Genomic DNA, 56,375 nt, shown 5'->3' with positions numbered 1-56,375 from the left:
GGCTGGACCCACCCCGGCGACCCCGCGGCCGCCGCCGCGCAGGCGCACCGCGACGCCGCCCTGACCCACACCGCCAACGGGGTGTACGGCGCGATGTTCCTCGCGGCCGCCCTCGCCGAGGCGGGCACGGGCACGGCCGATGTACACCAGTGCCTGCGCACCGGGCTGCGGGTGGTGCCGCCGTCGTCCCGGCTGGCCGAAGCCGTCCGCACCGGCGTCGAAACCGCGTCCGCGCACCGGGACTTCGACACCGTCGTCGACCGGCTGCACTCCGCCTACGGCACGTACCACTGGGTGCACGTCGTCCCCAACGCCGCCCTGCTGACCGCCGCTCTCACCCACGCCGACGGCGACTTCAGCGCCTCGATCTGCCGCGCCGTCTCCGCGGGCCTGGACACCGATTCCATCGGGGCGGCCGCCGGGTCGCTCGCCGGTCTGCTCGCCGGGGGCCCGGACGCCCTCCCGGAGCACTGGACCGCTCCGCTCAAGAACCGTCTGGCCACCTCCGTCCCGGGCTTCGACGGCATCGGCTTCGACACCCTCGCCCAACTCACCTGCCAGCTCACCCACCAGGAGGCACTCAGCCCATGACCGGCATCGCGGTGCTCGGCAGCACCAATATGGACCTCGTCGCCTATGTCGCCCGCGCGCCGAAGCGAGGGGAGACCGTCACCGGGCGCGATTTCCACACGATCCCCGGCGGCAAAGGCGCCAACCAGGCCGTCGCCGCCGCACGGGCCGGCGGCGACGTCTCCATGATCGGCGCGGTCGGCGCCGATGACTTCGGCAGTCTGCTCCGCCGCACCCTGGAATCCTCCGGCGTCGACACCGACCTGCTGCGCACCGCGGAAGGTCCTTCCGGCACCGCGCATATCGTCGTGGACGACGAAGGCGGCAACTCGATCGTCGTGGTCCCCGGCGCCAACGGCCATGTCACCTCCCTCGCTCCGGGCGATGAAACCCTCATCGCCTCCGTGGACACACTGCTGCTGCAACTGGAACTCCCCCTCAGCGCGGTGCTCGACGGCGCCGAGGCCGCCCGCCGCCACGGCGTCCGCACCGTGCTCACCCCCGCCCCCGCCCAGCCCCTCCCCCCCGAACTGCTGGCCGCCGTCGATCTGCTGATCCCCAATGAGCACGAGGCAGCCGCCCTCGCCGGGGTCTTCGACCCGCCCGCGGCGGCCCAGGAACTGCTGCGCCAGGTCCCCGAGGTGGTGATCACCCTCGGCTCCGCGGGCTGCCTGTACGCCGCCCGTGACACTCCTCCCCTCACGGTGCCCGCCCCGCGGGTGACCGCGGTGGACACGACCGCCGCAGGGGACGCCTTCGTCGGCGCGCTCGCGGTCGCCCTCGGCGAGGGCCGTCCGATGCGGGAGGCGCTCGCCTGGGCGTCGGCCGCCGCGGCCCTGTGCGTCCAGCGCCCGGGCGCCTCCCCGTCCATGCCGTACCGGCCGGAGATCGACGCCGCGTACGCATCGCACACCGCCGGACCTCGCTCATGACAGCGGCGGCGATGCCGCTCCACGGGCTCCGCGTCCTCGATCTGGCGACCCTCTTCGCGGGCCCGCTCGCCGCCACCCTGCTGGGCGACTTCGGCGCGGACGTCATCAAGGTCGAGCACCCCTCCCGGCCCGACCCCTCCCGCACCCACGGCCCGGCGAAGGACGGGATCGGCCTGTGGTGGAAGCTGCTCGGCCGCAACAAGCGCGCCGTCACCCTGGATCTGTCGGCGCCGGGAGGCCGGGAGACACTGCTGCGGCTGGCCGCCTCCAGCGATGTCGTCATCGAGAACTTCCGCCCCGGCACCTTGGAGAAGTGGCGCCTGGGCTGGGAGGAGCTGAGCACCGCCAACCCCCGGCTCGTCCTCGCCCGTGTCACCGGCTTCGGCCAGTTCGGCCCCTACGCCCATCGGCCCGGCTTCGGCACGCTCGCCGAGGCGATGAGCGGCTTCGCCGCCGTCACCGGCGAACCCGACGCCCCGCCGACGCTCCCTCCTTTCGGACTCGCCGACTCCATCGCCGCCCTGGCCACCGCCTATGCCGTGATGACCGCGCTTGCCGCCCGCGCGGCGACCGGCCGGGGACAGGTGGTCGACATGGCGATCATCGAGCCGATCCTCACCGTGCTCGGCCCGCAGCCCCTCTGGTACGACCAGCTGGGCTATGTCCAGCCTCGCAGCGGCAACCGCTCCCGCAACAACGCGCCCCGCAACGTCTACCGCACCGCCGACGGCTGCTGGGTGGCCGTGTCCACCTCCGCCCAGTCCGTCGCGGAACGCGTGATGCGGCTGGTCGGCCGTCCGGATCTGATCCACGAGCCCTGGTTCGCCACCGGCAGCGGGCGCGCCGACCACGCCGATGTGCTCGACGAGGCGGTCGGCGGCTGGATCGCCCGCCGCAGCCGCGCCGAGGCGCTGGCGGCGTTCGAGAAGGCCGAAGCGGCGATCGCACCGGTCTACGACATCCGCGACGTCATGGACGATCCCCAGTACCGCGCGCTGGACACCGTCACCGAGGTTCCCGACCCGGAACTCGGCGTGCTGCGGATGCAGAACGTCCTCTTCCGGCTCTCCGAGACCCCCGGCGCGATCCGCTGGACGGGACGGCCCCATGGCGCGGACACGGACGCCGTCCTCGCCGAACTAGGCCTCTCGCCCGCCGACATCACCGCACTCCGCTCCCAAGGAGCGCTATGACCCTCCCCCTCACCTGGCTGTACGCGCCCGGAGACCGGCCCGTGGTCGTGCACAAGGCGCTCACCTCCGGCGCCGACGTCGTGATCGTCGACCTGGAGGACGCGGTCGCCCCCGGCCGACGGCGGTACGCCCTGGACGCCACCGTCGAACTCCTCTCCTCCGCGCAGCCGCTTCCCGTGCATGTGCGCATCGACACCCCCCGTGCCGTCGAGGCCCTGGCAGGGCTGCCGGGCCTGTCCGCCGTACGTGTTCCCAAGGTCGCACACGCCACTGACATCCGGCGCATCGCGGCGCGGGCGCCGGGCGTCCCCCTCTACCCCCTGCTGGAATCGGCGCTGGCCGTGGAGCACGCGTACGCGATCGCCACCGCCCACGAGGCGGTGCGCGGCATCGGGCTCGGCGAGGCCGACCTGCAGGCGGAGCTGGGGATGCGCGGCGACGCCGCCCTCGACTGGCCGCGGGCCCGCACCGTGTTCGCCGCGCGGGCGGCCGGGCTGCTGCCGCCCGCCCAGTCCGTCTACCCCGACGTCTACGATCTCGACGGGCTCGCCGCGTCCTGCGCACACGGCCGGGACCTGGGCATGCTCGGCCGGGCGGCCCTCCACCCGCGCCAGCTGCCGGTCATCTTGCGGGCGTTCCTGCCGACCCCGCGGGAAGTGGAGGAAGCGGAGGAGATCGTGAAGGCGGCGGCGGACGACGAGGGCGCGGTGGCGCTGCCGGACGGGCGCTTCGTGGACGGGGCGGTGGTCGCGGCGGCGGAGCGGACGCTGGCGCTGGCACGCCGGGAGGTCCCCGGCTGACCGCGGGGCTCCCCCGCGAGGCTCACCCCCAGACCCCTCGCGTCCAGGGTGACGGCGAAGCCGCCGGAACCCGTGGTTCCGGCGGCTTCGGGGGAGCCTGAGCGGCAGGTCAGCCCGTCTGGGCCGACTCCGTTCCCGCGCTCTTGGCATCGCGGCCGGCCTTGCCGCCCTGCGCCTCGCCGCCCTCTGCATCGCCGCCCTCTGCATCGTCGGCCTCTGCATCTCCGGCCTCTGCATCTCCGCCGTCGTCGCCGTCCGCGGTCGTGATCCCGGCCTGCTTCGCCCGGTCGGCGGCCGCCGGCTCCACGATCTCCTCGCGGCCGGGGCGCAGCCGCGCCGAGAGCACGATGTAGGTGACGGCGAGCAGGAAGACGATGATCGAGGTCCAGACGTTGAGGCGCAGACCCAGCACATGGTGCGCCTCGTCGACCCGCATGTACTCGATCCAGCCGCGGCCGGCGCAGTACGCGGCGACATAGAGGGCGAAAGCCCGGCCGTGGCCCAGCCGGAAGCGGCGGTCCGCCCAGATCACCAGCAGGGCGACTCCGATGCACCACAGGGACTCGTAGAGGAAGGTCGGGTGGTAGAGCCCCGCCTCCCGGTTGACGCCCTCGGTGATCCTCAGGGCCCACGGCAGATCGGTGGGCCTGCCGTACAGCTCCTGGTTGAACCAGTTGCCCCAGCGGCCGATCGCCTGGGCGAAGGCGAGGGCGGGGGCGAGGGCGTCGGCCCAGGCGGGCAGCGGGATGCCGCGGCGGCGGCAGCCGATCCAGGCGCCCACCGCGCCGAACGCGATCGCGCCCCAGATGCCCAGGCCGCCTTCCCAGATCTTGAAGGCGTCGACCCAGTTCTCACCCTCGCTGAAGTACAGCTGGTAGTCGGTGACCACGTGGTAGAGCCGACCGCCGACCAGGCCGAAGGGAACCGCCCAGACGGCGACGTCGGCGACGGTGCCGGCTTTGCCGCCCCGAGCGACCCAGCGCTTGTTGCCGTACCAGACGGCGACGAAGACACCGATGATGATGCAGAAGGCGTAGCCGCGCAGCGGAATGGGTCCGAGGTGGATCACTCCGGTCGACGGGCTGGGAATGTAGGCAAGGTCCATGGCAGGACCGACGCTACCTTGCCGGGTGGGACGAGCGGCAACCCGCCCGGCAACGTATGGGTAACGGGCCCCGGCCTCGGAGGGGCGTCAGGACCCCGTCGGGGCGGGGGACCCGGTGTCTGCGGGCGAGGGAGAGCGAGTGGGGGACGCGGGCGCCTCGGTGCCCGGCTGCTTGCCTTCGTTGGCCTCCGCGACCCATTTCTTGAAGTTCTCGACGCTGATCTGCTCGTCGCCCTTCTGCGGGAAGATCGATTCTCCGTTGAGCAGGACGGTCGGGGTGCCGCGGAAGCCGCCGTCCTGGAAGGCCTGGTTCGACTCGTTCACCCAGGCGCTGTACGTGCCGTCCTGCACGCACCGGCGGAACGCGGGCGTGTCCAGGCCCTCGACCTTGCCCGCGAGCTCGATCAGCTTGTCGTTGTCGGCGTAGGCGTCGTCGATCTCCGGCGGCTGGTCCTCGAACAGCACATCGTGGTAGGCGGCGAAGTGCCCGGCGTCCTGGGCGCAGGCCGCGGCGTTCGCCGCGCGCTTGGAGCCGTTTCCGCCGAGATTGCCGTCGATGATCGTGGCGAGACGGTACTCGACCTTGAGCTGCCCCTGCTCCGTCATGTCGTGGATGGTGTCCCGCAGGGTGTTCTCGAACGCGGCGCAGGCGGGGCAGCGGAAGTCCTCCCACACGGTGAGCGTGGAGGGGGCGTCGGGCGCGCCGACCGGGATCGCGAGCTGCTCCTCGCCCTCCGCGCCGGCGGGCGCGACCACGGGGCCCGCGTCCGTGCCGCCGCCGTCCTTTCCGGCATTGGCGGCGATCAGGCCCACGACCGCGGCGAGGCCCAGGACGCCGACCACCGCCGAGGCGACGATCAGCGTCCGCCGCCGCTTCTCGCGCCGCTTCTCCAGCTCGCGCTCCCGCTGGAGCCGCTCCCGAGCGGCCCGCCTTCGATCTTGATTGTTCTCGCTCACAACCCGCAAACGAACCGGGGAGGCACGAACATGCCTCCCCGGTCGCAGTTCCACCCCTTCGAGTGATGGGCGGCGCTGTGCTTACGCGCGTGAGCGCACGCCCCTGGCCAGTTCCCCGGCCAGTTCACGTACCGCGGCGAGCCCGGCGGTCTGGTCGGGGGCGTCCAGGAGCCGCTTGACGAAGGCCGAGCCGACGATCACTCCGTCGGCGAAGGAGGCGACTTCGGCAGCCTGCTCGGGGTTGGAGACGCCCAGCCCCACGCAGACGGGGAGCCCGCGGCGGGCCGCGGGGGTGTCCCGGGTGCGGCGTACCAGGTCCTGGGCCTGCGCGCCGACCGACTCACGGGTGCCGGTGACACCCATCAGCGAGGCGGCGTAGACGAAGCCGGAGCCCGCCTCGGTGATCTTCGCCAGACGTGCGTCCCGACTGCTGGGCGCGACGACGAAGACCGTGGCGAGGCCGTGCTTCTCGGCGTGCTCGCGCCACAGTCCGGACTCCTCGACCGGAAGGTCGGGCAGGATGCAGCCCGCGCCGCCCGCCTCGGCGAGCTCCGCGGTGAACCGCTCGACGCCGTAGCGGTCGATGGGGTTCCAGTACGTCATCACGAGGACCGGCTTCCCGGTGGCCGCGTGGGCCTCGCGGACCGTGCGCAGCACATCGGCGATCCTGACGCCGCCGCGCAGGGCGATGTCGTCGGCGGTCTGGATGACCGGCCCGTCGAGCACAGGGTCACTGTGCGGGAGCCCGACCTCGACCACGTCCGCGCCGCCGTCCAGGGCGGCCTTGACGGCCTCGATCCCGCCCTCGACGGTCGGGAACCCGGCCGGGAGGTAGGCGATCAGAGCGGCCCGGTTCTCCGCCTTGGCTGTGGCGAGGGCGGCGTTCAGCAGTTCGATGTTGCCGCTGCTTCCGGTGTTCTCGCTCACTGGGCATCACCCTTCGGGGAGTCGTACAGGCCGAAGTAGCGGGCCGCCGTGTCCATGTCCTTGTCGCCGCGGCCGGAGAGGTTGACCAGGAGCAGCCCGTCCTCGCCCAGTTCCCGGCCGACCCGGAGCGCCCCGGCCAGGGCGTGCGCCGACTCGATGGCCGGAATGATGCCCTCCGTGCGGGAGAGCAGCCGCAGCGCCTGCATCGCGTCGTCGTCGGTGACCGCGATGTACTCGCCGCGCCCGACGTCCTTGAGATACGAGTGCTCCGGCCCGATGCCCGGGTAGTCAAGCCCGGCGGAGATCGAGTACGGCTCGGTGATCTGGCCCTCCTCGTCCTGGAGGACGTACGAGCGCGAGCCGTGCAGGATGCCCGGTTCGCCCGCGGTGAGCGTGGCCGCGTGCTCCCCCGACTCGATGCCGTGGCCGGCGGGCTCGCACCCGATCAGCCGCACCCCGGTGTCCGGGATGAAGGCGTGGAACAGCCCGATGGCGTTGGAGCCGCCGCCGACGCAGGCGATCGCGGCGTCCGGGAGCCGTCCCGCCCGTGCGGTGATCTGCCGCTTGGCCTCCACCCCGATGACGCGGTGGAAGTCGCGGACCATGGCGGGGAAGGGATGCGGCCCGGCCACCGTGCCGAACAGATAGTGCGTGTGCTCGACGTTGGCGACCCAGTCTCGGAACGCCTCGTTGATGGCGTCCTTGAGGGTGCGGCTGCCGGACTTCACGGCGATGACCTCGGCGCCCAGCATGCGCATCCGGGCCACGTTGAGAGCCTGCCGCTGGGTGTCGATCTCACCCATGTAGATGGTGCAGTCAAGGCCGAACAGGGCGCAGGCGGTGGCGGTCGCCACTCCGTGCTGGCCCGCGCCGGTCTCGGCGATGACCCGGGTCTTGCCCATGCGGCGGGTGAGCAGCGCCTGGCCCAGCACGTTGTTGATCTTGTGTGAGCCGGTGTGGTTGAGGTCCTCCCGCTTGAGGAAGATCCGCGCGCCGCCCGCGTGCTCGGCGAACCGGGGCACTTCGGTGAGCGCGCTGGGGCGTCCCGTGTAGTTGGCCAGCAGATCGCCCAGTTCGGCGGCGAAGGCGGGGTCCGCCTTCGCCTTGTCGTACTCGACGGCGACCTCGTCGACCGCGGCGACCAGCGCCTCGGGGATGAACTTGCCGCCGAAGGCGCCGAAGTACCCCTCGGCGCTGGGCACCTGGCCCTCGGGATCCGGAATGAAGAAGTCAGAAGGCATCCGACGTACTCCTGAAGAAGCTACGGGCTGGTTTCACCGTATGCCCCGTGCCGCTCGGGCCCCGCGAAGGGCAGAGTGCGCCCGGCCCCGAGTCACACTGGGGCCGGCGGAGGTCACAGGGCGGCGCGGGCACGCCATCGCATGCCGTTGACCTGGCCCGGCTCATCGCCGATGACATAGCGGACGCGGCGGCCGTGGACCCGCCGGGCGGGCGCGCGACAGCCCCTGGGCCGGCAGCCGCGCGCCAGCGGGGCGTGCGGCAGTCGCGCCGGGACTCCGGCGGAGCGCAGGCCCGGCCGGGTGTGACGCCGCGCGCGGCTGCCGCACCCGGCGACGGCTGCGGTCGTCACACCGACGGGCCTCACGGCAGGAGTCGCCGCGGGAGCAGGCGTCACGGCAGGAGTCGCCGCGGATGCAGGCGTCACGGGGGCGGGCGTCACGGCAGGAGTCGCCGCGGGAGCAGGCGTCACGGCAGGAGTCGCCGCGGATGCAGGCGTCACGGGGGCGGGCGTCACGGCGGCGGTCATGGGCGGGCGGTCAGCTCCTGCCGTGCCGCAGAGCGGGGTGGGCCCCGGCGGCGACCAGATCGGCGACGGCGGACTTCGGGTCCCGGCCGGTGACCAGGGACTCTCCGACGAGCACGGCGTCGGCGCCGGCGTTGGCATAGGCGATCAGATCATGCGGGCCGCGGACGCCCGACTCGGCGACCTTGACGATCCCGGCGGGGACCTCGGGGGCCACGCGCTCAAAGGTGGAGCGGTCGACCTTGAGGGTCTTCAGATCGCGGGCGTTCACCCCGATGATCTTCGCTCCGGCGTCGACGGCACGCTCGACCTCTTCCTCGTCGTGCACCTCGACGAGCGGGGTCAGACCGATCGACTCGGCACGCTCGATCAGCGAGACCAGGGCCTCCTGCTCAAGGGCGGCCACGATCAGCAGCGCCAGGTCGGCGCCGTAGGCCCGGGCCTCCCAGAGCTGGTACGAGGTGACGATGAAGTCCTTGCGCAGGACAGGGATGTCGACCCGGGCGCGGACGGCCTCCAGATCGGCGAGCGAACCGCCAAACCGGCGCTCCTCTGTCAGCACGGAGATGACGGCCGCGCCGCCCGCCTCGTAGTCGGCGGCCAGTCCGGCGGGGTCGGCGATGGCGGCGAGCGCGCCCTTGGACGGGCTGGAGCGCTTGACCTCGCAGATGACCTGGACGCCTTCGCCGCGGAGCGCGGCGACGCCGTCACGCGCCTGGGGCGCCTGTGCGGCGCGCTCCTTGAGCTCGTCGAGGCTCACCCGCGCCTGCCGCTCTGCGAGGTCGGCGCGCACGCCTTCGATGATCTCGTCGAGCACACTCACGCGAGCGGCCCCCTTCCGGGACGGTGATGATGGAACAGGATCAGCCACGTCGATGGTATCCGTACGGGGACGCAGGGTTCGCATCCGGTTGACGCCTGTCCCACTACCTGGGACTTCAGGGTGCGAGAGCGGTTCCGAAGGGGAGGTTGCGGACCACGCTGAACACCAGCAGAACACCTCCCAGTGTCCACCACCATCCGGGAGCGAGCGAGACGCGCAGCTCACGGCCCTGCACGGACCGGATGAGCCACAGCGTCCAGACGACGGCGAAGACGCCGTAGCCGACGACCGCGGCGGCGTTCGCGCCGAGTGCGGTGGGCAGGTCGCCGTGGATGAAGGCGTGGGCGCTGCGCAGCCCGCCGCAGCCGGGGCACAGCAGCCCCGTGTACGTCAGCAGCGGGCAGGCCGGGTAGTGGCCGGGTTCGTTGGGGTCGACGGAGCCGACATAGGCGAACGCGGCGGCGACGGAGGCCAGGGCCGCGGCGGGCGCGGCGATCCGCCGCGCGAGCGACGCGGGCGGCCGGGGGACATGCGTCCCCCAGGCCCCCTCCCGGTGCGGGCCCCGGGCCCCCTGGTTCGCCCCCCAGCCCGGTCGGCCACCGCCCTGCGGACCCGGCGGGCCGGGCGCGGGACCGTCGGCGCCCGCACCCGCGCCCGACGGACCGGCAAGAGCGTTGCCGGCCCCGTCCCAGGGCCCGGCGGCGCCGTCGGCCTCCGCCGGCGCAGGCCGGGCGGTGGCCTCCTGGGGCGTCGGATGTGCTCCGGGCACGGCGGGGGGTGCAGGCTTGGCGTCCACGCGGTGATTCTCCCCGTTCATATGCCGAGGGCGCAGCCCGGCAGGCCGGGGCTGCGCCCTATGTGCGCGTCGCGCTTCAGGAGGCCACGGACTCCGCCGGCACCGCGGCGGCGGTCTCGCGCGGCTGGACGCGGACGGGTGACTCCTTCGGCTGGCCCATGCCCGCCGCCTTCATCGCGGTGCCGACGACGCCGCCGAGGATCACCACGCCCATGCCGGCCCAGAAGCCGAGCGGGTTGGCCGCGACCATGAAGACGCCCGCGATGCAGAAACCGATGAAGGCGATGGTGACACCGGTCCAGGCGGCCGGGGTGTGTCCGTGGCTGCTGCCCGCCATGAGTTGCTCCTCGTTGCTAAAGGCCAGAGATCTGTTGTGAGGCTGTCGTCAGCTGAGCCGGGTGCTCATCAGACATTGTCCCGTACGCCGGGAGTGGCATGTGAGCCGGGGGCTGGAGCGCCGCGCTCACCGGTCCCGGGTGGGGTCCTCGCCGCGGTCCAGGGCCTTCCACAGGTCCTCGGGGCGGTCCGGGTCGATGGCCGCCGCGCCGCGGGCCCGCGGGCCTGCGTCGCGCTCGTAGCGGCCGGACATGGCGGGCCAGTGCCTTCCGTACCGCAGGGCGAGGAGGCCCGCGAGCAGGATCAGCGCACCGCCCGCCGCGGTGACGTACGGCCAGCCGGTGTGGGTGAGCGCCTGCACCGTGGCGGCCGTGTCGCCGGTGGTGCGGGCGGCCTCCTCGTCCAGGGCGGACCGGTCGGCGGCCCCCAGTGCGGCGGCGACGGCCGCGCCCGCGCCGCTGAGTGCGAGCAGCGCGGCGACCAGCAGCCGGCCCGCGCCGCGTACCGCGAAGACGGCGACGAGAGCCGCCAGGCCGACGACGGCCAGTGCCGTGGGCAGCCCGGTGACATCGCCGCCCTCGGCCTGGAGGGGCAGGGCCCCGCCGCCGACGGGGGCCCGTCCCTCGGCCCAGACCTGGCCGGAGGCGAGCAGCACGACGGCCGCGCCGACCGAGCCGAGGAACAGGGCCGCGGCAAGGCTGCGGCGGCTGCCCGCGGGAGCGGCGCCGGGGGCCGCGCTGTCGGGGGCCGCGCTGTCGGGGTCGGCGTGGGGGCCGGTGTGGGGGCCGGTGTGGGGTACGGACGCTGCGCTCACATACCCCACTATCCCTTACGCCTCGGATCGCCCGCTCGGCCGGTGGCCTTCACGGCCGCGTTCAGCCGGCTTCGTCCAGCCGGTTCGCGGTGTGGACGGCGCGCAGCACGGCAGCCGCCTTGTTGCGGCACTCCGTGTCCTCGGCCACCGGGTCGGAGTCCGCCACGATGCCCGCCCCGGCCTGCACATACGCCGTGCCGTCCCGCAGCAGCGCGGTCCGGATGGCGATGGCGGTGTCGGAGTCCCCGGCGAAGTCGAGATAGCCGACGCAGCCGCCGTAGATGCCGCGCCGGGACGGCTCCAGTTCGTCGATGATCTGCATCGCGCGCGGCTTCGGCGCCCCGGAGAGGGTGCCCGCCGGGAAGCACGCGGTCAGCACGTCGAAGGCGGTGCGGCCGGCGGCGACCTTGCCGGTCACCGTCGAGACGATGTGCATCACATGTGAGTACCGCTCGATGGACATGAAGTCGACGACTTCGACCGTGCCGGGCTCGCACACCCGCCCGAGGTCGTTGCGGCCCAGGTCGACGAGCATCAGATGCTCGGCGCGCTCCTTGGGGTCGGCCAGCAGTTCCTCGGCGAGGTCGTGGTCCTCCTGCGGGGTGGCTCCGCGCGGGCGGGTCCCGGCGATCGGGTGGAGCATCGCGTGCCCGTCCTCGACCTTGACCAGTGCCTCCGGGCTGGAGCCGACGACGTCGAAGCCCTCGAAGCGGAAGAGGTACATATAGGGGCTGGGGTTGGTGGCCCGCAGCACCCGGTAGACGTCCAGCGCACCCGCGGTGCACGGGGTCTCGAACCGCTGCGACGGCACGACCTGGAAGGCCTCGCCGGCCCGGATGCGCTCCTTGACGTCCTCGACGGCCTCCTGGAAGGCGGGTCCGCCCCACAGGGCGGTGTACGGCGGGAGTTCGGAGGGCGGCAGGGCGGCGGGGCGGGAGGCCAGCGGCCGGGTGAGGTCGGCCTCCATGGCGTCGAGGCGGGCGACCGCGTCCGCGTACGCCTCGTCGACGCCGCTGTCGAGGTCGTTGTGGTTTATGGCGTTGGCGATCAGCAGGACGGTGCCGTCCCAGTGGTCGAGGACGGCCAGGTCGGAGGTGAGCATCATGGTCAGCTCGGGCAGCCTGAGGTCGTCGCGCTCACCCGGGCCGATCTTCTCCAGCCGGCGCACGATGTCATAGCCCAGATAGCCGACCATGCCTCCGGTGAAGGGCGGCATGCCGGAGACCAGGTCGCGGGGCGTGTGCAGGGCCTCGACCGTGGCGCGCAGCGCCGTGAGGGGGTCGCCGTCGGCGGGAACGCCGACCGGGGGGCGGCCCAGCCAGCGGGCCTGCCCGTCCCGCTCGGTGAGGGTCGCGGCGGACCGTACGCCGATGAAGGAGTACCGGGACCAGGAGCGGCCGTTCTCCGCCGATTCCAGCAGGAAGGTGCCGGGGCGTTCGGCGGCGAGTTTCCGGTAGAGCGCGACGGGGGTGTCGCCGTCCGCCAGGAGCCTGCGGCTGACGGGGATGACGCGCCGGTCGGCGGCGAGCTTGCGGAAGGTCTCGAGGTCCATGGCGAGTGACCCTACTTGCCCAGGGGGAGCACATCGGCGTCGAAGCAGGTGCGCGCCCCGGTGTGGCAGGCCGCGCCCACCTGGTCGACCTTGACCAGAACCGTGTCCGCGTCGCAGTCGAGCGCGACGGACTTGACGTGCTGGACATGGCCGGAGGTGTCGCCCTTGACCCAGTATTCCTGGCGGCTGCGGCTGTAGTAGGTGCAGCGTCCGGTGGTCAGGGTGCGGTGCAGGGCCTCGTCGTCCATCCACCCCAGCATCAGCACCTCGCCGGTGTCGTACTGCTGGGCGATGGCCGGAATCAGCCCGTCGGGGCTGCGCTTGAGACGGGCGGCGATGTCCGGGGCGAGATTGCTGGTCATGGGGACATTGTGCCGCGCCTCAGGTGGCCGTCCGGCGGTGCGTCCACTGGGCGGACAGGGGGCCGCCGCCGTACCCTGGCGGGCATGTCGACCCATGCGAAGCGTGAACGGCTGTTGTTCGCCGACCTGTTGGAGGCGGCGGGCCCCGAGGCCACGACCCTGTGCGAGGGCTGGACCACCCGTGATCTGGCCGCCCACATAGTGCTCCGGGAGCGGCGGCCGGACGCGGCCGCCGGGATCGTGGTGGGTGCGCTCAAGGAGCGTATGGACCGGGTTCATTCGGAGTTCGCCGCGAAGCCGTACGAGGAGCTGATCCAGCTGATCCGTACGGGGCCGCCGCGGATGTCCCCGTACGGGATCAAGCAGATCGACGAGGCTGCGAACACGGTCGAGTTCTACGTCCACGCCGAGGACGTGCGCCGGGCGCAGCCCGAGTGGACCCCGCGCGAGCTGGACGCGGTCTTCGAGAACGCCCTGTGGTCGCGGCTGGAGAAGGCGGCGCGACTGCTGGGCCGCCGTGCCCCGGTCGGCCTGGTTCTGCGCCGCCCGGACGGCCAGACGGCGGTCGCGCACCGCGGCACGCCGGTGGTCACGGTCACCGGAGAGCCCGGCGAGCTGATCATGTTCATGTACGGGCGCCAGGATGTGGCGCGGGTGGATCTGGAGGGCGACAAGGAGGCGATCGAGCGGGTGCGTGAGGCGAAGCTGGGCTTCTAGCTTCCCCGGGGCTCCGCCCCCCGGACCCGACGCCTCAAACGCAGGCGGGCTCAACAGGCCCGTCCGGCGTTCGAGGACACGGCCTTCAGGCCGTGCCGGGGATCCGGGGGCGGAGCCCCCGGTTACGGACACGGCCCATCCCACCGCTCCGCCCACCGTGCCGACGGCAGACGCGGGCGTCAGCGCGGCAGGTCCGCCCTGCGCAGGGGTGTGCGCAGCAGCCCGTATACGCCTCCCGCCGCGCAGATCGCCGCGCTGACGGCGAAGACGGGAACGGTCCCCCACAGCGCGATGGCCGCACCCGTGACGGGGAAGCTCAGCGGCGCCAGGCCCAGGCTGAGGAGTGTGGCCACGGAGGTGACCCGGCCGAGATGGGCCGGGTCGCTCTGCGTCTGGAGCAGCGCGTTGCACAGCACCCCGTTCAGGCCGGTCAGCAGGCCGATGACGACGGCGACGGCCGCTGCTGCGGCTGCGTTCGGCGCCACGGCGAGTGCCGCGACGGCCGCGGAGCCGACGACGATCGCCAGGCCCTGGACGAGCCCGGCGCGCGGCACCCTGCCCCGTACGGTGAGCAGCAGGGAGGCCGCGCCCGAGCCGACGGCGAAGCCGGCGAGGATCCAGCCCATGCCGGCTGCTCCCCAGCCGCGTTCGTCCGCGAGCAGCACGAGCCCGATGTTCATGGGGCCGACGAAGCCCAGGTCGCTCAGCCCGATGACCGCCAGCAGCGGGCCCAGCACGCGGTGGCGGCGGATATGGCGCAGCCCGTCGACCAGATCCCGCAGCGGGGTGGTGAGCGTTGCCGGAGCGGGTGCGGACGTGTCGACCGGCAGCGGGGACAGTCGTACGGCGAGCAGCAGCGGCACCGAGAGCGCGAACAGCAGACCGGCTGCGCCGAATGCGGCGACCGGGCCGCCGACGGCGATGGCGAGCCCGCCCAGGGGCGCGCCGACGACGGTCGCGAGCCGGGTGGCGAGGCCGCGCATGCCCTGGATCCTGGCCAGCTGTCCGGGTGGGGCGATACGCGGCGGAAGTGCGCCGACGGCAGGCATGAACAGGGCGTCGAGCGCCCCGAAGACGACGGCGACGGCCGCGAGCAGCCACAGGCCGGGGTCGGCGGCGAGCAGCAGGGCGGCGAGCCCGAGCACGGTCACGGCACGTGCGGCGTCGCTGCCGATGACGACCCGGCGCGGCCCGACGCGGTCGGCGACCACGCCCCCGCCGAGCATCAGCAGGGCGCGCGGCACGGCGCTGACCGCGACTGCCGCGCCCGCCTCGGCGGGGCTGCCGCCGCGTACCGCGGCCCAGGACAGGGCCAGGTAGTAGACGCCGTCGCCGACGGCGGAGGCCGTGTACGCGCCGGCCCACCGCAGCACATTGGCGTCGCGGTAGGCGGGGAGTTCGGGAGGGGACGCCGCCGTGCCCGGCGCGGGCGCGGCGGCGTCCTCTGCTATCCGACGGCCCATGCGGCGGGCCGTGCCCGGGCCGGGCGGCGTCGACGCCGGCGCTTCGCACCGGGTGCCGGGGCGTCGCGCGCCGGCTGACGGAGGCCGGGGCCCGGCTCCGCGTCCGCCGTGCCCGGTTCGGCCGGCTCGCCGCCCGTTCGGCAGACCGTGATCGCAGACATGCGATCATGGTATGGCCGTCAGCGCACCGGGTGCCCGGCTTTTCGGAGGGTCTCCTTGACCTGGGAGATCCGGAGGTCGCCGAAGTGGAAGACCGATGCCGCGAGCACCGCGTCCGCGCCTGCCTCGATCGCCGGGGGGAAGTCCGCCAGCCGGCCCGCGCCGCCGCTGGCGATGACGGGGACCGTGACGTGCTTGCGCACGGCGGCGATCATCTCCGTGTCGTAGCCGTCCTTGGTGCCGTCGGCGTCCATGGAGTTGAGCAGGATCTCGCCCGCGCCCAGCTCCGCCGCGCGGTGGGCCCATTCGACCGCGTCGATGCCGGTTCCGCGGCGGCCGCCGTGGGTGGTGACCTCGAAGGATCCCGTCTCGGTGCGGCGGGCGTCCACCGACAGCACCAGGACCTGGCGGCCGAAGCGTTCGGCGATCTCCCGGATCAGTTCGGGGCGTGCGATGGCCGCCGTGTTGACGCCGACCTTGTCCGCGCCGGCCCGCAGCAGCTTGTCGACGTCCTCAGGCGAGCGGACGCCTCCGCCGACGGTGAGCGGGATGAAGACCTGCTCGGCGGTGCGGCGCACCACGTCGTATGTCGTCTCGCGGTTGCCTGAGGAGGCCGTGATGTCGAGGAACGTCAGCTCGTCGGCGCCTTCGGCGTCGTACAGCTTGGCCATTTCGACGGGGTCGCCCGCATCGCGCAGGTTCTGGAAGTTGACCCCCTTGACGACCCGGCCGTTGTCCACGTCCAGGCAGGGGATGACTCGGATCGCGAGAGTCATGCGCCGTCGCCTCCTCTGTCTTCGGGGTCTCGGTAGGCCTCGACCTCGACCTCGACGATCAGGCCGGGGTCGACGAAGCCGTCGACGATGAGCATCGACGCGGCCGGGCGGACCTCGCCGAACAGCTCCCTGTGGGCCCGGCCCACCTCGTCCACGTCGCGGGCGTGGGTGATGTACATGCGGGTGCGCACCACGTGCTCCGCCCGCAGGCCGAGCTCCTTCAGCGCGTCCAGCGCCACGCCGAAGGCGGTGACGGCCTGGTCGTACGGGCCGACTGCGGCGACGTGGCCGTTCACGATGGAGGTGCAGCCGGAGACGAGGACCATCCCGTTGGGCAGCTCGACGGCCCGGGAGTAGCCGAAGGCCTCCTCCCAGGGGCCGTCGGAGCCGATGCGGCGTACGGAGCCGGTCATGCGCGGGCCACCGTCGCAAGCGCTTCTTCCAGGGTGAACGCCTTGGCGTACAGGGCCTTGCCGACGATCGCGCCCTCGACGCCCTGCGGCACCAGGGAGGTCAGCGCCCGCAGGTCGTCCAGCGAGGACACGCCGCCGGAGGCGACGACGGGCTTGTCGGTGGCGGCGCAGACATTGCGCAGCAGCTCCAGGTTGGGGCCCTGCAGTGTGCCGTCCTTGGCGATGTCGGTGACGACGTATCGGGCACAGCCCTCGGAGTCGAGGCGGGCCAGCGTCTCGTACAGATCGCCGCCGTCGCGCGTCCAGCCGCGGCCGCGCAGCGTGGTGCCGCGGACGTCCAGGCCGACCGCGATCTTGTCGCCGTGCTGCGCGATGACCTTGGCGACCCACTCGGGGGTCTCCAGGGCCGCGGTGCCCAGGTTGACCCGGGTGCAGCCGGTGGCCAGCGCGGCGGCCAGGGAGGCGTCGTCGCGGATGCCCCCGGACAGCTCGACCTTGATGCCGTGACCCGCGATGCTCCCTGTCACCTCCGCGATCAGCTCACGGTTGTCGCCCGTGCCGAAGGCGGCGTCCAGGTCCACCAGGTGCAGCCATTCGGCGCCTGCGCGCTGCCAGGTCAGGGCCGCCTCCAGCGGGGAGCCGTAGGAGGTCTCCGTGCCGGACTCGCCGTGCACCAGGCGGACGGCCTGACCGTCGCGGACGTCGACTGCGGGGAGGAGTTCAAGCTGCTGAGCCATGATCAGAGAGTCTCGATCCAGTTGGTGAGGAGCTGGGCGCCGGCGTCGCCGGACTTCTCGGGGTGGAACTGGGTGGCCCACAGGGCGTTGTTCTCGACGGCGGCGACGAACTTCTCGCCGTGCGTCGCCCAGGTGACGCTCGGGGAGCGCATGGCGGGGTTGGTGATCTGGAGCTCCCAGTCGTGCACGGCGTAGGAGTGCACGAAGTAGAAGCGTGCGTCGGGGTCGACGCCGGCGAAGAGCCGGCTGTCGGCGGGCGCCTCGACGGTGTTCCAGCCCATGTGGGGGACGACGGGGGCCTTCAGCGGTCCGACGGTTCCGGGCCACTCGTCGAGCCCCTCGCTCTCCACGCCGTGCTCGATGCCGCGGGCGAAGAGGATCTGCATGCCGACGCAGATGCCCATGACCGGGCGGCCGCCGGACAGCCGGCGGCCGATGACCCAGTCGCCTCGGGCCCGCTTGAGGCCCTCCATGCAGGCGGAGAAGGCGCCGACGCCGGGGACCAGGAGCCCGTCGGCGTTCATGGCGGCGTCGTAGTCACGGGTGATCTCGACATCTGCGCCGACGCGGGCGAGTGCACGCTCGGCGGAGCGGACGTTGCCGAAGCCGTAGTCGAGGACGACGACCTTCTTCGGTGTGCTCATGCTGCTGCTACCCCCAGATTCCCTGGATTCGCAGGACCCCGGCGAGCAGGCACATCGAGGAGGCGAGCGCCAGCAGGATGATCACGCCCTTCGGCATCTGCTGTTTGGAGAAGGAGTACGCGCCGCCGGCCAGGAACAGGCCGACCGCGATCAGGACGGTCGACAGCCCTGTCACAGCGCGCCCTTCGTGGAGGGAAGGATTCCGGCCGCGCGGGGGTCTCGCTCCGAGGCGTAGCGCAGGGCCCGCGCCAGCGCCTTGAACTGGCACTCCACGATGTGGTGCGCATTGCGCCCGTACGGCACGTGGACGTGCAGGGCGATCTGCGCCTGCGCGACGAACGACTCCAGGATGTGCCGGGTCATCGTCGTGTCATAGGCGCCGATCATCGGGGCCATGTTCTCCGGCTCGCTGTGCACCAGGTACGGGCGGCCGGAGAGGTCCACCGTCACCTGGGCAAGCGACTCGTCCAGCGGGACGGTGCAGTTGCCGAAGCGGTAGATGCCGACCTTGTCCCCGAGCGCCTGCTTGAAGGCGGCGCCGAGCGCGAGGGCGGTGTCCTCGATGGTGTGGTGGCTGTCGATGTGCAGGTCGCCGTCGGTCTTCACGGTGAGGTCGAACAGGCCGTGCCGGCCCAGCTGGTCGAGCATGTGGTCAAAGAAGCCGACCCCGGTCGACACATCGACCTTGCCGGTGCCGTCGAGGTCCAGCTCGACGACGACCGAGGTCTCCTTGGTGGTGCGCTCGACTCTTCCTACGCGGCTCATGAGCCCTGCTCCTTCTTCAGTGCGCGAACCGCATCGAGGAACGCGTCGTTCTCTTCGGGGGTGCCGGCGGTGACCCGCAGCCACCCCGGCACGCCGTTGTCACGGACGAGGACGCCCTGGTCGAGGAGGCGCCGCCAGGCCGCGTGGGTGGCCCCCTCGCCGTCGAATCGGCCGAACTGGACGAAGTTGGCGTCGGATTCGGTCACCTCGTATCCGGTCGCGCGCAGCTCGGCGACGAGCCGGTCCCGCTCCCGCTTGAGCTGCTCGACGTACTTCAGCAGCGTATCGGTGTGCTCCAGGGCGGCGAGCGCGACGGCCTGGGTGACGGCGGAGAGATGGTACGGCAGCCGCACCAGCTGGACGGCGTCGACGACGGCCGGGTGGGCCGCGAGATAGCCCAGGCGCAGTCCGGCCGCGCCGAAGGCCTTCGACATGGTGCGGGAGATCACCAGGTTGGGCCGGCCCTCGATCAGCGGCAGCAGCGAGGGCCGGTGGCTGAACTCGACGTACGCCTCGTCCACGACCACCATCGACGGCTTGGCCGCCTGGGCCGCTTCGTAGAGCGCGAGGACGGTCTCGGCGTCCACCGCCGTGCCGGTCGGGTTGTTGGGCGAGGTGATGAAGACGACGTCCGGCCGGTGCCGGGCGATCGCCGCGGACGCCGACGCCACGTCGATCGTGAAGTCCGCGCTGCGCGGGCCGGAGATCCAGCCGGTGCCGGTGGAGCGGGAGATCAGGCCGTGCATCGAGTACGAGGGCTCGAAGCCGATGGCGAGCCGGCCGGGGCCGCCGAAGGTCTGGAGCAGCTGCTGGAGGACCTCGTTGGAGCCGTTGGCCGCCCAGACGTTCGCCCGCCCCACCTCGTGTCCGGCGGTGCGGGTGAGATAGCGGGCCAGCTCGGTGCGCAGCTCGACCGCGTCCCGGTCGGGGTAGCGGTTGAGCCCGCGCGCGGCCTCCCGCACCCGCTCGGCGATCCGCTCGACGAGCGGCTCGGGCAGCGGATACGGGTTCTCGTTGGTGTTCAGCTGCACGGGGACGTCGAGCTGCGGCGCGCCGTAGGGGGACTTGCCGCGCAGTTCGTCCCGGACGGGCAGTTCGTCCCGGACGGGCAGTTCGTCCCGGGGGGGCGTGGAGCGGTTGCCGAAGGTCACTGGCCGGGCACCTTCCACTCGAACCGGGCCTTCATCGCGGCGCCGTGCGCCGGGAGGTCCTCGGCCTCCGCGAGCGCCACCACGTGGTGGGTGACCTCGGCCAGCGCGTCGCGCGAGTAGTCGATGATGTGGATGCCGCGCAGGAAGGACTGCACGGACAGGCCGGAGGAGTGGCAGGCGCAGCCGCCGGTCGGCAGGACGTGGTTGGAGCCGGCGCAGTAGTCGCCGAGGGAGACCGGGGACCACGGCCCGACGAAGATCGCCCCCGCGTTGCGCACGCGTGCGGCGACCCCGGCGGCGTCGGCGGTCTGGATCTCCAGGTGCTCGGCGCCGTACGCGTCGACGACCTTGAGGCCCTCTTCCACTCCGTCGACGAGGACGACGGCGGACTGGCGGCCGCTGAGGGCGGGCACGATCCGGTCCTCGACGTGCTTGGTGGCGGCGATCTGGGGCTCCAGCTCGCGCTCGACGGCGTCGGCCAGCTCGACGGAGTCGGTGACCAGAACGGCCGCGGCGAGCGGGTCGTGCTCCGCCTGGCTGATCAGGTCGGCCGCGATGTGCACCGGGTCGGCGGTGGCGTCCGCGAGGATCGCGATCTCCGTCGGGCCCGCCTCGGTGTCAATGCCGATCCTGCCGGTGAAGTAGCGCTTGGCGGCGGCGACCCAGATGTTGCCGGGGCCGGTGACCATGTTCGCGGGTGCGCAGTCCTCGGTCCCGTAGGCGAACATCGCGACGGCCTGGGCACCGCCGACCGCGTACACCTCGTCCACGCCGAGGAGGGCGCAGGCGGCGAGGATCGTCGGGTGCGGCAGGCCGCCGTGCTCCTTCTGGGCGGGCGAGGCCAGGGCGATGGACTCGACGCCCGCCTCCTGCGCGGGCACCGCGTTCATGACCACGGAGGAGGGGTAGACGGAGCGGCCGCCGGGGGCGTACAGGCCGACGCGCTCGACCGGCACCCACTTCTCGGTCACCGTGCCGCCGGGCGTCACCTGGGTGGTGTGCGGGCTGCGGCGCTGGGCGCGGTGGACGGTCCTGGCGCGCCGGACCGACTCCTCCAGGGCGGCTCTGACCTGCGGGTCGAGCTGCTCCAGCGCCCGGGTGAGCGCGGCGGCGGGCACCCGCACCTGGTCGAGGGTGACCCCGTCGAACTTCTCCGTGTACTCGATCAGCGCCGCGGTGCCGCGATGATGCACGTCCTCGCAGATCGGCCGCACCTTCGCAAGGGCGGCTTCCACGTCGAACTCGGCACGGGGCAGCAGCGCACGCAGGGCGGCGCCCTCGGGGAGGGCGTCGCCGCGCAGATCGATTCGAGAGATCACGGAACCAATTCTCTCAGACCTCATCAGGCCGTCGGTCTCCCGTATCACTGGCTGATACACGCCCACCCACCCCACGACGTGACCATGACCACTAGCGTTCAGTCCGTCACTCAGCGGGAAGAACAGCTGTACGAACTTGAGGGAAGCGGAGGGGCGGCAGTGACCGAGCCGCTGGACGACGGGCCGCCGGAGGGTCTGAGCCCGACCGAGCTGCGGATGTGGGAAGCCTTCAGAAGTGGTAGCACCTGCGATCTGAGCGAATCCGATCCGGTGCGCAACGACCCGTTCTCCCCCTGGCCGTGGGGGGCCGACCGCAGCGTCCGCGCCTCCATCGTGGCCCGGCTGCTGCTCAGCGGCCCGTCCGCGAAGCCCGGCCGGGTCGCAGCCCTCAAGCTCCGCGGTGCGAACATCTCCGGCACGCTCAAGCTCGCCGGCGGCAACGTCACCCCGTACGTCGAGCTGACCGGCTGCCGCTTCGAGAGCGAGCTGCTCATGCCGGAGGCGCATTTCACGACGGTGCGCATGGTCGGGTGTGCGATTCCCCGCCTGGAGGGAGCACGGCTGCGCACGGAGGGCGATCTGCATCTGCCGCGCTGCCGCGTCGAGCACGGCATCCGGCTCACCGACGCCCAGATAGGCACCGATCTGCTGCTCAACCAGATCCAGGTGCGGCCGGACCGCAGGGGCCGGGCGATCACCGCGGACGGTCTGTCGGTCGCGCAGGACTTACAGGCCGAGCTGATCGAGACCTACGGGGAGGTCAGCCTGCGCGGCGCGAAGATCGGGGTGTCGCTGAGCCTGCGCGGCAGCCGGCTGCGCGCGGCGGCGGAGCGGCGCGCGCTGAACGCGCCGCAGCTGTCGGTGGAGCGCACCCTGTATCTGACGGCCGCCTGGGTCAGCGAGGTCACCGGCAACCAGGGCGCGACACCCCCCTTCGGCCTCGGCCGCGCCTCGCGCGGCACCCGGCTCCAGCCCTTCGAGTGCCACGGCGGGGTACGCCTCGACGACGGCCGGTTCGGCGACGCGGTGGATCTGCACCGGGCGAGATTCGCGCTCAGCCCCCGAGAGGAGCTGTCGCTGCGCCGGATCGTCACACCCGAGCTGCGGTTCAATGCGCAGCGGCCGGAGGAGGGGCGGGTGGTGCTCAACGGCGCAAAGGTGGTGACGCTGATCGACCTGGCGGCGAGCTGGCCGGGCCCCGGCGGGCTGGCGATGGGCGGCTTCGTCTACGAGAACCTCGTCCCGTACGAGGAGTTCCCGCTCAGCCGCCGACTGGAGTGGGTGGCCTCCGCGACCCCCGAGTACTCCCCCGAGCCGTACGAGCGGCTGGCGACGGTGCTCCGCAACAGCGGCGAGGACGCCGATGCGCGCGAGGTGCTGCTGGCCAAGCAGCGCCGCCGCCGGGAGACACTGCCGCTCGCCGCGAAGCTCTGGGGGTATCTGCAGGACTGGGCCGTGGCGTACGGCTACCGGCCGGGCCGGGCGGCGCTGTGGATGGCGGTGCTGTGGGCGGCGGGTGCGATGGCCTTCTCCCGGCTCGACCCCGCGCCGATCAAACTCGATGAGCACCCGCGGTGGAACGCGGCCCTGTACGCGCTGGATCTGCTGCTCCCGGTGATCAATCTCGGCCAGGAGGGCTACTGGCAGCTGGACACCCACTGGCAGTGGGCCTCGACCGCGCTGATCCTGGTCGGCTGGATCCTGGCGACGGCGGTGGCGGCGGGGGCCTCCCGGCTGCTGCGCCGCGGCTGAGGCGCACGGCCCAGCGGCGCGGGGCATTCGGCCGTCCGCGACGCGCACTCGTCGGCGCGCCTTCCCGGCCCCGCGGTGGCCGCGGGACGCCGGGCCGCGGCGATCGCCGGACGGATCGCCGGACGGGCGGGGCGCGCCGCCCATTAGGCTACGCCGTTGTGACTGTCGCACGTCTGCCCCTGTTCCCGCTGAACACGGTGCTGTTCCCGGGACTCGTCCTGCCGTTGAACGTCTTCGAGGAGCGGTATCGCTCGATGATGCGCGAACTGCTGAAAACGGACGAGTCCGAGCCGAGGCGCTTCGCCGTGGTCGCCATCCGCGACGGCCGCGAGGTCGCGCCGACGGCGCCCGGCCTGCCCGACCAGACCGCGCTGCCGGAGCGGGGCCCGGCGGCGGGCTTCGGCCCGGACCCCGTCCAGGCGTTCCACCGGGTCGGGTGCATCGCCGACGCGGCGACGATCCGTGAACGCCCCGACGGCACCTTCGAGGTGCTGGCCACCGGCACGACACGGGTCAAGCTGCTGTCGGTGGACGCTTCCGGGCCGTTCCTCACCGCGGAGGTCGAAGAGCTGCCGGAGGAGCCGGGAGACGGCGCGGGCACACTCGCCGACGGGGTGCTGAGGGCCTTCCGCAGCTACCAGAAGCGGCTGGCGGGGGCGCGGGAGCGGTCGCTGTCGACCGGGGCCGAGCTGCCCGACGAGCCGTCGGTCGTCTCCTATCTGGTGGCGGCGGCCGCGGTGCTGGACACCCCGGCGAAGCAGCGGCTGCTCCAGGCGCCGGACACGGCGACCCGGCTGCGGGAGGAGCTGAAGCTGCTGCGGTCGGAGACCGCGGTCATCCGGCATCTGCCCTCGCTGCCCGCGGTGGAACTGACCAGGGCGCCGACCAGCCCCAACTGACGGGAGTTCATGGAGTCATGGGCAAGAAGAAGTCCGGCCGGGGCGGCGGCAAGGGCGGCGGAGGAACGCCGGCGACGGCCGCGCTGACGGCGGCGGGCGTCGATTTCACTCTGCACGCGTACGATCACGACCCGGCGGCGGCCTCGTACGGCGAGGAGGCGGCCGAGGCGCTCGGCGTGGGACCGGAGCGGGTATTCAAGACGCTGGTGGCGGAGGTCGACGGCGAGCTGACCGTGGCGGTGGTGCCGGTGGCCGGACAGCTGGACCTCAAAGCGCTGGCGGCGGCGGCAGGCGGCAAGCGGGCGACCATGGCGGACCCCGTGGCGGCGGAGCGCACCACGGGCTATGTGCGCGGCGGGATCTCCCCCCTGGGCCAGCGGAAGAGCCTCCCCACGGTGCTGGACGCCACGGCCTCCGCCCACCCCACGATCTGCGTCTCGGCGGGCCGCCGGGGCCTGGAGGCGGAGCTGGCGCCGGGGGACCTGGCGACGCTCACGAAGGCGGTGCTGGCCCCCATCGCCCGCGGCGGCCTCTGAACCGGGCCCGGAGCCCGGGCCGTGTCGGCCCCTGTGGGCCGGGCAGAGCTTGCCGGGAGGGGCACCGGTGCCCCTCCCGGCAAGCTCTGCCCGGTCGCGGCACTAGGCCGGACGGCGGCCGTGGTTGGCACGGTGCCGGCGGGTGCGCCATTTGCGCTTGCGGGTGCGTTTGGACATGGGGTGGACCTCCCGTCCTCGAGCAGCGTCCCTAGGGACTTAGCCGAGGACGGTCCCCGCGTGAACCCCCTGCGGCGGCTGCTCTCCAAACCGGGGCTCAGCCCCGGACCCCGCGCCTCAATCGCCGGCGGGGCTGACGGTGCGGCTCCGTCGCCGGCAGGGCTGACGGTGCGCCTCAGTCGCCGGCAGGGCTTGATGTACGCCCTCGATCCGCCCAGCGAGGCTGGTTGTGCACTCAAGCTCCCCAGCTGCCGCTGGGAGGCGCCGCTGTGGGTGCCTCCGCGGGAGTACCCCCGGTGGAGTCCGGGTGGAGTCAGGGGAGGCGCCAGGGGGAAGCTTGAGGGCACGTCCGAAGGCCGTACCGGGGACAGCGCGGCGCGCACGCCAAGACCGAAGGCCGTACCGGAGACGACGCGGCGCGCACGCCAAGACCGAAGGCCGTACCGGAGACGACGCGGCGCGCACGCCAAGGCGGACGACCGTACCCGGGGACGGCGGCGCGAGGCCGTGGCGTCCCCGGGGGCGCGCCGGCCCCGCACCCGGCAGGGGGTCTGGGGGCGAAGCCCCCGGCTACGGGAACGGCGCCCCGCGCCGAGAAGGGCCTCACGCCCGCTCGGAGCCGTCACCGTCCTGGGACTCGGGAGGGTACGGAGGCCACTCCGGTTCCGGGTCGCGCGGGCCGAAGAGCGCCGTGAGGGCCAGGTGGACCACCATCGCGGCGACCGGCCACGCCAGCAGCGCCCCCCACGCATGGAGCTCCAGATACGCGTCGAACTGAACGCCGTCCCCGACCTCCCGTGCACGCTCGGCCACGTCGCGCGACGGGCCAAGCCAGGTGCCCACGCCCCACGCCAGCAGCGACGCGAGGACGCCGCCAAGGGCCAGCGCGGCGACGAGCAGCACGCCGCCGCGTCTGCGGAAGAAGAAGACGCCGGCCGCGCTCACCGCGCCGAAGCCCAGGGCCAGCAGCGCGAACGTGGCGTCCGCGCCCACCGCGGCCTCGCCCTCCGTGTCGACCAGGAAGACGCTTCCGTCCCGCGCGACCAGCGGCACCCGCGGCGCCAGCCAGAGCCACAGCAACCCCAGGCCCACGCCCGCGAGCGTCACCGCCGCCAGCACGATCCCCGCGTCCCGCAGGTCCGCCCGCACATCCGTGTCCTTGTCCATATCGGCCATGATCAGGGCAGTGGACGGCTCCGGAGGCGATCGCCGGGGGTCGGCGTCGTCGGGGGTCGGCCGATGAGGAGGTGTCAGGGGTGCAGTCACCCGGCCATCGTGCCAAACGAGACGGTGGACCGCCTCACCGGCCGACCGCCCCTCACCGGCCGACCGCCCCTCACCGGACCGCCGCCCGCCGGTACGCCCATGTCGCCACGGTCAGCGACACCACGCCCACCGCCGCGCACACGGTGAGATCCACCGCCACGCCGCCCCAGTCGGGCCGCGCGTCGAAGGTCCTGGCGAGCGCCTCCACACCGTAGGTGGAGGGCAGCAGGTCGCGCGCGTACGTGATCGGTCCGGGCAACCGGTCCGCCGGCAACACGCCCAGCAGCAGCGCCGCGGACATGCCCAGCTGGCCGAGGAGCGTGGCGAGCTCCTGCCGTGGCGCAAGCAGCCCGAGGGCAGCGCCCAGACCGGCGAGCGCCGCCCCCGCGAGCGGGATCACCGCCGCGAGCACCCACAGATGGGTCAGCGGCAGCTGGAACAGCACGCTGCCCGTCACCGCCGTGACGACGGTGCCGGGCACGGTGAAGGAGGCGTATGCGCCGGCAGCGCCGAGCACCACGGCCGCCGGCGGCACCGGGAGGGTGGCGTAGTGGTCCAGGCCGCCGCTGGCCCGCAGCTGCCCGAAGTACTGGGCGAGCAGGTTCAGCGCGACGAACGCGACGACCAGCACGCTGGAGCCCGCCACCACCGCCCGCGCCTCGTCGCCCCCGTCGACGACCCCGCGCATCAGGACCATGATCCCGACGGACTGGAAGGTAGCGACGAAAAGCAGCGGGATGCGGGCGACGCGCGCCCGCGAGAGCTGGGCCCGGTAGACCGCGCCGAGCGCCGGCAGCAGCCGGGCCCGCGGCGCGAGCGGCGCGGCGTCCGCGGGCCCGGCGGCACGCCCGTCGGCCGTCCGTCGTCCGGTCGCCGCCTCGGCGGGTACGACGCTCACGCCTTCACCAGTCCTTCCGTACGTCCGCCGAGGGCCAGGTACACATCCTCCAGGCTGGCCGTCGCCAGGGTGAAGTCGTCGAGGGCCGCGAACGCCGCGCCGCCGGTGACCGCTGCGACGGCGGCCCGCGCCTCGTCGGGTGCGAGTCTGAGCACCCAGCGGCGGCCCGACGCCTGGGCCGACTCACGCAGCGCGGCAACTTCGGGGACGTCCAGGGGGGCGCGCTCGCGCCACACCAGCTCCACCCGCACCTCGCCCGCGACCTCCTCCTTGAGCCCGGCGGGGGTGTCGCAGGCGATGACCCGACCGCGGTCCAGCACGGCGACCCGGTCGAGCACTGTCTCGGCCTCGATGACGTTGTGGGTGACCACCAGGACGGTCGCGCCGCGTTCCGCGCGCCGCCGGTCGACCGCGGCCCAGACGGCGCGCCGGGCGACCGGGTCCATGCCGGTGGTGGGCTCGTCCAGCACCAGCAGCGGCCGCTCCCCCACCAGCGCGGCGGCCACGCAGGCCAGCCGCCGCTGTCCGCCGGACAGCTTCCGCAGGGGCCGTCCGGCCAGCTCCGTCAGACCCAGTTCGCCGAGCACGGCGTCGCGTTCCGCGCGGGCCTCGCGGGCGCCGAGCCCGCGCAGCCGGCCGGTGGTCTCGGCGGCGAGCGCAACGGTCAGCTCGTCGAGCGCCGTGGACTCCTGCCCCAGATAGCCGATGAGCCGCGCGGCGCGCTCCGGGTGGCGTACGAGATCGTGTCCGAGGACCTCGACGCCGCCCGAGTCCGGGCGCATCAGTCCGGTCAGCTGCCGCACGAGGGTGGACTTGCCGGCGCCGTTGGGGCCGAGCAGGCCGAAGATCTCCCCGCGCTCCACATCCAGGCTGATGCCGTCGGTGGCCCGCACTTCGGGGGTGCCGGGCGTGCCCCTTCTGCCGCGCGCGGCGGGGTACGTCTTCACCAGATCCCGCACCACGCACACCGTACTCACGAGGGATGAGCCTACGGGGTCACCGGGGTCACTCCCCCGCCGGGGCGTGCTCGGCTGCCGCCCGTACGTCGACCTCCCGCCAGAATCCCGCCCGGATCGCATAGCGGTCGTGCTCGTCGATCTGGTCGTCCTTGTGGGCGAGCAGCCCGAAGCGCGCCGCGTAGCGCAGCAGTTCGCCGTCGATGCGGTGCGGGATGCGCGGGTACATCGCGGACAGGGTCTGCACATGGCCGAGCTGCCCGGGCTGCCCGGGTTCGGGGGCGTCCGGGAGGCGCTCCATCCAGCGCCGGGCGAAGACCTGTCCGACCTCGAAGGGGTCGCCGCCGACGGTGGTGATGTCCTCCTCGCGGTCGGCCCAGCGCTGCTCGGCGCTGGTGAGTTGCGCGAGGGTGGGCAGCGAGGCGGACTCCGGGGGTTCGCCGAGGGCTCCGCCGCCGGGGCGTTCGACCCAGCCCTTGTCGGAGGACCAGCGCAGCGTGGCGCCGGTCGCGCTCGCGGCGGCGGGCGGCTGCCCGGGGCCGCGCAGGCCGGCGAGGTCCTTGGGGGTGGGGACGCCTTTGGACGCGGCGGACGTCGCGGGTGCGGCGGCCGACGCGCTGCCGTCGGCCGGCGACCGGTCGGCGTGCGAGCCGTTGCGCGCGGCTTCGGCCGCCCGTTCCTGGGAGGCGGCGAGGGCCGATTCGGGAAGCGGGGCGGAGAGGATGGCGGTGATCTCGGGGCGGGTGGCGGGCGGGGGCGCGCAGACGCCGGTGAGCTCCTTGGCCCGTACGGCGCGGGTGATCCACGCCCGGTCCAGCACCCGCCGCTCGTCGGCCTCCGCGACCAGGTCCTCGGACTGGTTGTAGTCGCCGTCGGCCGCCTGCACGGCCCACAGGTGGACGGCGACGCCGTGTTCCTTGGCGGACATCAGGCCGGGCAGCAGATCGCCGTCCCCGGTCACCAGCACCACGTCCGAGCAGGCGCGGTTGCGGGCCAGTTCGGTGAGCTCGGCGTGCATGGCGGCGTCCACGCCCTTCTGCGCCCAGCGGCCGTCGCTGCGGGTGAGGGCGCCGAGCCGGACGGTGACCCGGGGCATCACGCGCAGCCTGCGGTGTTCGGGCTGCGGCACCCGGTCGGGCGCGCCGTCGAACCAGTAGATGCGCAGCAGCGGGCGTTCCGTATCGGTTTCGGCGCGATCGCGCAGACCCTGGATGAGGGCGGTGTGGTCGACGGTGATCCGGGAACGCGCCGGTTCCCCGGCGAGCAGGCTCGCGGCGGCGCCCAGCAGATATCCGGCGTCCACCAGGACGACGCAGCGGTCCACGCGATCCACCCTCTTTCGGGAACTCTGTCGGGGACTTAAGGGAGCGGAGAGGTTCCGGATGAAGGTCCGGACCGGGGATTGTTCCGGGTTTCCTTCGAGTCTGCCCGACCTCCGGAGGGTTAACGGCCGGAACTCGATCATCGGCGTGGCGGATCGAGGGGTTCCAACCCCTTCATCCACCTGTTACACCCAGTAATGATCCAAAATGCAATGGTTCGGTACGTATGTGAATCTGGTCGCGGCCCTGGCCCCGAGGATCCCCAGGAGGCAGCACCATGGCCAAGAACAAGAACAAGAAACAGCCTCAGCGTTCAGCTCAGGCTTCGCAGGCGGAGCGCGGCCAGCAGCAGGCGCAGCAGTCGTCGATGGAGGCCCAGGCCAAGTCGGCGGTCGAGGCGAATCCAGGAGATGTCGCCCGCAAGCACCGGGAGAAGCGCTTCGGCCACAACTGACGGCCGTATGCGCAAGAGGCGCGCCCAGCACTTGGGCGCGCCCCTTGCGCGTACGGCCGTCGGCAGCCGCTACCCGGCCAGACAGGAGGGGCCGAGCAGCACCTTGAGATCGCCGAAGAGGGCCGGATCCGGCTGCACCCGGTGCCGGTCGAGCCGGAGCACGGTGGTCTTGCGCGGCCCTTGGAGCTTGATCCGCACTTCGGTGTTGCCCTTGTGGTGGCTGAGGATCTCACCGAGGCGGCTGACCATCGGCGGGGTGACCTTCACGGTGGGAATGGTCACCACGACCGGGGCGTTGCTGCCCGCCTGGGACAGATCGGGGACCATCAGCTCCATGGCCACCAGCCTGGGGACGTCTTCGCGCTTGTCGAGCCGGCCCTTGACGAAGACGACGGTGTCCTCGACGAGCTGGGTGGAGACCAGTTGGTAGGTGGCGGGGAAGAACATGCACTCGATGGAGCCCGCCAGATCCTCGACGGTGGCGATCGCCCAGGCGTTTCCCTGCTTGGTCATCTTGCGCTGGAGCCCGGAGATGATGCCGCCGATGGTGACGACCGCGCCGTCGGCGTGCTCCCCGCCGGTCAGCTGGGAGATCGCGGCGTCCGTCTTGTCGGCGAGAACGTGTTCGATGCCGAAGAGCGGATGGTCGGAGACATAGAGTCCGAGCATCTCCCGCTCCTGCGCGAGCAGATACGACTTGTCCCACTCGACGTCGGAGAACTCGACGTCGAGGCCGAACCCGGGCTCCTTGCTGTCCTCCTCGCCCATGCCGCCGAAGAGGTCGAACTGGCCCTCGGCCTCCTTGCGCTTGACCGCGACGACATTGTCGATCATCGGCTCGTGGTGGGCGACGAGCCCCTTGCGGCTGTGGCCCATCTCGTCGAACGCGCCGGCCTTGATCAGCGACTCGACGGTCCGCTTGTTGCACACCACGGCCTCGACCTTGTCGAGGAAGTCGGGGAAGGAGGCGTACTTCCCCTTGGACCTGCGGCAGCGGATGATCGATTCCACCACGTTGGCGCCTACGTTCCGCACGGCGGAGAGGCCGAAGAGGATGACGTCGTCGCCCTGGGCGGCGAAGTTCGACTCGGACTCGTTCACATTGGGCGGCAGCACCTTGATGCCCATGCGGCGGCACTCGTTGAGGTAGACCGCCGACTTGTCCTTGTCGTCTTTTACGGAGGTGAGCAGCGCCGCCATGTACTCGGCGGGGTAGTTCGCCTTGAGATAGGCGGTCCAGTAGGTGACCAGTCCGTAGGCGGAGGAGTGGGCCTTGTTGAACGCGTAGCCGGCGAAGGGGACCAGCACATCCCACAGCGCCTGGATGGCTGCGTCGCTGTAGCCGTTCTTGCGGGCGCCGCCCTGGAAGATGGAGAAGTTCTTCTCCAGCTCCTCGGGCTTCTTCTTGCCCATCACCCGGCGGAGGATGTCGGCTTCGCCGAGCGAGTACCCGGCGATGATCTGCGCGGCCTTCTGCACCTGCTCCTGGTAGACGATCAGGCCGTGGGTCAGGCCGAGGACCTCCTTGAGGGGCTCCTCAAGCTCGGGGTGGATCGGGGTGATCTCCTGCTGGCCGTTCTTGCGCAGGGCGTAGTTCGTATGGGAGTTCATTCCCATCGGGCCGGGGCGGTACAGGGCCGAGACGGCGGAGATGTCCTCGAAGTTGTCGGGCTTCATCAGCCGCAGGAGCGAGCGCATCGGCCCGCCGTCGAACTGGAAGACGCCGAGCGTGTCGCCGCGGCACAGCAGCTCGTAGGTCTTGGGGTCGTCCAGCGGGATGGAGAGCAGGTCGAGCTCGACGCCCTTGTTGGCCTGCACCATCTTGACGGCGTCGTCCATGATGGTGAGGTTGCGCAGGCCCAGGAAGTCCATCTTCAGCAGGCCCAGCGACTCACAGCTGGGGTAGTCCCACTGCGTGATGGTGACGCCGTCGGTGTGCCTGACCCAGACCGGGACATGGTCGGTGATCGTTTCACTGGACATGATCACGCCGGCGGCGTGCACGCCCATCTGCCGCACCAGGCCCTCGACGCCCTTGGCGGTGTCGATGACCTTCTTCACGTCCGGCTCGTTCTCGTACATCCCCCGGACCTCTCCGGCCTCCGAGTAGCGGGGGTGGGAGGGGTCGGTGATGCCGTTGAGGTCGATGCCCTTGCCGAGGACGTCGGCCGGCATGGCCTTGGTGATCCGGTCGCCCATCGCGTACGGGTAGCCCAGCACTCGGGCGGAGTCCTTGATGGCGTTCTTGGCCTTGATGGTGCCGTAGGTGCCGATCATGGCGACCTTGTCGGCGCCGTACTTCTCCGTGACATACCGGATCACCTCGACGCGCCGACGCTCGTCGAAGTCGATGTCGACGTCGGGCATCGAGATGCGCTCGGGGTTGAGGAACCGCTCGAAGATCAGCCCGTGCTCGATCGGGTCGAGGTCGGTGATGCCCAGGGCGTAGGCGACGATCGAACCCGCCGCGGAGCCCCGGCCGGGTCCCACCGCGATGCCGTTGTTCTTGGCCCACATGATGAAGTCGGCGACGACGAGGAAGTAGCCGGGGAACCCCATCTGGATGATGACGTCCATCTCGTACTCGGCCTGCTTCTGCCGGTCGTCGGGGACGCCGCCGGGGAAGCGGCGGGCCATGCCGCGGCGGACCTCCTCCTGGAACCAGGTGACCTCGGTGTAGCCCTCGGGCACATCGAACTTGGGCATCAGGTCGCGCTTCTCGAACCAGCCCGCGGTGTCGATCTGCTCGGCGACGAGCAGGGTGTTGCGGCAGCCCTCCTGCCAGGCGTCGGAGGAGTCGACGGCGTACATCTCGTCGGTGGACTTCAGGTAGTAGCCGGTGCCGTCGAACTTGAAGCGGTCGGGGTCGGAGAGGTTCTTGCCCGTCTGGATGCACAGCAGCGCGTCGTGCGCGGACGCCTCGTGCGCGTAGGTGTAGTGCGAGTCATTGGTGACCAGGGGCGGGATGCCGAGCTTCTTGCCGATCTCCAGCAGGCCGTCGCGGACACGGCGCTCGATCTCGATGCCGTGGTCCATCAGCTCCAGGAAGTAGCGGTCCCTGCCGAAGATGTCCTGGTACTCCGAGGCCGCCTTGAGTGCCTCGTCGAACTGGCCGAGGCGGAGCCTGGTCTGCAGTTCTCCCGAGGGGCAGCCGGTGGAGGCGATCAGCCCCTCCGACCACTGGGCGATGGTCTCCTTGTCCATGCGCGGCCACTTCTGCAGCCAGCCCTCGGCATAGGCGTCGGAGGAGAGGCGGAAGAGGTTGTGCAGCCCGGTCTTGCTCGCCGCCCAGATCGTCTTGTGGGTGTAGCCGCCGGAACCGGAGACGTCGTCCCTCTTCTGGTGCGGCTGGCCCCACTGGATCTTGCGCTTGGTGCGCCGGGACTCGGGGGCGACATAGGCCTCGATGCCGATGATCGGCGTCACACCGGCCTTCGCAGCCTGGTGGAAGAAGTCATACGCGCCGTGGAGGTTGCCATGGTCGGTCATGGCGATATGGGTCATGCCCATCTCATTGCAGGCGTTGAACATGTCCTTGAGCCGCGCCGCACCGTCCAGCAGCGAGTACTGGGTGTGCACATGCAGGTGTGTGAACGGGGGCTTGTCGGACGGTGCTGCCACGGCGGAGGCCTCCAGCAAAGCGGTCGATGGCGGGCTGCGGTCACTCGAGGGGACAGCGCTGAAGTCTACGTCGCACCACTGACATCCGTGGGGCACTCCGGTTGGCCCTCGCGCGTTGGGAGGGCGGAACAGCTGTCCCCTACGTCACGCTCCGGGAGGCACCCAGCGATGTCGGTCCACTGGCTGGGCTGGACGGAGCTGGACGGCTGCGGCCAGCTGGTCGCCGAGGTCTCTCCGTACGCCGTGGATCTGGACTGGTCGGACACCGACGACCCGGCGGAGATCGCCGCGACCGTAGCCGACCTGGGCCGGGCGACGGCCACGATGCACGCGGCGGCGGACGACGACGAGAGCGGGCATTCGCTGGTGCCATTCTCCACGGAGCGGGCGATCGACGCGGCGGTCGCGGCCGACGAGGACGGCTTTGGCGAGCTGCTGGTCGACTTCGCCCACCGCTATGGCGCACGGGCGCGCGCGGACCACCAGATCTTCGTCGACCTGTTCCGTAACGGAAGGATTCCGGGACTGTAGGAAGGCCGGATCCTTAGGGACCGCTTATCTGGGGGCATGGCAGACTCACCGGCGATGGACATATCAGGGGTGCAGCTCAGGGGGGTCCGGGCAGCGGTCTTCACGGCGGTGACCGTGACGCTGTCCGCGGCCTCCCATGTGCTGCTCTCCGGCGTTCCGCTTCCGCTCGGGACGCTCGCCCTCGTCGCGGCCTGCGTGTTCCTGGCGGCCTTCGCGCTCTTCGGCCGGGAGCGCGGCTTCTGGCGGATCGCGGGGCTGCTGGTCCCGCTGGAGCTGGCGGCGGACACCGTCTTCACCGCCGGCCAGCACGTCTGCTACGGCCCGGCCGGCGGGCCGGTCGCAGGTTCGCTGCGCTCGGTCGGCTTGGATGTGCTGTGCGGCGGCGGGGACATGGGCGCCTCGCTGCCCGCGGTGGCGGCCGCCGACCGGCGTGCGGCCGATCTGCTGCACTCCGCGGACCCCGCGCTGCCCTGGCTGCTGCTCGCCGCCCATGTCTCGGTCGGGCTGCTGGCGGCGGCCTGGCTGCGGCGCGGCGAGGCGGCGCTGGCCGCGCTGGTCCGGGCGGCCGGCGTGCTGGCGTTCCGCCCGCTGCTGTGCGCGGTCGCCGCGATGGGCGCGGGCTCGCTGCTGGCGTCCGTATGCCGGGCTGCCCGTCCGCACCGGGGCGGGCCGCCGATGTGCCGCGCCCGCGCCCTGGTGCACTCCGTGGGACGGAGGGGACCGCCGCACGCCGTCGCGGCCTGCGTCTGACGCCCCGCGTCCGGCCTTCCCCTCTTTCCCACCTTTTTCTTCCACACCCCCACACGGAGTGAATCGATCATGAGTGCACGCAACAGCCAGGCCAACAAGGCGGCGGCCCGCGAGCGGCTGCGCCAGGAGCGCGAGCGCCAGGCCAAGCGGGACAAGGTCCGCCGTCAGCTGATCGTCGCCGGCTCGACCGTCGCGGTCCTCGCGCTGGCCGGCGGCATCGGCTACGCGGTGGTGCAGGCCACCAAGCCGGGCGCCTGGGAGGCCGCCAAGGACAAGGAGCTGGTCAAGCCCGCCAACTCGGAGGGCGACAAGGGCACCACCATCAAGATCGGCAGCGGCAAGTCCGTCGTCGACGTCTACGAGGACCTGCGCTGCCCGGCCTGTGCCGCCTTCGAGCAGAGCACCGGCGAGACCATCAAGAAGGCCGCCGGGGACGACAAGATCACGCTCAAGGTCCACCTCGGCGACATCATCGACGGCAACCTCGGCGGCAGCGGCTCCAAGAACGCCATCAGCGCGCTGGGCGCGGCGCTCAATGTGAGCACGGACGCGTTCCTCGAGTACCACTCGCAGCTCTACTCCGCGAAGCACCACCCGGCCGAGACCGCGGACGAGTTCGCCGAGGACTCGTACCTCCTCGACGTGGCGAAGGACGTCGACGCGCTGAAGGACAACGCCTCGTTCAAGGACGCCGTGGAGAAGGGCACCTACGACAAGTGGGCGCTGGAGATGATCGACGACTTCAAGAACTCGGAGATCCGCGGCACTCCCACGATCCGCATCGACGGCAAGGACGTCGACCAGCGGGCGCTTCCCGCGGAGCTGAAGAAGCTCGGCGTCGGGTGACCGACTCCGCTTAGCGGTTCGCAGCGCACAGCGAGCAGCCCCCCGGACCGCCGGGGGGCTGCTCGCGCGTTCCGGATGGCCAAAACGGCAAGCTGTACGGCGACTTACGGCTCCGCGAATTCTGTCCGGTCCCTCGCCTTCTCGACGTACTGGTCAGTAGTCTTTCCGGCCGTGACCCATAGGATTGAGTCAACTCCGAGCCGCCGCACGGTCGTCAAGGCCGCTGCCGCCACTGCTGTCGTCGCCGCTCCCTCTCTTGCGGCCGCCGCGTCGTCCACGGCCGCGTACGCCGTGGACCAGGGCCCCTCGTTCCGTCATGGCGTCGCCTCGGGCGACCCCCTTCCCGACGGCGTACTGCTGTGGACCCGTGTCACCCCCACCCCCGACGCCGTTCCGGGCTCGGGCAGGGGGCCGGACACCGAGGTCCGCTGGGAGGTCGCGGAGGACAAGGGCTTCTCCCGGGTGGTCGCCCGGGGCTCGGCCACCTCCAAGGCGGCCGCCGACCACACCGTCAAGGTGGACGTAAGGGGTTTGAGCCAAGCGACCGACTATTACTTCCGCTTCCTCGCGGGGAGCGCCGTCTCCCCCGCGGGCCGCACCCGCACCGCCCCCGCCGCGGATTCCGCGGCCCCGGGGGTGCGTTTCGGCGTGGTCTCCTGCGCCAACTGGGAGGCCGGCTACTTCTCCGCGTACCGCCGGCTCGCCGCCCGTTCCGACCTCGACGCCGTGCTCCACCTCGGCGACTACATCTACGAGTACGCCACCGGGGGCTTCCCCGCGGAGGACAAGGTCGTCAGGCAGCACGAGCCGAAGCACGAGATCCTCACGCTCGCCGACTACCGGCTGCGCCACGGCACGTACAAGACCGACCCGGATCTGCAGGCCGTGCACGCCGCGCATCCGCTGATAGCCATCTGGGACGACCACGAGGTAGCCAACGACGCCTGGTCGGGCGGCGCGGAGAACCACACCCCGGGCGCGGAGGGCGACTGGGCGGCGCGCGCCGCCGCCGCGCGCCAGGCGTACTTCGAGTGGATGCCGGTGCGCGCCTCCACCGAGGGCACGGTCTACCGCCGGCTGCGCTTCGGCAGACTCGCCGATCTGCATCTGCTCGATCTGCGCTCCTTCCGCTCGCAGCAGTCGTCGTTCGGCAGCGGCGACGTCGACGATCCGGACCGCACCATCACGGGCCGCGCCCAGCTCGACTGGCTGAAGGCGGGCCTGGCGTCCTCCGACGCCTCGTGGAAGCTGGTGGGCACCTCGGTGATGATCTCGCCGGTCGCCTTCGGCTCGGTGCCCTCCTATCTGCTGGAGCCGATCGCCGAGCTGCTGGGGCTGCCCAAGGAGGGGCTGGCCCTGAACGTCGACCAGTGGGACGGCTATACGGACGACCGCAAGGAGCTGCTGGCCCATCTGACGGAGCGCGGCATCGAGAACACCGTGTTCCTGACCGGCGACATCCACATGGCGTGGGCGAACGACGTCCCGGTCAAGGCCGCGACCTACCCGTGGTCCTCATCCGCGGCCACCGAGTTCGTCGTCACCTCGGTGACGTCCGACAATCTGGACGACTTCCTCGGCGTCCCGGAGAACACCGTCTCCCTCATCGCCTCCGCGGCCGTCAAGGCCGCCAACCGCCATGTGAAGTGGGTCGACATGGACCACCACGGCTACGGCGTGCTCGACGTCACCGCCGAGCGCTCGCAGATGGACTACTACGTCCTGTCCGACCGCACCGATCCCGACGCGACCGCCAAGTGGACCCGGTCCTACCGGACGCGCTCCGGCACCCAGCGCGTCGAGCGCGTGTACCACCCGGTTCGCTGAGTGTTCACATTCGGCCATACCGCCGTGTGTTAACAGTCGATCACATCGCTACGGCGGGTGGTGCGTTCCGCGTCCCGAATGCGGACACACCACCCGCCGTTGTTTCCGCCTTTGTTACGTCCCTTGGCTCAAACCTCGGAACGTCCAGAAGTTTTCTACCGAATAACCCGTTTCACCGCAGGATCGATTGGGCCAGATCACTTCTCATCGACGTCTGGCATGGCCACGTAATCTCCCCGCCACGACGAGGAAAACCTCGTCCCAACCCCCCGCGAGGAGCCAGCATGCGTGTGCTTGCCCGAATATCCCCCCGTCTGCGCCGCAGAGCGCTCGGCACCGCCGTCATGGCCGGAACCCTGGCGTTCGTCCCCCTGTCGGCCCCGTCCGGAGTCGCCGCCGCCCAGCCGTCGGCGACGGCTGCGGAGGAGTGCGTCGAGGGCGCGGACGAGCACGGCGGCGCACCCGCCTCCGCGGCCCGCGAGTCACGGCCCGGCAGCGCACACGCCAATGAGCCCAACGAGGTCAGCGCGGCCAAGGCGAAAGCGATGGAGGCGGACCTCAGAAAGAAGCTCGACGCGATACGGACCAACGCCCGCGGGCTCACCGCTCCGGCCGGTGTGACCACCGTCCCCGTCTACTTCCACGTCATCCACGACGGCACGACCGGCAAGCTCACGGCCGCCGACATCGGCAGGCAGATGCAGGTGCTCAACTCGGCCTTCGGCGGCGAGGGCGAAGGCAACGCCGACTCCCGCTTCCAGTTCTCGCTGGAGGGTACGGACTACACGGACAACGCGTCCTGGTACAGCGGCCTGGCGCCCGGCTCGGCCGAGGAGGCCGCCATGAAGTCCTCCCTGCGCCGAGGCGGCGCGGGCACGCTGAACTTCTACACCGCCAACCTCAGCGACGGGCTCCTCGGCTGGGCCACCTTCCCGACCGACTACCGGTCCCACCCGAAGGACGACGGCGTGGTCGTCCTCGACGAGTCGCTCCCCGGCGGCTCGGCCGGCAACTACAACGAGGGTGACACCGGCACACACGAAGTCGGCCACTGGATGGGCCTGTACCACACCTTCCAGGGCGGCTGCAATGGCAGGGGCGACTACGTCGACGACACCGCGCCCGAGGCGAGCCCGGCGTTCGAGTGCCCGACAGGCCGTGACTCCTGCACCCGCAAGCCCGGTGTGGACCCGATCCACAACTTCATGGACTACACCTACGACTCCTGCATGTACCAGTTCACCTCGGGCCAGGTGCAGCGGATGCAGGAGCACTGGGCCGCGTACCGGTCGAGCTGACCGTGCCGCAGGCCGCCGGGCGTCCTCTGACCTGACGCCATGAGTGCGCCGGGGGACGTGATCGACGAGAGGTTCGAGCTGCGGGAACGGCTCGGCAGCGGCGGGGCGGGCACCGTATGGCGGGCCCGGGGCGCCGCCCTGCACCGCGAAGCGGGCCTCAAGCAGGTGCGTCCCCCGGAACCGGCCGGCCTCCGACGCGGGCCTCCGACGCGGGCCTCCACGGCCTGGCCGACAGCCGGGCCGCACGGCTCGCCTCCGTCCCCCAGTCGTCGGGCAGGGCCGCCCGCGAGCGCCGGGCCAGGGCCCCGCGCGACAAGGATGTTGACGGCGACCGCTAGAGGGTGGCGAGGAAGCCCAGCGCCGTACGCCAGGTCAGATCGGCGGCGGCCGCGTCGTAGTCCGGGAGGTCCGGGTCGGTGTAGAGGTGCCCCGCCCCCTGATAGCGGTAGATCTCCACATCGGCCCCGGTCCGCTGCATTTGCAGATACCACGCATTCAGCCAGTCGTCGGGCTCGAACGGGTCCGGGGACGCGATGTGCAGCTGTACGGGCAGTTCGTCGGCCCTCGCCTCCTCCGCCAGGTCCGAGGTGCCGTGCAGGAGCAGCAGCCCGCACGCCTTCTCGTCGCCCAGGGCCAGGTTCTGCGCGATCGCCGCGCCCAGCGAGAACCCGGCGTACACCAGCCCTTCGTCCGAGTGCGGGGCGGCCGCCGCGATCGCCCTGTGAAGCAGCTCCTCCTTGCCGATCCGGTCCTTGATCGCACGGCCCGCCTCGACGGATTCGGCGGTTTGACCTTCGTACAGGTCGGGCACGCGCACCTGGTGCCCGGCGGCACGCAGCCGGTCCGCCGCCGCGTGAACGGCCGGGCGCAGACCGTAGACCGAATGGAAAAGCATGATGTTCATTCGGCCATCCTGCCAGTTAGTTTCGGAGCCATGGAGAACGTCCTGCGCCCCCTGGGCGTCGTCGGCGGCTCGGTCGTCCTCACCCTGCTGCTCGGCTGGGTCGTGGACCGGCTGCTGCGCCGCGCCGACGCCCGCCACCCCGAGACCCCCCTGTGGGATCTGCTGCGCCGCTGCCGGCTGCCCCTCCAGGTGGTCGTGCTCACCGTGCTGCTGCGCGCGTCCTACCTGCAGATCCACTGGGAGTGGATCCAAGACCACCGGGCGGGCATCGGCCATGCCCTGACCCTGGTGCTGATCGCGGCCGGGGCCTGGCTGGTGGTGCGGATCATCTCGGCGGCCGTGGAGTCGACGTACGCCCGCTATGCGGCCACGACACGCGACACGGCCCGGCTGCGGCGGGTGCGCACCCAGGTCACGCTGCTGATGCGGGTCGTCACGGCGCTGATCGTGGTGGTGGCGATCGCGTCGATGCTGCTGACCTTCCCGGGCATGGAGAAGTTCGGGGCGTCGGTGCTGGCTTCTGCGGGCATCATCGGCATCATCGCGGGCGTCGCCGCCCAGTCCACGCTGGGGAACCTCTTCTCCGGCTTCCAGATCGCCTTCGGCGACATGGTGCGCATCGGGGACACGGTGGTGGTGGACGGGGAGTGGGGCGTCATCGAGGAGGTGACGCTGACATTCCTGTCCGTGCGGACCTGGGACGAGCGGCGCATCACGATGCCGGTGTCCTACTTCACCAGCAAGCCGTTCGAGAACTGGTCGCGCGTCAGCCCCGAGATGACGGGCACCGTCTTCTTCCATCTCGACCACCGTGCGCCGGTCGCCCTGATGCGCGAGAAGCTGCGCGAGATCCTCGGGGAGTGCGCGGCGTGGGACGGCCGCGGCTGGAGTCTGGTCGTCACGGACACCACGCCGAACACGATGCAGGTGCGGGCGATGATGACGGCGAAGGACGGGAACGACATCTGGACGGCGCGGTGCGAGGTGCGGGAGCGGATGATCACCTGGCTCGCCGAGGAACACCCCTACGCGCTCCCGCGCATCGCGACGGCCTCCGCCGTGGAGCCTCCCGAGTCGCCCGGGCCGGCGGGCTCTTCGGGCGGCCCCCCGCCGCCGGTCCCGAGCCGCGACTGAAGCCGCCGCAGGGCCCACCGCAGGCTGCGAACGTCCGAACGCCTCAGCGCCCGGTCCACGATCTCCCGATCCGTCCCCGGTTCGCCGCGTGCGGCACGCGCGCTACAGCGGCTTGCGCATGGCGCGATGCGCGATGCCCGCGTCCTGCAACTCCGGCCCGTACGCCGCATATCCCAGCCGCTCGTAGAAGCCGAGCGCCTGGGTCTGCGCATGCAGGTCCACGGCGGCCAGACCGCGGGCCCGCGCCGCGTCCTCGATCGCCCGCACCAGCGCGGCGCCCACGCCCAGTCCGCGCGCCGCGCGGCTCACCGCGAGCCGGCCGAGCGAGCCGACGGCCGGGTCGCCGCCGGTGCGCTCCAGCGCCGGGGGGCCGTGCAGCAGCCGGCCCGTCCCCAGCGGCCGTCCGTCGCCGGAGACTGCCAGCACATGCACGGTGTCCAGGCCCTCGGCGTCGTACGCGTCGTACTCGAGCTCCTCAGGCACCTGCTGCTCGGCGACGAACACCTCCCTGCGGACCGCGAAACACGCCTCACGGTCGGCGGGGCCGTCGGCCACCCGCACCGTGTACGGGAGGCCGACCGGCGCTGCGTCGGAGGATGCGTCGCCGGTCACGCGCTCTCTGCGACGATCTTGTCCAGGGCCGACTGGAGATCCTCGGGGTAGTCGCTCGCGTACTCGACCCACCGGCCGTCCGCCGGGTGCTCGAAGCCCAGCCGCACCGCGTGCAGCCACTGCCGGGTCAGCCCCAGCCGCTTGGCCATGGTCGGGTCGGCGCCATAGGTCAGATCGCCCACGCACGGGTGCCGGTGTGCGGCCATGTGCACCCGGATCTGGTGCGTACGGCCGGTTTCCAGCTTGATGTCCAGCAGGGACGCGGCGCGGTACGCCTCGATCAGGTCGTAGTGCGTCACCGACGGCTTGCCGTCCGCCGTCACCGCCCACTTGTAGTCGTGGCTGGGGTGGCGGCCGATCGGCGCGTCGATCGTCCCGCTCAGCGGATCAGGGTGCCCCTGCACCAGCGCGTGGTAGCGCTTGTCGACCGTGCGGTCCCGGAACTGCTGCTTGAGCAGCGTGTACGCGCGCTCCGACTTGGCGACCGCCATCAGTCCGGAAGTGCCCACGTCCAGCCGGTGCACGATGCCCTGCCGCTCCGCGGCGCCGGACGTCGAGATCCGGTACCCGGCCGCCGCGAGGCCGCCGATCACCGTGGGCCCGCTCCAGCCGGGGCTCGGGTGGGCGGCCACACCCACCGGTTTGACGATCACGACGATGTCGTCGTCGTCATGGACGATCTCCATGCCCTCGACGGGCTCCGCCACGACCTGCACCGGCGCGGGCGCCTGCGGCATCTCCACCTCGAGCCACGCACCGCCGCGGACCCGCTCGGACTTGCCCACCACCGAGCCGTCGACCTGTACCTTCCCGGCCGCGGCCAGATCGGCCGCCTTGGTGCGGGAGAACCCGAACATACGGGAGATGGCGGCGTCGACGCGCTCGCCCTCCAGTCCGTCGGGTACGGGCAGGGTGCGGATCTCGGGAATCGTGCTCACCCGACGAGTATGCCTTGTCAGTCCTTGTGCACGGTCCCGTCGGGGTCGAGACCCCTGAAGGAGAGGATCACGATCAGGAAGCCTCCGCAGACGATCGCGGAGTCGGCGAGATTGAAGACGGCGAAGTGCGCGGGCGCGATGAAGTCGACGACCGCTCCCTCGAAGACCCCGGGCGAACGGAAGAGCCGGTCGGTGAGATTGCCCAGCGCACCGCCCAGCAGCAGACCGAGGGCGATCGCCCAGGGCGTGCTGTAGAGCTTGCGCGCCAGTCGGACGATCACGACGATCACCACCGCCGCGATCAGTGTGAAGATCACGGTGAACGCCTCGCCGATGCCGAAGGCGGCTCCGGGGTTGCGGACGGCTTCGAACTTCAGCAGATCCCCGATGATCTCGATCGGCTCGTGGTGCTCCAGCTTGGCCACCACGATCATCTTGCTGCCGAGGTCCAGCAAGTAGGCGAAGACCGCCACCCCGAGCAGCATGGCGATCTTGCGCTTGCCCTTGGGCTGCTCTGCGGGCGCCGCAGCCTCGTCGTCCACATCCGGCGTACCGATGGTGCGCTCCGCCTCTGCCACGTGAGTCCCTCAACCTAGGTGCCTGACTGACGTCGAGGGTACGGCACACACGTGCGGAGTCAGCCTCGGCGTTCCTGCTTCTGCTTGCACTCCACACAGAGCGTGGCGCGGGGGAATGCCTGCATCCGGTGCTTGCCGATCGGCTTGCCGCAGTTCTCACAGAGGCCGTAGGTGCCCGCGTCCAGCCGCTCCAGCGCATGCTCGGTCTGCAGCAGCATCTCCCGGGCGTTGGCGGCGAGGGCCAGCTCGTGCTCCCGTGTGATGTTCTTGGCCCCGGTGTCGGCGTCGTCGTGGCCCGCTCCCTCGCCGGAGTCCCGCATCAGCCCTTCCAGCGCCTCTTCCGCGGCGATGATCTCCGCAGTCAGCCGGCCGTACTCGCTCTGCAGTCCCGCGCGGGCCTCGGCGATCTCCGCGGGCGTCCACGGCTCCTCGCCGGGGCGCACCGCGAGTTCCCCGGGCGGCGTCCCGGCGGCGGTGCCGGCCGTGGGCACGGCGGTGCTCGTCTCTGCGGTCTTCTTGGCTGCCACCGTCCTGGCTCCTGTCTGCTGTGCGGCCTGGGCCGCCCCCTGGGCCGCGGCTGCGGCCTTCTTCGCGCCGGCCTTGCCGGCCGGCGTCTTCTGCGCCGCCTTCCTGGCGGTGGCGGACTTCTTCGCGGCGGTCGTCTTCTTCGCCGCGGTCTTCGTCGGCGGCGACTTCTTGGCCGTGGTCTTCTGGGCGGTCGTCTTCTTCGCCGTCGTCTTCTTCGCCGCGGTCTTCGTCGGCGGCGACTTCTTGGCCGTGGTCTTCTGGGCGGTCGTCTTCTTCGCCGTCGTCTTCTTCGCCGCGGTCTTCTTGGCCGCGGTCTTCTTGGCCGCGGTCTTCTTCGCCGCGGTCTTCTTCGCCGCGGTTGCGGCCTTCGCCGTCTTCTTCGCGGCCGTCTTCCTGGCCGCCGCCTTCTTCGCGACGGTCTTCTTGGCCGCCTTCTTCCCGGTCTCCGCATTCTTCGCCGGAGCCGACTCCTCGGCGGCGCCCTTCTTGGCGGCCGTCGCCTTCTTCGCCGCGGTCTTGGCAGCCGTCCTTCTCGCGACGGTCGCCTTCTCCGCAGTCTGCTTCGTCGCCTTCGCCGTCGTCTTCTTCGCCGCCGACCCTCCGCCCGTCCCGCTCGCGGCCTTCTTGGCGGCCGCGCCCTTCGTGCCGCCCGGTCCCTTCGCAGCCGCCGCTTTCTTCTCGGCGGTCTTCTTCGCCACCATGGCCGCGGCCCCTTCACATATTGTGATCTTGCTCGCGAATCGTGCTGGGACGATAAATCGACCCCAGCCCCTCGGCAACGGGGCACGCCGCCGGTTCAGCCCGCCCTCTGACCGCGACGAGTCGAGCCTGCATCCGTTGTGCCCAGCTCCCCGCCGCGTAATCCGCCACTCGGGGGACACCGGACCCCGCAGGACGTCATATGACCATTCGGGTCAACCACGCACCGCCCGGCCGCCGCGCGGGGCTCGTCGGGAAAACCGGTCCGACAGTGCCCCGGCCGCCCCGTACACTGGGCGGTGCGAAAGGTTACGATGGGGACGAGTAGCGTCGTACGCAGCCATGAGCGACCCGGGGACGGTGCGAGCCCGGGGGCGAGCGCGATGTGAAGCATCACCCCTGAGCCGCCGGAAGAAAGCCCCGGGCCCTTCCTGACGCCCCGGGGTGAGTAGAACCGGCGTCGCGGCCTCAATGAGGGGGCTCACCGGCTTGGCCGGCGGGCCAAGGAGGGTGGTACCGCGGGAGCACGCATCAGGCGCTCTCGTCCCTCCGGCGGAACAGCGAATGTCCGTTGGAGGAGCTCGTCGATGACACCACCCCAGTACCGTCAGGTGCCCGCCCAGGTCGACCTGCCCGCGCTCGAGCACGCCGTGCTCGACTTCTGGCACGAGGCCAAGATCTTCGCCAAGAGCCTGGAGCAGTCCGAGGGCCGCCCCGAGTGGGTGTTCTACGAGGGCCCGCCCACAGCCAACGGCATGCCCGGCGCGCACCACATCGAGGCACGCGTCTTCAAGGACGTCTTCCCCCGCTTCCGCACGATGCGCGGCTACCACGTGGCCCGCAAGGCGGGCTGGGACTGCCATGGCCTGCCGGTGGAGCTCGCCGTCGAGAAGGAGCTCGGCTTCTCCGGCAAGAAGGACATCGAGGCCTACGGCATCGCGGAGTTCAACGCCAAGTGCCGGGAGTCGGTGACCCGCCACACGGACGCGTTCGCCGAGCTGACGACGCGCATGGGGTACTGGACCGACCTCGACGACGCCTACCGCACGATGAACCCCTCGTACATCGAGTCCGTCTGGTGGTCCCTGAAGGAGATCTTCAACAAGGGCCTGCTGGTCCAGGACCACCGCGTCGCGCCCTGGTGCCCGCGCTGCGGGACGGGGCTGTCGGACCACGAGCTGGCGCAGGGCTACGAGACGGTCGTCGACCCCTCCGTATACGTCCGTTTCCCGCTCACCTCCGGACCGCTGGCCGGCGAGGCGGCCCTCCTGGTGTGGACGACCACCCCGTGGACCCTGGTGTCCAACACGGCCGTGGCCGCCCACCCCGATGTCACCTACGTCGTGGCGACGAACGGCGAGGAGAAGCTGGTCGTCGCCGAGCCGCTGCTGGAGAAGGCACTGGGCGAAGGCTGGGAAGCCACCGGCCAGAGCTTCCGGGGCGCGGAGATGGAGCGCTGGACGTACCAGCGCCCCTTCGCCCTCGTGGACTTCCCGAGCGCCGGCGAGGGAAGCGCCGAGCACGGCCCGGGGACGGCGCACTTCGTGGTGAACGCCGAATACGTCACCACCGAGGACGGCACGGGTCTGGTCCACCAGTCCCCCGCCTTCGGTGAGGAGGACCTCAAGGTGTGCCGTGCCTACGGCCTGCCCGTGGTGAACCCGGTCCGCCCCGACGGCACCTTCGAGGAGGGCGTCCCGCTGGTCGGCGGCGTCTTCTTCAAGAAGGCTGACGAGGCGCTCACCGCGGACCTGGACGCCCGCGGCCTGCTGTTCCGGCACATCCCGTACGAGCACAGCTATCCGCACTGCTGGCGCTGCCACACCGCACTGCTCTACTACGCCCAGCCGTCCTGGTACATCCGCACCACCGCGATCAAGGACCGGCTGCTGGAGGAGAACGAGCGCACCAACTGGTTCCCCGAGTCGGTCAAGCAGGGCCGCTTTGGCGACTGGCTGAACAACAACATCGACTGGGCGCTGTCCCGCAACCGCTACTGGGGCACGCCGCTGCCGATCTGGCACTGCGAGGACGGCCATCTGACCTGCGTGGGCTCGCGCGCGGAGCTGACGGAGCTGACCGGCCGGGACCAGTCCGGCCTTGACCCGCACCGCCCCTTCATCGACGAGGTCACCTTCCCCTGCCCGCAGTGCCGGCAGACCGCGACCCGCGTCCCCGAGGTCATCGACGCCTGGTACGACTCGGGATCGATGCCGTTCGCGCAGTGGGGCTACCCCTACAAGAACAAGGACGTCTTCGAGAAGCGCTACCCGGCGCAGTTCATCTCGGAGGCCATCGACCAGACCCGTGGCTGGTTCTACACGCTGATGGCGGTCGGCACGCTCGTCTTCGACAAGTCGTCGTACGAGAACGTGGTCTGCCTGGGCCACATCCTCGCCGAGGACGGCCGCAAGATGTCCAAGCACCTGGGCAACATCCTGCAGCCCATCCCGCTCATGGACCAGCACGGCGCGGACGCGGTGCGCTGGTTCATGGCCGCCGGCGGCTCGCCGTGGGCCGCGCGGCGCGTGGGCCACGGCACGATCCAGGAAGTCGTCCGCAAGACGCTCCTGACCTACTGGAACACGGTCGCCTTCCAGGCCCTGTACGCGCGCACGTCCGGGTGGGCGCCGTCGGCGGCGGACCCGGCCCCGGCCGAGCGCACGGTGCTCGACCGCTGGCTGCTGTCCGAGCTGCACGCGCTGACCGACCAGGTCACCCAGGCCATGGACTCCTACGACACCCAGCGCGCCGGCAAGCTGCTCTCCGCGTTCGTCGACGATATGTCGAACTGGTACGTGCGCCGGTCGCGCCGCCGCTTCTGGCAGGGCGACGCCGCGGCGCTGCGGACCCTGCACGACGTGATCGAGACGGTGACCCGGCTGATGGCGCCGCTCGTGCCGTTCATCACCGAGCGGGTCTGGCAGGACCTCGTGGTGCCCGTGACGCCAGGCGCCCCGGAGTCGGTGCACCTCGCCGACTGGCCCGAGGCCGACCTCTCGGCCGTCGACCCGACGCTCTCGCAGCAGATGGTCCTGGTGCGACGCCTGGTCGAGCTGGGCCGGGCCACGCGGGCCGAGTCCGGAGTCAAGACCCGTCAGCCGCTGTCGCGTGCGCTGGTTGCGGCGTCCGGATTCGAATCCCTGTCCGATGGGCTGCGGGCGCAGATCACCGAGGAGCTGAACGTCACCTCCCTCGACTCGCTCTCCGCGGTCGGCGGATCGCTGGTCGACACCACGGCCAAGGCCAACTTCCGGGCGCTGGGCAAGCGCTTCGGCAAGCGGGTGCAGGCGGTGGCCAAGGTGATCGCCGAGGCGGACGCGGCGGCGCTGTCCCTGGCGCTGCGCTCCGGCGAGGCCTCGGTCGAGGTCGACGGTGAGACGGTCGCCCTCTCCCCGGAGGAGGTCATCATCACCGAGACACCGCGCGAGGGCTGGTCCGTCGCCTCCGACTCCGGCGCCACGGTCGCCCTCGACCTGGAGATCACCCCGGAGCTGCGGCGCGCGGGGCTGGCGCGGGACGCGATCCGGCTGATCCAGGAAGCCCGCAAGAACAGCGGCCTCGACGTCGCCGACCGGATCGTCCTGCGGTGGCGGTCCGCGGACGCGGAGGTGCGGGCGGCGCTGGCCGACCATGCGGAGCTGATCTCGGATGAGGTGCTCGCGACGGACTTCGCGGAGGGCGACGCCGACGATGCCTATGGCAGGCCTTTCACGGACGAGTCCCTGGCCCTGACCTTCCGCCTCCGCAAGGCGTAGGCGCCCCGCGCCCCGCGACTCCGACAGGCCCGGCCACCCGAGGTGGCCGGGCCTGTCGCTTTTCCCCTGGCCACCTTTTTCCCCTGGCCACCTTCCCGAACCTGGGGCTCCGCAGCAGACCCCGCGCCTCAAACTCCCCCAGCTATGGCTGGGAGGTCCCCCCAGGCGAGGCTGGAGAATCCAGCCCGTCCGGCGCTTGCGGACACGGCCGAAGGCCGTGGGGGGTTTGGAGGCCTGCCCCCAGTTTCGGGAAGGGGCGGGCAAGGGGCAGAACAAGGCCCGGGCCCGGTACGCATGCGTACCGGGCCCGGGCCTCTGATGCCTGCCGACGGCTACGCGCTCAGCGCGCGTACACCCGCCTCAGCTGTCGTCCTCGTCGATGAGGAAGCCCCGCATCGGCGACGGCGCCTGCTGCATCGGCTGCGGCGCCTGCGGCCGCACCGGCGCCATCGGCTGGGTCATCGCCGGGGACATCTGCTGCTGACCGCCGTACGACGGGCCGCTGGAGGAGCCGCCGCCGTGGCCGCCCATCGAGGGGCCGGAGCCCATGGGCTGGTTGCCGCCGTACGAGGGGGCGCCGGCGCCGGCCGGGGCCATCGACGGGGACGCCGGAAGTGACGCCGCCGCCGGGGTTCGCGGCGGGGCCAGCGAGTCGTCCGCCTGGGTCTCCAGCTGACGCAGCTGGCTCTCCAGGTAGGACTTCAGACGGGTGCGGTACTCGCGTTCGAACCCGCGAAGATCCTCGACCTTCCGCTCCAGCGTGGCGCGCGCCGACTCGAGGGAGCCCATGGCGACACGGTGCTTCTCCTGCGCGTCCCGCTCGAGCGCGTCCGCCTTGGCACGGGCGTCGCGCTCCAGGCCCTCGGCGCGGCTGCGCGCCTCGCCGACGATCTTGTTGGCCTCGGAGCGGGCCTCCGCGATCGCCTGGTCCGCGGTCTGCTGGGCGAGCGAGAGCACACGGGCGGCGCTGTCGCCGCCGGGACCCTGGCCCGGCTGCGGCATCTGCGGGCCGTGACCGCCCATGGGGCCGCCCATCGGTCCGCCCATGGGGCCGCCCTGCATGGGACCGGGACCGTGCGGGCCCTGGGGACCCTGCGGTCCGCCGTGGCTGGGACCGGCCGGCAGCTGCGGAGCCCCACCGGGCAGCTGGGGCGGGCCCATCTGCGGCGGCTGCTGCTGGACCGGTGGTCCGGATATGGCGGCGGGCACCGGACCGCCGCCCTGGCGGTCCTGCGGCGGCTCCTGCTGTTTGCGCATCCCCTGCTGCTGGTTCTGCGCGGCGGCGCGCGTCGCAGCGGCCAGCTTGGCGCGCAGATCCTCGTTCTCGCGGAGCAGGCGGGTCAGTTCGGCCTCGACCTCGTCGAGGAACGCATCGACCTCGTCCTCGTCATAGCCTTCTCGGAGACGGACGGTCGTGAACTGCTTGTTCCGCACGTCCTCGGGGGTCAGCGGCATCTCTTCTTCACCTCTACGTAGTCGTCGGCAGTCGGCAAGACCGTATCGCTCACAACCATCACCCCACGTTGCCCACGATGGAGATGAGGATGTAGACGATGATCATCAGAACGAAGAAGGACAGGTCGAGTGCCACGCCCCCGAGACGCAGCGGCGGGATGAACCGCCGCAGAAGCTTGAGCGGTGGATCGGTGACAGTGTAGGTGGCCTCCAAGAGGACCACCATCGCCTTGCCGGGTTGCCATGAACGTGCGAACTGGAAGACATAGTCCATGACCAGCCGGAAGATCAGCACGACCAGGAAGCACACCAGCGCGATGTAGACCACATCCAGTGCCACGCCCATCCCGCGCTTCCCTCTCCCCTGGCTCTGTCGATTCCGGCCGGTCGGCCGGGTCGTTCCCGGTGTCGTGTTCTCAGCTCTGGTTGAAGAATCCGCCCTCTGCGATGCGGGCCTTGTCCTCCGCCGTGACATCGACGTTAGCAGGAGACAACAGGAACACCTTCTGCGTCACCCGCTCAATGCTGCCATGCAGGCCGAACACCAGACCGGCCGCAAAGTCGACAAGTCGCTTTGCGTCCGTGTCGTCCATCTCCGTGAGGTTCATGATCACCGGAGTGCCCTCACGGAAGTGTTCCCCGATGGTACGGGCCTCGTTATAGGTCCGGGGGTGCAATGTGGTGATGCGGTAGGCCTCCCGCTCGGACACGACCTTGGGCATGATCACCGGCGCGTTCTTCTCCAGGCTCGGACGTTCGGGTGTGATAGATGCCACTGGGGCGATTCGCGCCGCATGCCCGCTCTCCACCGGAAGCGGCACCGGGTCGCGCGGCGCGGGCGGCTGCACCGCACGCACCGGCTCCTCGCGCTCCACCTGGTGCGGGGGCTGGCGCCTGCGGTGATCCCGCTCCGGCTCCGGCTCGGGTTCGAAGTCGTCGTCGGGGTCAAAGCCCCGGCCGTCGTACCCATCGTCCTCCACGAGGCCGAGGTAGACCGCCATCTTGCGCATAGCGCCGGCCATTCTCTGAGTCCTCCGCTCTGTGGTGGATCGCCCTTGTCACAGACATCGCAGCGTCGCCAAGTGCCCGCGATCCACTCGGCCCGTCCCGTTTCAGCGGGAATGACCATATTTTCTGCTGTGGTCCGACTTGCTTCGCGACGTTACCCGAGCCGGGGGCGGACTCCGAGTACCGCAGTGCCGATGCGCACATGTGTCGCTCCGGCGGCCACGGCGTCCTCGAGGTCCGCACTCATCCCTGCTGACACCATGTTTGCAGCAGGATGGCCCGAGCGCAGGCGGGATGAGAATTCCATCAGCCGCTCGAACGCCGCCCGTTGTCTTCCGGCGTAGGGTCCGGCGAGCGGGGCGACCGTCATCAGTCCGTCGAGCCGCAGTGCGGGCGCGTCAGCCACGGCCGCCGCCAACTGCTCGATGCCGTCCGGCGCCACCCCCCCTCTGGCGCCCCGGTGGCCGGACTCGGCGTCCAGCGCCACCTGGATGAGGCAGCCCAGCTCACGCCCGGTGCGCACGGCGGCCGCGGAGAGCGAGTTCACCAGCTTCAACCGATCGACCGACTGCACCACATCGGCATAACCCGCCACAGAGCGCACCTTATTGGTCTGCAACTGTCCGACGAAGTGCCAGGTGAGGTCCAGATCCGAACAGGCGGCGGCCTTCGGCGCCGCGTCCTGGTCGCGGTTCTCCGCCACATGCCGCACCCCGAGCTCGTGGAGCAGCCGGACGTCGTCGGCGGGGTAGGTCTTGGTGACCACGATGAGGGTCACTTCCTCCCGCTTCCGGCCGGCGGCCGCGCACGCGGTGGCGATACGTTCCTCCACCGCGGTCAGATTCCGGGCCAGCTCGGTCTTGCGGTCCGTCATGCCTCATCCAGCCAGACGTATCCGGCGAGCCGCCCGGTCGTGCGGTCGCGTCGGTAGGAGTAGTGGTCCCTGGACTCCAGGGTGCAGATCCCCGAGCGGTGACGCCGCCGCACGCCCAGCGCTTCGAGCTGGGCGTGCACACCGGCGGTGACGTCGACGGCCGGGGTGCCCCAACTCGTCTCGGACCAGGCGGCCGGCTCGACCGCGGCCACGTCCGCCCGCATCTGTTGGGGAACTTCGTAGCAGCGTCCGCAGACGGCCGGTCCGGTGCGGGCGATGATGCGGCCGGGCTCCGCGCCCAGCGATCTCATCGCCTCGACCGCGGCGGGCACCACGCCCTTGGCCATTCCGGGCCGGCCGGCATGGGCCGCCGCCGCCACCCCTGCGACCGGGTCGGCCAGCAGTACGGGGGTGCAGTCGGCCGTGAGCACGGCGAGCGCGAGCCCTCGGCGGGCGGTGACCACGGCGTCGACCGGTGTGGCCGGCCCGGCCGGCCAGGGTCCCGCGACGACGGCGACGTCCTTGCCGTGCACCTGGTTCATCCAGACGACCGCGTCCGGGTCAAGGCCGAGCGCCTTGGCCGCCAGCTCGCGGTTGGCACGCACGGCTCCGGGGTCGTCGCCCACCGCTCCGCCGAGGTTGAGCTCCTCGTACGGAGCGGCGCTCACCCCGCCCCACCTGTCGGTGAAGGCGAAGTGCGCGCCGCTCTCGTGTATCGCGTCGGGCCGCACGGTCACTTCAGGAAGTCCGGGACATCCAGCTCCTCCGCCGGGCTGTCCTGGTACGGACGGGCCGGCGGGACCTGCGGGGAGGAGGCCGAGGCGGAGAGATCGTTCGCCGCCGGGGCGGGCTCGGCCGGGGCGGCGGCCGGCTCCTCGCGCAGCGGCACCGCGCCCAGGCCGCCGGAGGTGCGCGGCGGCTCGGCGGGGGTCCGCGCCGGGGCGGGCGCCGGCTGCTCCTCCCGCTTGCTGGAGGAGGAGCCGATCACGTTCTCCCGGCGGGCCGGGGGCTGGCCGCCGTCGAAGCCTGCGGCGATCACGGTGACCCGCACCTCGTCGCCCAGCGCGTCGTCGATGACCGCGCCGAAGATGATGTTGGCTTCGGGGTGGGCCGCCTCGCTCACCAGCTGGGCCGCTTCGTTGATCTCGAAGAGTCCGAGGTCGGACCCGCCGGAGATGGACAGCAGCACGCCGCGCGCGCCGTCGATGGACGCCTCCAGCAGCGGCGAGGAGATCGCCATCTCGGCCGCGGCCACGGCGCGGTCGTCGCCGCGTGCCGAGCCGATGCCCATGAGCGCCGAACCCGCCTCGGACATGACCGACTTGACGTCGGCGAAGTCCAGGTTGATCAGGCCGGGCGTGGTGATGAGGTCGGTGATGCCCTGGACGCCGGAGAGGAGCACCTGGTCGGCGGACTTGAACGCGTCCAGCACGCTGACCTGGCGGTCCGAGATCGAGAGCAGTCGGTCGTTCGGGATGACGATGAGGGTGTCGACCTCTTCGCGGAGGGCCGCGATGCCGTCTTCGGCCTGATTGGCGCGGCGGCGGCCCTCGAAGGTGAAGGGTCGGGTGACCACGCCGATGGTCAGCGCGCCCAGCGAGCGCGCGATGTTGGCCACGACCGGCGCGCCGCCGGTGCCGGTGCCGCCGCCCTCTCCCGCGGTGACGAAGACCATGTCGGCCCCCTTGAGGACCTCCTCGATCTCCTCTCGGTGGTCCTCTGCCGCCTTCCGGCCGACGTCCGGGTTGGCCCCGGCCCCCAGGCCGCGGGTGAGTTCGCGGCCGACGTCGAGCTTGACGTCGGCGTCGCTCATCAACAGGGCTTGTGCGTCTGTGTTGATCGCGATGAACTCGACGCCCTTGAGACCGACCTCGATCATTCGGTTGATGGCATTGACACCACCGCCGCCGACACCGATGACCTTGATGACTGCGAGGTAGTTCTGCGGTGCTGCCACGTCGAAGGCCTCTCGCCTCGAGTTACGTGTCGCCGCTTCGCGGTTGCCCGCGCCGCGACGACGGATGCCGATGGGGCGGTCCGAATTGCCGACCCAAACCCTAACGTTGAACTTCAGGGTTACCAGTGTGTCCGTTCGCTGGACTCTTCCGAACAGGACACTAAGTCGACAAGTGGCGCACGTTCAACGAACACGCCGAACCTCCCGTTTTTCTTTTCACCCTATGTGATCAGCGCTTGCGCTGACCAACCAGGGTGCTGGCCAGCACGTATGTGCGTCAACTCCCCGATGCCGCAGGGGCGGTAGGAGCGCTCACATCGAAGTGCCGCGCACGCGGCTGTGCTTTCATAAGCGCCGTGAGCGCCCGTGCCTTCGCGGGCCCCTGCTCACCGCTCCCCCACGCCACGGTCCGACCATCGGCCAACTCGACTGAAATATGGTCGTACGAGCGGACCACTATGGTGCGGGTCGCCTCGACGACGTCCGCGGGAAGCTCGCCCCGGACCCGTACGGCTTCCGTGACGAGCCGTTCGACGCCGAAGCGCCGCAGGCTCGGCGAGGAGTCCGCGTCGAGTTCCAGAAGAGGCACGCCCCGGGGGGCCCTGGCCACCGTCGCGAAACGAACGCCCTCGGCGTCCACTTCGACGAATGCGTCGCTCTTCTCCAGCACCAGGACAGGGCGGCGCTCCCGCACTTCGAGAACGACGGTACTCGGCCACGACCGCACCACCTCCACCGAGTGGATGCGCGGGAGCCTCTTGCGCAGCCGCGCCTCCACGGCGTCCGCGTCCACCGAGACAAGCGGCGCGCCCATGGGGACCTCGGCGGCCGCCCGCACCTCCCCCGGGGTGAGCACCTGGGCGCCGGTCGTGCGCACCCGCTCCACACGCAGCCACTCCGAGCCGTACAGCAGCCAGACCGCGCCGGCGGTCAGGGCCAGCGCGGCGAGAGCGATGAGCAGGGTGCGGGGACCGGGCAGCCGGCCGGCTGGATGCCGGGGGCGCGGCGGGCGGACGGCCGGGCCGGAACCCGAGTCGGAGGGGCCGTCGGAGCGTGCCCGTTCCCCGCGCTGTGCGGCAGCAGTCCGTCCGGCCACGCTCCGGTCTCCTTCCGGCCCGGCTTCCCCGCGGGTGCGTCCCGGGGGAAGCGCCCGCGCGCACCTCAGCGTGCGGAGATCGCCTCGTACACCATGCCGACGAGCAGCTCGTCGGCGTCCCTGCGGCCGAACTCCGAGGCCGCGCGGGACATCTCGTACAGCCGGTGCGGATCGGCGAGCACCGGGAGCACATTGCCCTGCACCCACTCGGGGGTCAGCTCGGCGTCGTCGACCAGCAGCCCGCCGCCGGCCTTGACCACCGGCTGGGCGTTGAGCCGCTGCTCGCCGTTGCCGATCGGCAGCGGGACATAGGCGGCGGGGAGCCCGACGGCGGAGAGTTCGGCGACGGTCATCGCGCCCGCGCGGCAGAGCATCATGTCGGCCGCGGCATAGGCGAGATCCATCCGGTCCACGTACGGTACCGGGAGGTACGGCGGCATCCCGGGCATGTTGTCCACGTGTGGCACTTCGTTCTTGGGGCCGACCGCGTGCAGGATCTGGATGCCGGAGCGCTGGAGCACCGGGGCGATCTGCTGGACGACCTCGTTGAGGCGGCGCGCGCCCTGGGAGCCCCCGGAGACCAGGAGCGTGGGGAGGTGGGGGTCGAGCCCGAAGGCCGCTCGCGCCTCGGGGCGCACCTGGGCGCGGTCGAGGGTGGCGATGGAGCGGCGCAGCGGGATGCCGATGTAGCGGGCGCCGCGCAGCTTGCTGTCGGGGGTGGAGACCGCGACCTGGCTGGCGTAGCGGGAACCGATCTTGTTGGCGAGTCCCGGCCGGGCGTTGGCCTCGTGGATCACGATGGGAACGCCGAGGCGCTTGGCGGCCAGATAGCCGGGCAGCGCCACATAGCCGCCGAAGCCGACGACGCAGTCGGCCTTGGTGCGCTCCAGGACCTGCTCGGCGGCCTTGATGGTGCCGCGCAGCCGCCCGGGCACGGTGATCAGCTCGGGTGTGGGCTTGCGCGGCAGCGGCACGGCGGGGATGAGCGCCAGCTCATAGCCCCGCTCCGGCACGAGCCTGGTCTCCAGGCCGCGCTCCGTGCCGAGTGCCGTGATCCCCACGGTCGGGTCCTGCCTGCGCAGGGCGTCCGCGAGGGCGAGCGCGGGCTCGATGTGGCCGGCGGTCCCCCCGCCGGCGAGTACGACATGCACCGAAATTCACCGCTCTCCGGACGGACGCTTCTTGACGCGCCGTCTCATCGTCTTCCATCTCACCCCGGGCCTCCGCATGGCCAGGGCCGCTTTCGCGGCGGGATCCTGACGCGCGAAGGCGATCAGCAGCCCGACGGCGAACATGGTCGGCAGCAGGGCCGACCCTCCGTAGGAGAACAGCGGGAGCGGGACACCGGCGATCGGCAGCAGACCGAGCACCGCACCGATGTTGACCACGGCCTGGGCCGTGATCCAGGTGGTCACTCCTCCCGCCGCGTACCGTACGAAGGGGTCCTCCGTGCGTCCGGCCACGCGGATACCCGCATAGCCTAGAGCCGCGAACAGAACGAGCACCGACAGCGTCCCCGCCAGGCCCAGTTCCTCCCCGGCGATGGCGAAGATGAAGTCGGTGTGCGGTTCGGGGAGTTGGCCCCATTTTTCCACACTCGCACCGAGACCGGAACCGAACCATCCGCCGGAGGCAAGAGCATAGATGCCGTGCACGGCCTGCCAGCACTCGCCTTCCGGGCCCAGCTCGATCGCACCGACGCAGGACAGCCGGTCCATCCGGTTCTGGCTGGTGCCGATCAGCAGGGCGCCGACGGTCCCCGCGACGGCGAGCACGCCCACGAACAGCCTGGTGGGCGCCCCGGCCAGCCAGAGCAGCCCGAAGAGGATGGCGGTGAGGATCATGGCCGTGCCCATGTCCCCGCCGAGCATGATCAGGCCGAGGAGCATAAAGGCCACGGGGACGAGCGGCACCAGCAGATGCTTCCACTGGGTCAGCAGCCGCTTGTCGTTCTTGCGGGCGAGCAGGTCCGCGCCCCACAGGATCAGTGCCAGCTTGCCGAACTCGCTGGGCTGCAGCTGGAAGGGGCCGCCGAGGTGGATCCAGTTCTGGTTGCCGTTGACGGCATGCCCTATCCCGGGGATCTGGACGAGCACCATCAGGAAGACCGTGCCCACCAGGAGGGGGTAGGACAGCGCCCGGTGGAGTCTGACCGGCATCCGGGAGGCCAGGAAGAGCAGTCCCGCGCCGAGGACGGCGGCGAGGAACTGCTTGCGGAAGAAGTACGAGGCCGGCAGCGACAGGTTCAGCGCCTGGATCATCGACGCGGAGTAGACCATGACCAGGCCGAGCACGGTCAGCAGCAGGGAACTGCCGAGGATCAGGTAGTACGCGGTGAGCGGCCGGTCCCAGGCCCGCCGGGCCTGCTCGTACAGCTTCTTCACCCGCCCGAGCCCGGCGGGGCCGCGGACGCCCGGGGTGCGTCCGCGCCCGCCGCCGCGGGGTGCGGGCGGCCGCCGCGACGCCGCCGCGGTCCGGCTGCGCAGCACGACCCCGCCTGAGGCGAGGGCGGGTGCGGCTACGGGTGCGAAAGCCGGCAGCACGCGCTCCGCCGACGCCGCGAGTTGCTCCCGCAGGGTCCGGGCCGCGGCTCGGACCGCGGCGATGTCCCCGGCTCCCGGCGGG

General features: G+C 71.6%; 55 protein-coding genes (1 of these 55 running past the window's edge). 16 read left to right on the top strand and 39 right to left on the bottom strand.

Annotation, left to right across the window (positions count from 1 at the left end; genetic code table 11):
- The 4 genes in view from QCN29_RS14375 to QCN29_RS14360 are tightly spaced (each overlapping or abutting the next) and all read left to right on the top strand, a layout consistent with a single transcriptional unit that may run on beyond the window.
- Positions 1–591, top strand: partial view of an ADP-ribosylglycohydrolase family protein gene (locus tag QCN29_RS14375; protein WP_279928307.1) — the final stretch only. Its footprint begins 1,011 nt before the window's first position; only the last 591 of its 1,602 coding nucleotides appear in the window; its start codon lies beyond the left edge, outside the window; it ends in the stop codon at positions 589–591.
- A complete protein-coding gene (gene rbsK / locus QCN29_RS14370; RefSeq protein ID WP_279928306.1) occupies positions 588–1,502 on the top strand; it encodes a ribokinase in 915 nt (304 codons plus the stop codon). The genes QCN29_RS14375 and rbsK overlap by 4 nt, the downstream gene beginning before the upstream one ends.
- A complete protein-coding gene (locus QCN29_RS14365) occupies positions 1,499–2,695 on the top strand; it encodes a CaiB/BaiF CoA transferase family protein (protein WP_279928305.1) in 1,197 nt (398 codons plus the stop codon). The genes rbsK and QCN29_RS14365 overlap by 4 nt, the downstream gene beginning before the upstream one ends.
- Positions 2,692–3,495, top strand: coding sequence for an HpcH/HpaI aldolase/citrate lyase family protein (locus QCN29_RS14360; RefSeq protein WP_279928304.1), 804 nt, complete (start codon positions 2,692–2,694; stop codon positions 3,493–3,495). Before QCN29_RS14365 ends, QCN29_RS14360 begins: the two co-directional genes overlap by 4 nt.
- Before the next feature lie 109 nt (positions 3,496–3,604).
- On the opposite strand, the gene lgt is transcribed toward QCN29_RS14360, so the two are convergent.
- The 11 genes from lgt to hisI all read right to left on the bottom strand — a co-directional run bounded on the left by lgt (position 3,605) and on the right by hisI (position 12,932).
- Positions 3,605–4,600: a prolipoprotein diacylglyceryl transferase gene (gene lgt, locus QCN29_RS14355; RefSeq protein ID WP_279928303.1), complete on the bottom strand. Its 996-nt coding sequence runs from the start codon at positions 4,598–4,600 to the stop codon at positions 3,605–3,607.
- Between the two features lie 87 nt (positions 4,601–4,687).
- Positions 4,688–5,557 (bottom strand): DsbA family protein, encoded by an 870-nt coding sequence (locus QCN29_RS14350; RefSeq protein ID WP_279928301.1) that lies wholly within the window; start codon positions 5,555–5,557, stop codon positions 4,688–4,690.
- Positions 5,558–5,638: 81 nt separating this feature from the next.
- Positions 5,639–6,484 (bottom strand): tryptophan synthase subunit alpha, encoded by an 846-nt coding sequence (gene trpA / locus QCN29_RS14345; protein WP_279928300.1) that lies wholly within the window; start codon positions 6,482–6,484, stop codon positions 5,639–5,641.
- Positions 6,481–7,725, bottom strand: coding sequence for a tryptophan synthase subunit beta (trpB, locus tag QCN29_RS14340; protein ID WP_279928299.1), 1,245 nt, complete (start codon positions 7,723–7,725; stop codon positions 6,481–6,483). The genes trpA and trpB overlap by 4 nt, the downstream gene beginning before the upstream one ends.
- 113 nt (positions 7,726–7,838) lie before the next feature.
- The gene (gene trpM / locus QCN29_RS14335) at positions 7,839–8,075 is read right to left on the bottom strand and encodes a tryptophan biosynthesis modulator TrpM (RefSeq protein WP_398859206.1); all 237 of its coding nucleotides are present in this window, start codon (positions 8,073–8,075) and stop codon (positions 7,839–7,841) included.
- Positions 8,076–8,262: 187 nt separating this feature from the next.
- Entirely contained in the window at positions 8,263–9,072 is an 810-nt protein-coding gene (trpC, locus tag QCN29_RS14330; protein WP_279928298.1) for an indole-3-glycerol phosphate synthase TrpC, read from the bottom strand.
- A 115-nt stretch (positions 9,073–9,187) separates the two neighbouring features.
- Entirely contained in the window at positions 9,188–9,868 is a 681-nt protein-coding gene (locus tag QCN29_RS37100) for a DUF2752 domain-containing protein (RefSeq protein ID WP_398859205.1), read from the bottom strand.
- A 76-nt stretch (positions 9,869–9,944) separates the two neighbouring features.
- Positions 9,945–10,205 (bottom strand): HGxxPAAW family protein, encoded by a 261-nt coding sequence (locus tag QCN29_RS14320; RefSeq protein ID WP_240139219.1) that lies wholly within the window; start codon positions 10,203–10,205, stop codon positions 9,945–9,947.
- A gap of 126 nt (positions 10,206–10,331) precedes the next feature.
- Positions 10,332–11,027 (bottom strand): TIGR02234 family membrane protein, encoded by a 696-nt coding sequence (locus QCN29_RS14315; RefSeq protein ID WP_398859204.1) that lies wholly within the window; start codon positions 11,025–11,027, stop codon positions 10,332–10,334.
- Between the two features lie 52 nt (positions 11,028–11,079).
- On the bottom strand, positions 11,080–12,570 hold the full coding sequence (locus QCN29_RS14310) for an anthranilate synthase component I (RefSeq protein WP_279928295.1): 1,491 nt from the start codon (positions 12,568–12,570) through the stop codon (positions 11,080–11,082).
- 11 nt (positions 12,571–12,581) lie between these two features.
- Positions 12,582–12,932 carry a phosphoribosyl-AMP cyclohydrolase gene (gene hisI, locus QCN29_RS14305; RefSeq protein WP_240139222.1) on the bottom strand — a complete coding sequence of 117 codons (351 nt, stop codon included), beginning with the start codon at positions 12,930–12,932 and terminating at the stop codon, positions 12,582–12,584.
- An 84-nt stretch (positions 12,933–13,016) separates the two neighbouring features.
- Here hisI and QCN29_RS14300 point away from each other — a divergent pair, with 84 nt between their 5' ends.
- Entirely contained in the window at positions 13,017–13,649 is a 633-nt protein-coding gene (locus QCN29_RS14300) for a TIGR03085 family metal-binding protein (protein WP_240139223.1), read from the top strand.
- A gap of 179 nt (positions 13,650–13,828) precedes the next feature.
- Here QCN29_RS14300 and QCN29_RS14295 read toward each other — a convergent pair whose 3' ends face one another.
- The 9 genes from QCN29_RS14295 to hisD form a co-directional block, all read right to left on the bottom strand.
- A complete protein-coding gene (locus QCN29_RS14295) occupies positions 13,829–15,112 on the bottom strand; it encodes an MFS transporter (RefSeq protein ID WP_279928292.1) in 1,284 nt (427 codons plus the stop codon).
- A gap of 179 nt (positions 15,113–15,291) precedes the next feature.
- Positions 15,292–16,047 carry an imidazole glycerol phosphate synthase subunit HisF gene (gene hisF / locus QCN29_RS14290; RefSeq protein WP_240139225.1) on the bottom strand — a complete coding sequence of 252 codons (756 nt, stop codon included), beginning with the start codon at positions 16,045–16,047 and terminating at the stop codon, positions 15,292–15,294.
- Complete coding sequence (locus tag QCN29_RS14285) at positions 16,044–16,460, bottom strand: Rid family hydrolase (RefSeq protein WP_279928291.1); 417 nt, start codon at positions 16,458–16,460, stop codon at positions 16,044–16,046. The genes hisF and QCN29_RS14285 overlap by 4 nt, the downstream gene beginning before the upstream one ends.
- Positions 16,457–17,197 carry a bifunctional 1-(5-phosphoribosyl)-5-((5-phosphoribosylamino)methylideneamino)imidazole-4-carboxamide isomerase/phosphoribosylanthranilate isomerase PriA gene (priA, locus tag QCN29_RS14280; protein WP_279928290.1) on the bottom strand — a complete coding sequence of 247 codons (741 nt, stop codon included), beginning with the start codon at positions 17,195–17,197 and terminating at the stop codon, positions 16,457–16,459. The genes QCN29_RS14285 and priA overlap by 4 nt, the downstream gene beginning before the upstream one ends.
- Positions 17,198–17,199: 2 nt before the next feature.
- Positions 17,200–17,841 carry an imidazole glycerol phosphate synthase subunit HisH gene (gene hisH / locus QCN29_RS14275; protein ID WP_240139228.1) on the bottom strand — a complete coding sequence of 214 codons (642 nt, stop codon included), beginning with the start codon at positions 17,839–17,841 and terminating at the stop codon, positions 17,200–17,202.
- 7 nt (positions 17,842–17,848) lie between these two features.
- Positions 17,849–18,016 (bottom strand): hypothetical protein, encoded by a 168-nt coding sequence (locus tag QCN29_RS14270; RefSeq protein ID WP_240139229.1) that lies wholly within the window; start codon positions 18,014–18,016, stop codon positions 17,849–17,851.
- A complete protein-coding gene (gene hisB, locus QCN29_RS14265; RefSeq protein ID WP_240139230.1) occupies positions 18,013–18,606 on the bottom strand; it encodes an imidazoleglycerol-phosphate dehydratase HisB in 594 nt (197 codons plus the stop codon). The genes QCN29_RS14270 and hisB overlap by 4 nt, the downstream gene beginning before the upstream one ends.
- The gene (locus QCN29_RS14260; RefSeq protein ID WP_398859203.1) at positions 18,603–19,757 is read right to left on the bottom strand and encodes a histidinol-phosphate transaminase; all 1,155 of its coding nucleotides are present in this window, start codon (positions 19,755–19,757) and stop codon (positions 18,603–18,605) included. Before QCN29_RS14260 ends, hisB begins: the two co-directional genes overlap by 4 nt.
- Positions 19,754–21,076 (bottom strand): histidinol dehydrogenase, encoded by a 1,323-nt coding sequence (gene hisD, locus QCN29_RS14255; RefSeq protein ID WP_279928288.1) that lies wholly within the window; start codon positions 21,074–21,076, stop codon positions 19,754–19,756. The genes QCN29_RS14260 and hisD overlap by 4 nt, the downstream gene beginning before the upstream one ends.
- A gap of 159 nt (positions 21,077–21,235) precedes the next feature.
- On the opposite strand from hisD, the gene QCN29_RS14250 reads away from it, so the two are divergent.
- From QCN29_RS14250 to ybaK, 3 genes are all read left to right on the top strand, one after another.
- Positions 21,236–22,828: an oxidoreductase gene (locus QCN29_RS14250; protein WP_240139243.1), complete on the top strand. Its 1,593-nt coding sequence runs from the start codon at positions 21,236–21,238 to the stop codon at positions 22,826–22,828.
- 158 nt (positions 22,829–22,986) lie between these two features.
- Positions 22,987–23,727 carry an LON peptidase substrate-binding domain-containing protein gene (locus tag QCN29_RS14245; protein ID WP_279928286.1) on the top strand — a complete coding sequence of 247 codons (741 nt, stop codon included), beginning with the start codon at positions 22,987–22,989 and terminating at the stop codon, positions 23,725–23,727.
- A gap of 17 nt (positions 23,728–23,744) precedes the next feature.
- On the top strand, positions 23,745–24,263 hold the full coding sequence (gene ybaK, locus QCN29_RS14240) for a Cys-tRNA(Pro) deacylase (protein ID WP_279928284.1): 519 nt from the start codon (positions 23,745–23,747) through the stop codon (positions 24,261–24,263).
- Between the two features lie 780 nt (positions 24,264–25,043).
- On the opposite strand, the gene QCN29_RS14235 is transcribed toward ybaK, so the two are convergent.
- The 4 genes from QCN29_RS14235 to QCN29_RS14220 form a co-directional block, all read right to left on the bottom strand.
- Entirely contained in the window at positions 25,044–25,706 is a 663-nt protein-coding gene (locus QCN29_RS14235) for a hypothetical protein (protein ID WP_279928282.1), read from the bottom strand.
- A gap of 70 nt (positions 25,707–25,776) precedes the next feature.
- Positions 25,777–26,604, bottom strand: coding sequence for an ABC transporter permease (locus tag QCN29_RS14230; RefSeq protein ID WP_279928281.1), 828 nt, complete (start codon positions 26,602–26,604; stop codon positions 25,777–25,779).
- Positions 26,601–27,572 (bottom strand): ABC transporter ATP-binding protein, encoded by a 972-nt coding sequence (locus tag QCN29_RS14225; protein ID WP_279928414.1) that lies wholly within the window; start codon positions 27,570–27,572, stop codon positions 26,601–26,603. The genes QCN29_RS14230 and QCN29_RS14225 overlap by 4 nt, the downstream gene beginning before the upstream one ends.
- A gap of 37 nt (positions 27,573–27,609) precedes the next feature.
- Positions 27,610–28,893, bottom strand: coding sequence for an NYN domain-containing protein (locus QCN29_RS14220; RefSeq protein ID WP_279928280.1), 1,284 nt, complete (start codon positions 28,891–28,893; stop codon positions 27,610–27,612).
- Positions 28,894–29,159: 266 nt separating this feature from the next.
- On the opposite strand from QCN29_RS14220, the gene QCN29_RS14215 reads away from it, so the two are divergent.
- Entirely contained in the window at positions 29,160–29,336 is a 177-nt protein-coding gene (locus QCN29_RS14215) for a hypothetical protein (protein ID WP_279928277.1), read from the top strand.
- A gap of 69 nt (positions 29,337–29,405) precedes the next feature.
- On the opposite strand, the gene dnaE is transcribed toward QCN29_RS14215, so the two are convergent.
- Positions 29,406–32,957: a DNA polymerase III subunit alpha gene (dnaE, locus tag QCN29_RS14210; protein WP_398859202.1), complete on the bottom strand. Its 3,552-nt coding sequence runs from the start codon at positions 32,955–32,957 to the stop codon at positions 29,406–29,408.
- Here dnaE and QCN29_RS36840 point away from each other — a divergent pair.
- From QCN29_RS36840 to QCN29_RS14185, 5 genes are all read left to right on the top strand, one after another.
- The gene (locus tag QCN29_RS36840) at positions 32,916–33,488 is read left to right on the top strand and encodes a DUF2252 family protein (protein WP_318036710.1); all 573 of its coding nucleotides are present in this window, start codon (positions 32,916–32,918) and stop codon (positions 33,486–33,488) included. The genes dnaE and QCN29_RS36840 overlap by 42 nt on opposite strands.
- Positions 33,489–33,542: 54 nt before the next feature.
- Positions 33,543–34,238, top strand: coding sequence for a hypothetical protein (locus QCN29_RS14200; protein ID WP_279928411.1), 696 nt, complete (start codon positions 33,543–33,545; stop codon positions 34,236–34,238).
- Between the two features lie 69 nt (positions 34,239–34,307).
- Entirely contained in the window at positions 34,308–35,084 is a 777-nt protein-coding gene (locus tag QCN29_RS14195; protein WP_279928276.1) for a thioredoxin domain-containing protein, read from the top strand.
- A 171-nt stretch (positions 35,085–35,255) separates the two neighbouring features.
- The gene (locus QCN29_RS14190; protein WP_279928274.1) at positions 35,256–36,911 is read left to right on the top strand and encodes an alkaline phosphatase D family protein; all 1,656 of its coding nucleotides are present in this window, start codon (positions 35,256–35,258) and stop codon (positions 36,909–36,911) included.
- 284 nt (positions 36,912–37,195) lie between these two features.
- Positions 37,196–38,209 (top strand): zinc metalloprotease, encoded by a 1,014-nt coding sequence (locus QCN29_RS14185; protein WP_279928272.1) that lies wholly within the window; start codon positions 37,196–37,198, stop codon positions 38,207–38,209.
- A 334-nt stretch (positions 38,210–38,543) separates the two neighbouring features.
- Here the strand turns inward: QCN29_RS14185 and QCN29_RS14180 are convergent, their stop codons facing one another.
- Entirely contained in the window at positions 38,544–39,113 is a 570-nt protein-coding gene (locus QCN29_RS14180; RefSeq protein ID WP_279928271.1) for a dienelactone hydrolase family protein, read from the bottom strand.
- Positions 39,114–39,143: 30 nt separating this feature from the next.
- Between QCN29_RS14180 and QCN29_RS14175 the strand changes: the two genes are divergently transcribed.
- On the top strand, positions 39,144–40,247 hold the full coding sequence (locus QCN29_RS14175) for a mechanosensitive ion channel family protein (RefSeq protein WP_279928270.1): 1,104 nt from the start codon (positions 39,144–39,146) through the stop codon (positions 40,245–40,247).
- A gap of 102 nt (positions 40,248–40,349) precedes the next feature.
- Here the strand turns inward: QCN29_RS14175 and QCN29_RS14170 are convergent, their stop codons facing one another.
- From QCN29_RS14170 to QCN29_RS14155, 4 genes are read right to left on the bottom strand one after another with little or no spacing between them, the layout of a single operon-like run.
- Positions 40,350–40,859, bottom strand: coding sequence for a GNAT family N-acetyltransferase (locus tag QCN29_RS14170; RefSeq protein ID WP_279928269.1), 510 nt, complete (start codon positions 40,857–40,859; stop codon positions 40,350–40,352).
- Positions 40,856–41,797 carry an RluA family pseudouridine synthase gene (locus tag QCN29_RS14165; RefSeq protein ID WP_279928268.1) on the bottom strand — a complete coding sequence of 314 codons (942 nt, stop codon included), beginning with the start codon at positions 41,795–41,797 and terminating at the stop codon, positions 40,856–40,858. The genes QCN29_RS14170 and QCN29_RS14165 overlap by 4 nt, the downstream gene beginning before the upstream one ends.
- Before the next feature lie 17 nt (positions 41,798–41,814).
- A complete protein-coding gene (gene lspA, locus QCN29_RS14160; RefSeq protein ID WP_240139783.1) occupies positions 41,815–42,375 on the bottom strand; it encodes a signal peptidase II in 561 nt (186 codons plus the stop codon).
- 59 nt (positions 42,376–42,434) lie between these two features.
- Complete coding sequence (locus tag QCN29_RS14155; RefSeq protein WP_279928266.1) at positions 42,435–43,604, bottom strand: TraR/DksA family transcriptional regulator; 1,170 nt, start codon at positions 43,602–43,604, stop codon at positions 42,435–42,437.
- 585 nt (positions 43,605–44,189) lie between these two features.
- Here QCN29_RS14155 and ileS point away from each other — a divergent pair.
- Positions 44,190–47,360: an isoleucine--tRNA ligase gene (ileS, locus tag QCN29_RS14150; protein WP_279928265.1), complete on the top strand. Its 3,171-nt coding sequence runs from the start codon at positions 44,190–44,192 to the stop codon at positions 47,358–47,360.
- Positions 47,361–47,720: 360 nt separating this feature from the next.
- Here ileS and QCN29_RS14145 read toward each other — a convergent pair whose 3' ends face one another.
- From QCN29_RS14145 to ftsW, 9 genes are all read right to left on the bottom strand, one after another.
- Entirely contained in the window at positions 47,721–48,815 is a 1,095-nt protein-coding gene (locus QCN29_RS14145) for a DivIVA domain-containing protein (RefSeq protein WP_279928264.1), read from the bottom strand.
- A gap of 58 nt (positions 48,816–48,873) precedes the next feature.
- The gene (locus tag QCN29_RS14140; RefSeq protein WP_240139787.1) at positions 48,874–49,161 is read right to left on the bottom strand and encodes a YggT family protein; all 288 of its coding nucleotides are present in this window, start codon (positions 49,159–49,161) and stop codon (positions 48,874–48,876) included.
- Positions 49,162–49,231: 70 nt separating this feature from the next.
- Positions 49,232–49,837, bottom strand: a complete 606-nt coding sequence (gene sepF / locus QCN29_RS14135; RefSeq protein WP_240139788.1) for a cell division protein SepF — start codon at positions 49,835–49,837, stop codon at positions 49,232–49,234.
- 140 nt (positions 49,838–49,977) lie between these two features.
- On the bottom strand, positions 49,978–50,697 hold the full coding sequence (locus tag QCN29_RS14130; protein ID WP_279928262.1) for a YggS family pyridoxal phosphate-dependent enzyme: 720 nt from the start codon (positions 50,695–50,697) through the stop codon (positions 49,978–49,980).
- On the bottom strand, positions 50,694–51,434 hold the full coding sequence (pgeF, locus tag QCN29_RS14125) for a peptidoglycan editing factor PgeF (protein WP_279928261.1): 741 nt from the start codon (positions 51,432–51,434) through the stop codon (positions 50,694–50,696). The genes QCN29_RS14130 and pgeF overlap by 4 nt, the downstream gene beginning before the upstream one ends.
- Positions 51,431–52,654 carry a cell division protein FtsZ gene (gene ftsZ, locus QCN29_RS14120; RefSeq protein ID WP_279928259.1) on the bottom strand — a complete coding sequence of 408 codons (1,224 nt, stop codon included), beginning with the start codon at positions 52,652–52,654 and terminating at the stop codon, positions 51,431–51,433. Before ftsZ ends, pgeF begins: the two co-directional genes overlap by 4 nt.
- Positions 52,655–52,931: 277 nt before the next feature.
- The gene (locus tag QCN29_RS14115; protein ID WP_279928258.1) at positions 52,932–53,750 is read right to left on the bottom strand and encodes a cell division protein FtsQ/DivIB; all 819 of its coding nucleotides are present in this window, start codon (positions 53,748–53,750) and stop codon (positions 52,932–52,934) included.
- 65 nt (positions 53,751–53,815) lie between these two features.
- Positions 53,816–54,901, bottom strand: coding sequence for an undecaprenyldiphospho-muramoylpentapeptide beta-N-acetylglucosaminyltransferase (murG, locus tag QCN29_RS14110; RefSeq protein ID WP_240139793.1), 1,086 nt, complete (start codon positions 54,899–54,901; stop codon positions 53,816–53,818).
- Positions 54,902–54,907: 6 nt separating this feature from the next.
- Positions 54,908–56,293 carry a putative lipid II flippase FtsW gene (gene ftsW, locus QCN29_RS14105; RefSeq protein ID WP_279928410.1) on the bottom strand — a complete coding sequence of 462 codons (1,386 nt, stop codon included), beginning with the start codon at positions 56,291–56,293 and terminating at the stop codon, positions 54,908–54,910.
- Between the last annotated feature and the right edge of the window lie 82 nt (positions 56,294–56,375).

The organism is Streptomyces chengmaiensis, assembly GCF_029846775.1.
GTDB lineage: Bacteria > Actinomycetota > Actinomycetes > Streptomycetales > Streptomycetaceae > Streptomyces > Streptomyces chengmaiensis.
Note: the sequence above shows the minus strand (reverse complement) of the source record. Positions and strands in the feature narration are given on the sequence as shown.

What these genes read in the sequence shown, in the direction of transcription:
- ileS (WP_279928265.1), top strand. Translation starts at nt 44,190, where the DNA reads ATGACACCACCCCAGTACCGTCAGGTGCCCGCCCAGGTCGACCTGCCC.
- QCN29_RS14320 (WP_240139219.1), bottom strand. Translation starts at nt 10,205, where the DNA reads ATGGCGGGCAGCAGCCACGGACACACCCCGGCCGCCTGGACCGGTGTC.
- QCN29_RS14300 (WP_240139223.1), top strand. Translation starts at nt 13,017, where the DNA reads ATGTCGACCCATGCGAAGCGTGAACGGCTGTTGTTCGCCGACCTGTTG.
- QCN29_RS14215 (WP_279928277.1), top strand. Translation starts at nt 29,160, where the DNA reads ATGGCCAAGAACAAGAACAAGAAACAGCCTCAGCGTTCAGCTCAGGCT.
- ybaK (WP_279928284.1), top strand. Translation starts at nt 23,745, where the DNA reads ATGGGCAAGAAGAAGTCCGGCCGGGGCGGCGGCAAGGGCGGCGGAGGA.
- hisI (WP_240139222.1), bottom strand. Translation starts at nt 12,932, where the DNA reads ATGACCAGCAATCTCGCCCCGGACATCGCCGCCCGTCTCAAGCGCAGC.
- QCN29_RS14295 (WP_279928292.1), bottom strand. Translation starts at nt 15,112, where the DNA reads ATGGGCCGTCGGATAGCAGAGGACGCCGCCGCGCCCGCGCCGGGCACG.
- QCN29_RS36840 (WP_318036710.1), top strand. Translation starts at nt 32,916, where the DNA reads ATGCAGGTGTGTGAACGGGGGCTTGTCGGACGGTGCTGCCACGGCGGA.
- QCN29_RS14140 (WP_240139787.1), bottom strand. Translation starts at nt 49,161, where the DNA reads ATGGGCGTGGCACTGGATGTGGTCTACATCGCGCTGGTGTGCTTCCTG.
- priA (WP_279928290.1), bottom strand. Translation starts at nt 17,197, where the DNA reads ATGGCTCAGCAGCTTGAACTCCTCCCCGCAGTCGACGTCCGCGACGGT.
- QCN29_RS14185 (WP_279928272.1), top strand. Translation starts at nt 37,196, where the DNA reads ATGCGTGTGCTTGCCCGAATATCCCCCCGTCTGCGCCGCAGAGCGCTC.
- sepF (WP_240139788.1), bottom strand. Translation starts at nt 49,837, where the DNA reads ATGGCCGGCGCTATGCGCAAGATGGCGGTCTACCTCGGCCTCGTGGAG.
- lgt (WP_279928303.1), bottom strand. Translation starts at nt 4,600, where the DNA reads ATGGACCTTGCCTACATTCCCAGCCCGTCGACCGGAGTGATCCACCTC.
- QCN29_RS14130 (WP_279928262.1), bottom strand. Translation starts at nt 50,697, where the DNA reads ATGACGGACCGCAAGACCGAGCTGGCCCGGAATCTGACCGCGGTGGAG.
- hisH (WP_240139228.1), bottom strand. Translation starts at nt 17,841, where the DNA reads ATGAGCACACCGAAGAAGGTCGTCGTCCTCGACTACGGCTTCGGCAAC.
- QCN29_RS14310 (WP_279928295.1), bottom strand. Translation starts at nt 12,570, where the DNA reads ATGGACCTCGAGACCTTCCGCAAGCTCGCCGCCGACCGGCGCGTCATC.
- QCN29_RS14365 (WP_279928305.1), top strand. Translation starts at nt 1,499, where the DNA reads ATGACAGCGGCGGCGATGCCGCTCCACGGGCTCCGCGTCCTCGATCTG.
- rbsK (WP_279928306.1), top strand. Translation starts at nt 588, where the DNA reads ATGACCGGCATCGCGGTGCTCGGCAGCACCAATATGGACCTCGTCGCC.
- QCN29_RS14195 (WP_279928276.1), top strand. Translation starts at nt 34,308, where the DNA reads ATGAGTGCACGCAACAGCCAGGCCAACAAGGCGGCGGCCCGCGAGCGG.
- hisF (WP_240139225.1), bottom strand. Translation starts at nt 16,047, where the DNA reads ATGACTCTCGCGATCCGAGTCATCCCCTGCCTGGACGTGGACAACGGC.
- QCN29_RS14145 (WP_279928264.1), bottom strand. Translation starts at nt 48,815, where the DNA reads ATGCCGCTGACCCCCGAGGACGTGCGGAACAAGCAGTTCACGACCGTC.
- QCN29_RS14200 (WP_279928411.1), top strand. Translation starts at nt 33,543, where the DNA reads ATGGACATATCAGGGGTGCAGCTCAGGGGGGTCCGGGCAGCGGTCTTC.
- QCN29_RS14360 (WP_279928304.1), top strand. Translation starts at nt 2,692, where the DNA reads ATGACCCTCCCCCTCACCTGGCTGTACGCGCCCGGAGACCGGCCCGTG.
- QCN29_RS14175 (WP_279928270.1), top strand. Translation starts at nt 39,144, where the DNA reads ATGGAGAACGTCCTGCGCCCCCTGGGCGTCGTCGGCGGCTCGGTCGTC.
- QCN29_RS14285 (WP_279928291.1), bottom strand. Translation starts at nt 16,460, where the DNA reads ATGACCGGCTCCGTACGCCGCATCGGCTCCGACGGCCCCTGGGAGGAG.
- QCN29_RS14155 (WP_279928266.1), bottom strand. Translation starts at nt 43,604, where the DNA reads ATGGTGGCGAAGAAGACCGCCGAGAAGAAAGCGGCGGCTGCGAAGGGA.
- trpB (WP_279928299.1), bottom strand. Translation starts at nt 7,725, where the DNA reads ATGCCTTCTGACTTCTTCATTCCGGATCCCGAGGGCCAGGTGCCCAGC.
- QCN29_RS14180 (WP_279928271.1), bottom strand. Translation starts at nt 39,113, where the DNA reads ATGAACATCATGCTTTTCCATTCGGTCTACGGTCTGCGCCCGGCCGTT.
- hisB (WP_240139230.1), bottom strand. Translation starts at nt 18,606, where the DNA reads ATGAGCCGCGTAGGAAGAGTCGAGCGCACCACCAAGGAGACCTCGGTC.